This is a genomic window from Paraburkholderia polaris (assembly GCF_012927345.1).
Classification (GTDB): Bacteria; Pseudomonadota; Gammaproteobacteria; order Burkholderiales; family Burkholderiaceae; genus Paraburkholderia; species Paraburkholderia polaris.
This window is the reverse complement of the sequence record NZ_JABBGJ010000063.1, coordinates 1-43,947: the sequence shown is the minus strand read 5'-3', so window position 1 is coordinate 43,947 and position 43,947 is coordinate 1. Positions and strand designations below refer to the sequence as shown.

Genomic DNA, 43,947 nt, shown 5'->3' with positions numbered 1-43,947 from the left:
GCCTTGTCGGACCACTCGGCCTTGGCAACAAAGTGGTGGAGCGACTGATGCTTCGCACTGGCATGAAGCGGATCGATATGCGCGGCCATTGGTTCGACGCTCTTGCGTGACAGTGGCATCACCAGACCGGAACAGTAGCCTTTAAGGCCAGCGTGGCGATTAGCGTGCCCTAACTCCTGTGCCAGATGGTCGAGATACGCGTCAAATTCATCGAGATCGTCTGTCATTGCAATACCCCGTAGTCGCTATTACTTCATACTACCAGGTATCGCTTTTAGTTGACACAGTAAGACTAACAAATCAAGAAAAGGCACCCCATCATGCAAACAACATAAGAGAAAAACAAACCCCCAAACCCTAAAGCTCCGCACCCCCGCAGCCGTAAACAAGTAATCCCGCCACATATTTAGCCGCCGACCATGGAAAACCCCGCAGAAGCCCAAGCAGGAGCCCTGGCAGAATCTCAAGCCGCCCCCCAAACACAGGACCTCCCATCACCGCATCTGACTCCAGACGCAGTGCCGGTAGGCACCCCGCTAGCCTGGCCAATCGCAGACTCCGACGGCACACTCCTCTTCGCCAGCGGCGCCATCCTGGCGACCACCGACGAGCGCAAATTCCTGTTCGACAATTTCCACCCGCACCGCGGCGACTTGCTGGACACGGCCACGCAACCGGAATCCCAAACCGACCACCCCGCCGACACCACCGGCAAGCTCACACTTAAGGACATGCACCTGACGATAGGTGCACTAATAGGCATACGCTCCCAGCTCGGCAGCGGCGCCCCAATGCATCCATGCCGCATCATCGGCTTCGCGCCCAACCAGGCGCTCTTCGTCACGCCGCCCCTGCAAGATGGCCGCATCCTCCCGCTCAGCCTCGGTGAAAACATTGAAATCGTCGCCATAGCGAGCCATGCCGTGTTCCGTTTCGTCTGCACGGTCGAGGCAGTTTGCCGCGCCCCATTCGACTACGTGGTGCTATCGAAACCCGGCGTGGTCCGCCGCCTGCGCGAACGCAAGTCGATCCGCGTCCACGCGCACCTCGCGGTGCGCTTCGGCATCGGCGAAACTGGCGATTCATATGAAGGTCTGGGCCTCGCCAAAAGCATCAGCGCGCTCGGCATGTCGCTCACCGCCTCGTGGACACTGGGTGCAGTCGGCGAACGACTGCGCGTTGCGTTCTGCGTCAAATCAGCGGAGCTGCAAACCGAGATCCAAACCACCGCGGTCATCCGCAATGTGCAGAAAGGCAGTGCGCCGGGCGAGCCGTCGACCCATGGCCTCGAACTCGATCAACTCGATGCAGCGCAGCAGATGGCGATGAAAGTTTTCGTATTCGACCGCCAGGACGACGTGCAGTATTGGTCCAACGGTTTGAAATAAGCGCACGAAAACGCGCCGCACGGCGCGCGTGCCGCTCAAGAGATCAGTTCGTCCGGCGTAAACAGCGCGGCGCCCCATGCATCGGCAAGCGCGTGGCAGCGGCCCAGCCGTATCGCCTCCCGCTCGAAATCGACGAATACCACCTCGTCCGCGTGACGCGGCCGCGCCGGCTGATCGCCACTGCGGCCGTCGGTCAGGATCCACAGCCAGCGCTGCTGCGCGGGCTTGCGCCGGGCGCTGCGCTCCAGCACCTGCGCTGCCTGATGCACGCCAGCCGCTAGCGGCGTGCCACCGCCGCCTCCCACCGGCCTTAGCCACCGCCCATTCCACCAGCGCGGCACGGCGGGACCGAAACGCAGATCGGCGCCTGCACCGCCAAAACACACCAGAGCCGCCTCGGCACGCGCGGCGCTGGCGCGATCGAACAACGCAATCAGCAGACCCTTGGCGAGTTCGAGGCGCTTCCGCCCAAGCATGGAACCGGAACAATCGAGCACGAAGCAATGCAGTACCCCGCCCCGCGGCGCCTCGCGCACGAAGCGCAGATGCTGGGCGTGCAACGTGTCCTGACGCATCGCGGTGAGCGTCGGCAGCCATGCAATGCGCTCGCCCGGCGCGCCTTGCAAACGGCTACGCGGACCAGCGCCGGCGCCTTGCCGCCATCGAAAACCGCTGCGCGAGTCAGCGGCGGCCCCCTTCCGATGGCTCAGCGTTTTTTTGCGTTGAGCGGAATGACGCCTTTGACCTGCGCAACGCCCGCTGGCTGCGGTGGCAAGTAACCCCAATCGCTATCGGTAGCAGCGGCGTCTGGCGCTGTATCCTGCGAAGGTTGCGAAGGCGCGGCATTCGCATCGTCAGCAGTCGGCCGCTGCGCTTTGCTCTCATGTGCGTCATCACCTGCACGCGTCTCGCGATCGTGACGCCGATGTGTCAGCACCGCCTCAGCGACCCGCTCGACATGTTCCGTCGTAACCGCAGACGCCTGCTCCAGCGCAGCCAATGCCCGCGCTGCACGCAACATCACGAGATCGGCACGCAACCCATCGACCGCCGCGTCGATGCACAGTGCGCTGACATGCGCATGTACGGCGTCGTCGAAGTCGAGTTGCGGCAGTGCTTCACGCGCCGCACGAATCCGCTGAACATATGTTTCCTGTTGCTGGGTATAGCCAGCACGGAAACCCCGCGGATCGAGATCGAACGCCAGACGCGCTTTGACAATCTGCTGACGCACCTGCGGCTCAAAACAGTTTTGCAACTCGACCATCAAACCAAATCGATCGATCAGTTGCGGCCGCAACTCGCCTTCTTCCGGATTCATCGTACCGATCAGCACAAAGCTCGCATCGTGGCTATGCGAGACACCATCGCGTTCGACGGTATTCACACCACTGGCAGCGGCATCGAGTAACGCATCGACGAGCGCGTCGGGCAGCAGATTCACTTCATCGACATACAGCACGCCGCGATGCGCTTTCGCAAGTAAGCCGGGCGAAAAGCGTACTGAGCCATCGCGCAGCACGGTTTCGATATCGAGCGTGCCGATCAGGCGATCTTCACTCGCACCGAGCGGCAAATTCACCAACCGCCCTTCCGGCAACAATTCGGCGAGCGCGCGCGCAGCGGTCGATTTCGCCGTGCCGCGCGGCCCGCTCACCAATACGCCACCCAGACCCGGATCGATCGCAGCCAGCAATAGCGCCTGCTGCAATGGCGTCTGGCCGATCAGCGCGGCAAATGGAAAAGCGGGCCGTTGGGTCGCTGCGTTCATTTTTGCATTCCTTCGATCTGCTGCTCGCTCGCGAGCAGATGCTGTTCAACTTGCGCGCGATAGTCACCGGGCGCTTGCCACAACCCGCGCTGCATCGCTTCGAGCAAACGCTCGCAGATCGAATGCATGGCGTGCGGATTGTGCCGCTGCAAGAACTCGCGTGTATCGGCGTCGTTCAGATAGGCATCGGTGACAAGCGCATATTGATGATCGGCAATCACGCGCGCGGTTGCATCGTAGCCGTAGAGATAGTCGACCGTCGCGGCGATCTCGGCGGCGCCTTTGTAGCCGTGACGCTTCACACCATCGAGCCATTTTGGATTGACCACGCGCGAGCGGACCACACGCGCAATCTCTTCGTGCAGCGTGCGAACGCGCGGTGCCGCCGGGTTGCTGTGATCGGCGTGATAGATCTGCGGTTGATAGCCCGCCAGATGCCGCACCGCCGCGACCATACCACCCTGAAACTGGTAGTAATCGTTCGAATCGAGCAGGTCGTGCTCGCGGTTGTCCTGGTTCTGCAACACCACGTCCATCGCCGCGAGGCGCGTGCCGAACGCGTGGCGCGCTTCTTCGCCGGCGCTTTTCTGCGTGTAGGCGTAACCACCCCACGCCTGATAGGCGTTCGCGAGATCAGCATCGGTTTGCCATTGCTGCGAGTCGATCATGTCCTGCAGACCCGCGCCATAGGCGCCGGGCCGTGCGCTGAAGACGCGCCAGCCGGCGCGCTTGCGCGCCTCGGCGGCGTCCATGCCGCGCGCAATCAGCGCGTCGCGTTCGCGCAGCACGCGTGCGCGGATCGGGTTCAGGTCTTCGGGCTCGTCGAGTTCGGCAACGGCTTGCACGGCGGCGTCGAACAGATGCATCACGTTCGCGAAGGCATCGCGGAAAAAGCCGGACACGCGCAAGGTGACGTCGATACGCGGGCGGTCGAATACCTCGATCGGCATGATCTCGAAGTCGGTCACGCGATGACTGCCTGGCGCCCACTTGGGCCGCACGCCGAGTAAGGCGAGTGCCTGGGCGATATCGTCGCCGCCGGTGCGCATGGTTGCGGTGCCCCATACAGAGAGGCCAATCGCGCGCGGGTAATCGCCTTTCTCCTGCAAGTGCCGTTCGATCAACTGCTGCGCGGATTTCAAACCAAGCGACCATGCCGCTTGAGTCGGAACTGCGCGCGTGTCGACCGAATAGAAGTTGCGGCCGGTGGGCAGCACGTCGGGCCGTCCACGTGAAGGCGAACCGCTCGGCCCCGGCGGCACGAAACGCCCTTCAAGGCCGCGCTTCAGATGCAGCATTTCCTGCGGACCACAGGCATCGAGCCGCGGAAGCACGTCGTTGCGCAGGCGTTCGATCACACGGTCGGCTTGGTACAAGGTCCCGCTTGCAGGCACCGCATCGGACGTTTCATCACCACACACCCCGCGCAACATCGCAGCCGCCAACAGTTCCAGACGCTCGCGTGTATCGCCACAGTGCCGCCAAGGCGCGTCGCTTACACACTGCAATACGTCAGGACGAGGACCGTCCCACGCCGCAGACCAATCCACCGACAGCGGGTCGAACAGATGATCCATCTGCAGATCGCGCGCCAACGCATCGATCAAACCGGCTTTGCCGCCCTGGCCATCGCCGACCGGAAAGCGTCCCAAAGCCAGCAACGTGTCGCGCCGCTGCACCCCATCGGGCGATTGCCCGAACGTATGCAAACCATCGCGAATCTGCGCCTCCTTCAACTCGCACAGCCAGGCGTCGACGCGTGTCAGCAACGCATCCTCATCGTCCTGACCGTTCGGTTCCGCGAGACTCAGCTCGTCATGCAGTTTGTGCTCGACGATGGTCGCGAGAATGGTGCGCCTCAATAGCTTCGAGCGGCGCGGATCGACCATCAGCGCTTCATAGTATTCGTCGACCTGGCGCTCGAGGTCCTGCAACGGTCCGTAAGTTTCGGCGCGCGTGAGCGGCGGCATCAGGTGATCGATAATCACGGCCTGCGCGCGACGCTTCGCCTGACTACCCTCGCCCGGATCGTTGACGATGAACGGATACAGATGCGGCATCGGACCGAGAATCAGATCGGGCCAGCAGGCATCGCTCAAGGCGACGCTCTTGCCCGGCAGCCATTCGAGATTGCCATGCTTGCCGACATGTACGACCGCGTCGATGCCGAACTGATGACGCAACCAGAAATAGAACGCCAGATACGCATGGGGTGGCACGAGTTCGGCGTCGTGATAGCTCGCGTAATCGCCCTGCTCGCGTGAACGCGACGGCTGAATCCCGACAAACACTTGCCCGCAGCGCCAGCCCGCGATCATGAAACGGCCGCGCCGCAAGGTCGGATCCTGCTCGGGCGAACCCCAGCGCGCGTTCAGCGCATCGCGGGCTTCCACAGGTAACGCGTTGAAGTACAAAAAATAGTCGTCGAGCGCAAGGCTTTGCAACGCGGGGCGCAAGTCGCGCACGACCGGATCGTTGGTCACGCCTTCGGTCAGCTTTTTCAGCAATGCGTCGCCGTCGGCTGGCAGCTCGCTTAACCGATAACCTTGGTCGGCCAACATCGACAGAATGCCGACCACCGAGGCCGGCGTATCGAGACCCACGCCATTGCCGATCCGCCCTTCACTCATTGGATAGTTGGCGAGGATCAGCGCGAGTTTCTTCTGCGCGTTATCGAGCGTGCGCAGACGGCACCAGCGGCGGCTCAGTTCGGCCAGAAAGCTGACGCGTTCGAGGTCCGGTTGGTAACGGACCACATCGACCTCGGTGTGCGGACAACGATAGGCGAGGCCCTTGAAGCTGATCGCCCGCGTGATGATACGGCCGTCCACTTCCGGCAGCGCGATATGCATGGCGATATCGCGCGAGTTGAGGCCCTGATTGTCCTTGACCCAATCTTCGCGATTGCCGCCGCTCAGGATCACCTGCATCACCGGAGCGTCGCCAGCGAGCGCAAGCGGCTCGGGGTCGTCGATGGCAGACGCGGCGAATGCCGTTGTATTCAGCACCAGCGCGACATCATGTTGCGCGCACAACTGCTGCACGACTTCACGGCTCATCGCATCTTTCAGCGAGGTAATCGCGATCGGCAGCGGATTCAGGCCTTGTGCTTCGAGCGCATCGATAAGCGCGTCGAACACGGCCGTGTTGGCCGCTTGCAGATGCGCCTTGTAGAACAGAATCGCAGCGACCGGCGCGCCCTTACGCCAGCGCGACTGCCAGTCGGCAACCGTCGGTGTATCGCGTTCGGGATGGTAGAGCGTCGCGGCAGGCAACGCGCGCGGCGGCGCAGGCTCACGCCCCCAGCCAAGCGAGCGGTACGCGATGCAGCGCAGGAACGCCTCGGCATTCTGCGGCCCGCCTTCGCGCAGATAGCGCCATAGCTGATGACACAGATCGGCGTCGGCGGTACTGCGCGCGAGCAGGTTCGGATCTTCCTGCAGATCGCCGGAGAACATCGCGAGCGTCTGCCGCTTGCGCTCGGCGAGCGCGACCACCTGTTCGATTCCGTACGGCCAATACGCCTCGCCGCCGAGATGATCGACCACTACGACGCGCGCATGCTGCAACACGTCTTCGACATAGAAATCGACCGAAGCCGGCTGCCGCAAATACGTGACGTTCGCGAGCCGCACACTCGGAAAGCCCTCGCCCAGACGAGGAAACACGCTCGCAAGCAGCGACAGCGTGGTATCGGCGGAGCTGAGCACCACGATATCGGCAGGCTGCTGATCGATACGGATCACGCCTTGCGTATCGTCGACAAAACCGCCCGGCGTGGTGCGCAGCAGATGCATGACGGATTACGCCTGTTGCGGCTGGGCGCTCGCCACGCCGCTCAATGCGGCGTCGAATGCCTGTTGTAGCGCGGCTTGGTCGAGGTCTTCGCCAATCAGCACGAAGCGGCTTTGCAGGCCTTCGTCCACCTCACCCGCTTGCCAGCGCCGGTCGAAGTAGCTATCGAAACGACGGCCCACGCCCTGGATCACCAGACGCATCGCCGCACCCGGCAACGCCGCGAAACCTTTCACGCGGTAAATCGTGTTCGTTTCGACAAGTCCTTGCAACGCTGCGATCACGGCCTCGCGCGACGGAACATTCGCGTGCACGACAACCGAATCGAATTCGTCGTGATGGTGATCGGCGTCGTCGGCCGAACCATGGTGATCGTGACGCAAGTGGATCGTTTCTTCCGAGGCCGCTTCGAGACCCAGCAACGTATGCAGATCGAGGTGGCCCATTTGCGCGCGCACGATCTTCACTTGCGGCGGAATTTCTTCGCGGATGGTAGCTTCGACAGAAGCTTGATGCGCTTCGTCGAGCAAATCGGTTTTGTTCAGAATCACCAGATCGGCCGCCGACAATTGGTCTTCGAACAATTCGTGCAGCGGCGATTCGTGATCGAGATTCGGATCGGCCTTGCGTTGCGCATCCACCGCGACGGGATTGTCGGCGAACTGGCCGCTCGCCGCGGCCGGGCCGTCAACCACGGTGACGACCGCGTCGACGGTAAAGCTATTCTTGATCTGCGGCCAGTTGAACGCCTGCACCAGCGGCTTCGGCAACGCGAGACCGGAGGTTTCGATCAGCACGTGATCGATCTGCTCGCGGCGCTCCACCAGCTTTTCCATTACCGGGAAAAACTCTTCCTGCACGGTGCAGCACAGGCAGCCGTTCGCGAGTTCATACAGTTGCCCTTCGGTCTCGACGCCGTTTTCATCGCAACCGATACCGCAACCCTTGAGGATTTCACCGTCGATGCCGAGTTCGCCGAACTCATTGACGATCACCGCGATGCGCTTGCCGCCCGCATGCTGAAGAATGTGCCGCAGTAGCGTGGTCTTGCCGCTGCCGAGAAAGCCCGTGACGATGGTGACGGGGATCTTGCGCATTTGAGTTTGCATCGTGATGTCCATCCGTAGGAGTTGCACCCTGCACGCCGGCGCGTCTGCGCGTTTTGTCTGCATAGGTCATGCGAACGGGGCTCAGGCCCGACAGGCAACGACAATAACAAAACTCGGGGACGAACAACGGCGTTGCCGGGGCAACAGAAAAACAGAAAGCGGGAATGAAGTCATGAACGCGCCGCCGCATCCCCGCGGTGGTCGTTCTTCGTAATCTGGCCGGTATCCGGGCTGGCGAAAGCGCCGCTTCCCCTTCCCGGACGAGTGGTTTCTCGCCCAGTGGTTATATGCCGACGCGGCCTTGCGCGTGGACATCGAAGCCGGCTCCGCGGCGTCAGGCAATCAGCCTGGCACCGCTTTTCGCTTACCGTTGCGGGGGCAGCACAGGTTGACCCGATCCGTTGCAGGTGGGCACCCTGTTTCCCGTTTAACTGCATGCGCACGAGCGCGCACACGAGCACCAAAGTGCGTGCGAGTTTAGGCCGAGAGCCCCGTGCCGTCAAGGAAACGCGCGGCGCGGCAGGGCCTTTCCGCAGTGCCGGCGCGGCCTGCCGTGTGCTATCGTATGCGCGCGTTTGGTGCCCGCATATGCGTTCGCATATGCAGTTAAACGGGAAACAGGCCGCGCTCGCTGCGCTCAACCTGTGCTGTCCCCGCAACGGTAAGCGACCTGCGGTGCTTTCGCATCGCGCATGCGTTTTTGATGCCACTGTCTGACGAATCCGGACGGGAAGGCAAAACGCATGAGGCCGCCAGCCCGGATACCGGCCAGACGCGGAGGCAGTGAACGTCACGCTGCCGGCCGCCGGAATCCGCGAGGGACGGATGTGAAGGCGCTGAAGCTCGACGTGGCGCGGCCGTTGGCGTTTTCCTAAGGGAAACGCGGCGAGCGGCGCTGTTCGTCGCGCGTAATCCGTAGCACCGCATGACTTCAATTTCCGCCGCCTCCGGCCGCATCAAGCGTCACCCGCTCCCGCTTGTCACGACATGGCGCGCGCCATGCTCGCCGCGATGACCCGCGCCTGGCTGATCGGCGCCGGCCCCGGCGATGTCGAACTGATGACGCTCAAGGCGACTCGCGCCCTGGCGCAAGCCGACGTGGTGCTGGTCGACGATCTGGTGAACCCTGACGTGCTGCAGTTCGCGCGCGCCGACGCGCTGGTCGTGTATGTCGGCAAACGTGGCGGGCACCCGTCGACGCCGCAGGCCGGCATCGTCGCGCAGATGCTCGAACACGTGCGGGCCGGGCGTAGCGTCGCGCGTTTGAAAGGCGGCGATCCGTTCGTGTTCGGCCGTGGCGGCGAAGAACAGCAGGCGCTGCATGCAGCGGGTATCGAGGTGGACGTGATCAACGGCATCACAGCCGGGATTGCGGCGCCCGCGGCAATCGGCATTCCTGTGACGCATCGCGATCACGCGCAAGGCGTGGTGTTCGTCACTGGGCACGGCGCCGGCAGCGGCGAACCGGACTGGGCCGCGCTCGTCGCTACGCGGATGACGCTCGTGATTTACATGGGCATGCGGCGGCTGAACGATATCACCGGTGCGTTGCTCGCGGCCGGCATGCGCGCCGATACGCCGTGCGCAGCGATCGAGTCGGCCACGCGTCCCGAGCAACGGCACGTGCTCGCTCAACTCGGCGAGTTCGCGGAAGCGGTCTCGCGCGCCGGACTCGGCTCGCCGGCGATCGTAGTGATTGGCGGAGTGGCGTCACTGGCTTTGGCGCGGGATGCTGCGAATGCTGGTGCGGTGGGTGCGGTGGGTGCTGCAAACATGACAGGATCGTCCGGAGCGGCGGACGCTTCGGGTGCTTCGGGTGCTTCGGGTGCTTCGGGTGCTTCGGGTGCTTCGGGTGCTTCGGGTGCTTCGGGTGCTTCTGCTTCGGGTGCGTCGGACCCAGCGGACGCCACGGACGCTCAATGAAAACGCTAACCGTCGGCATCGGTTGTCGCTTGCACAGCTCGGCTGAGCAGATCGAAGCGGCTGTGCGTGCCACACTCGGCTCGCATGCCTTCGATGAAATCAGCACGATTGCCTCGGTCGCCACCAAAGCCCACGAAGCCGGCCTGCTTGAATTCTGCGCACGTCACGCGCTGCCGCTGAAGTTGTTCAGCCGCGCGCAGATTGCGGCGATCTCCGTGGACGATCCGTCGGCAGCCGCACGCGAGCATCTCGGCATAGACGGCGTCTGCGAGCCGTGCGCCTTGCTCGCCGCGGCGGCCGAATCTGATGTGGCCAGCGCACCTGGTGCGGCCTATGCATCGGTTGCCTCAGGCGCCTCGATTGCATCAATCACGCCCAATACCCCCAACGCACGGCTACTCGTGCGCAAAACCGTACACGACGGCGTCACGGTGGCAATCGCCTCGACCACCGCCCAGCCCGTCCGCGAACAGACAAACAACGCCCCTCAAGAACAGGACCTTCCATGAAGACCGATCCCGAATCGCATCAACGCATGACCGAGCGCCGGCGCGAAGGCCACGAGAAAAAGCAGGCCAGCGCCACCGTCGAAAAAGGCCTGCTGATCGTCAACACCGGCACTGGTAAAGGCAAGACCACCGCCGCGTTCGGCATGGCCGTGCGCGTGCTTGGGCACGGCATGCGCCTCGGCGTCGTGCAATTTATCAAAGGCGCGCTGCATACCTCGGAGCGCGATTTCCTCGGTGCGATCGCCAATTGCGACTTCGTCACGATGGGCGACGGCTACACCTGGAACACCCAGAATCGCGACGCCGACATCGCCACCGCGCGCAAAGGCTGGAACGAAGCGCGCCGCATGATCGAGAGCGGCGACTACCAGATGGTGATCCTCGACGAACTGAACACCGTGCTGAAGTACGAATACCTGCCGCTCGACGAAGTGCTATCGGTACTGAACGCGCGCGCGGAGATGCTGCACGTGGTGGTCACCGGCCGCCACGCGCCGGACGCGCTGATCGAAGCCGCCGACCTCGTCACCGAAATGCGCATCGTTAAGCACCCGTATCGCGAGCAAGGCGTGAAAGCGCAGCGCGGCGTGGAGTTCTGAGCGATGTGCGCTTGCCCCAAGGGCACTTCCTTCGAGACGCCCCCCAATCCCCGAAGGGGACTTCCTTCGGGGCGGGGGACTTCCTTCGGAACGTGCCCCGCCCTGTTCATTAGCGCGCCGGCGTCGGGGCAAGGCAAGACCACGATTACCGCGGGTCTCGCGCGCTACCATCGGCGGCTGGGGCGGCGGGTGCGCGTCTTCAAGACGGGCCCCGACTTTCTCGACCCGATGATTCTGGCGCGTGCCAGCGGCGCGCCGGTACTGTCGCTCGATCTGTGGATGGTCGGCGAGTCAGCCTGCCGGAACCTGCTCGCGCAAGCCGCGGCTGAGGCGGATCTGATCCTGATCGAGGGCGTGATGGGTCTGTTCGACGGCACGCCAAGCAGCGCCGATCTGGCAACCACGTTCGGCGTGCCGGTGCTCGCAGTGATTTCAGCGAAAGCGATGGCGCAGACCTTCGGCGCGGTCGCCTTCGGCCTCGCGCAATTCAGGCCGCAGGTACCGTTTTACGGTGTGCTCGCCAATCGCGTCGGCTCGCCACGACACGCGCAAATGCTCGAAGAAGCATTGCCGCCGGCGCTGCGCTGGTGCGGGCACATCACCGGCAACGACGAAATCGAGTTGCCCGATCGCCATCTCGGCTTGCACCAGGCCGCGGAGATCGACGATCTGGACACACGTCTGGATCGCGCCGCCGATGCGCTCGCACAAACCGCGCTGGCTGGATTGCCGCCGCCGGTCCAATTCGGCGCGCCCGCGCCAGAAGCACTGCCGCGTCTTCTGGAAGGCAAGCGCATCGCCATTGCACGCGATGCCGCGTTCTCGTTCATCTATCCGGCCAACGTCACGCTGTTGGACACGCTCGGCGCGCACGTCGACTATTTCTCACCGCTCGCCGACGAAGCCCTGCCGGAACACGCCGACGCCTTGTACCTGCCAGGCGGCTATCCCGAACTGCACGCGCCATTGCTGGCAGGTAACACGCGCAGTGCCGCAACGATTCGCGCGCACGCGGCAGCTGGCAAACCGATCGTCGCCGAATGCGGCGGCATGCTCTACCTGCTCGACCAACTCACCGACACGGACGGCGCCACCACGCCGATGCTCGGCCTGCTGCCCGGCCATGCGACGATGCAACCGCGCTTCACCGCGCTCGGCATGCAACAGATCGACAGTCTGCACGGTCCAATGACCGGCCACACCTTCCACTATTCGAAGCTGACGACACCGCTCACGCCGCTGCGTTCAGCCACCCGGCCACACAGCGATGCCCCCGGCGAGGCCGTGTTCCGCGCCGGGTCGATCGTGGCTACCTATATGCATGCTTATTGGCCCTCCAACCCGGCCTTCACGGCCGCCCTGTTCCATGGCGAAGCCTTTTAACGATTCCGAGCGCGAAGCCGTCTACCGCGCGATTTACGAACGGCGCGACATGCGCCACTTCGTGCGCGAGCCGGTCGACCCTGCCGTGTTGCAACGCCTACTCGACGCGGCGCATCACGCGCCGAGCGTCGGCTTCATGCAGCCGTGGCGCATTGCGCGCATCACCGACCCGGCTTTGCGCATGGCTTTGCACGCGACCGTCGAAAGCGAACGCCTCGCCACCGCCGACGCGCTTGGCAAGCGTCGCGAAGAGTTCATGAAGCTGAAAGTGGAAGGCATGCTGGAATGCGGCGAACTGCTGGTGATGGCGCTAATGGACGGCCGCGAGCGGCACATCTTCGGACGCCGCACCTTGCCGGAGATGGACCTCGCATCCGTGGCGTGCGCGATCCAGAACATGTGGCTGGCCGCGCGCGCGGAAGGCCTTGGGATGGGCTGGGTGTCGCTATTCGACGTCGACGCGGTCCGCCAGCTGCTGCATATGCCCGAGGGTGCGCGGCCCGTGGCGATCCTGTGTCTCGGCCACGTCGATCAGTTCTACAGCGAGCCAATGCTGGAAACCGAGCGTTGGGCGAGCCGCATGCCGCTCGCCGACTGCGTGTTCGAAAACCGCTGGCCGGAAGACGGCAAAGCGCCGGAATAAGGCGGGAGCGAGCGTCTTATGGCTGCGGCTGAAGTGGCTGAACAGGTTTAAGCGAAACTACCTCCGGCACCCCGCCCGCCTGATCGGTGCGCAGTTTCACGCGCCAGTCGGGCGGCGCATCGAACGGAAATTTAGCCAGCGCGCTTTTCACGAGTACCGGCATGGCGTGCAAGGGATCGGCATCGCGATCGCTGCTGGCCGCACTCACTTTGTAGACTTCCTGCCCGCTCGACCGCTCAAAAAACCGCAGGGTCAACGCGTGCCGATAAGCGCGTCCGCCGAACAGCGAAAACGGCGGTTCGGGCGAGCGTTCACACGCACCTGGCACGCAATCCTTCGTCCCCACGCCGACCGCGGTCGGCCGCGTGTCATACGCAATCGACAGTAAATAGTGTGCGGACTTGCCCGCCGTATCAATGAAGCCGTTCTTCGCCAGCTCATCACGCAGCATGGTTTCAAATTGCGGATGATCCGCGCTGGCATCCTGCGACGGCATACGCGCAATCGTATAGGTGCGTTCGCCCTGCAGTACCGCCGAAGGGTTCGCCGTGTGCACGTCGGCGTTCAAACCCGTGCATCCGGTCAGACTCGCCGCGGCCAGCGCGGCACAGATCAATTTCGCTTTCACCAGCTTCTCGCTTCGATAGGGTGAGGGTTCATAGGTCATGAACGCGCCGTTGCGGTGGAATCGGACTGCGCGTCAGCGTCATCGAGTGCCGGCAGGGAAATCGTGAAAGCGGTTCCCTTGCCTGGCGCGCTGACCACCTCGACATCGCCGCCATGGCGCGTCACGACGGTTTTGACAAACGCCATGCCCAATCCAGCCCCGCCCACTTCCGGCCGCTCAGTTTCGTGAAAGCGTCGGAAGCGCTCGAACAGACCCGCCTGCTGCTCCTTGGGAATGCCGTAACCTTCGTCGCGAATCGTGCACGACACGCGTTTTGGCGCGCCGGGCGCGGCCGCCCGCGCGAGGCCGCCCGGCGAGGTGCCGAGGCTCTTCAGGCTGCACGTAATCCGCGTGTCCGGCGGGCTGTACTTGACCGCATTGTTCAGAATGTTGACGAGCGCGCGCGTCATCAGCGAGCGGTCGGCGCAGATCCAGTGACCCTCGTCCTCCTCGGCAGCCGCCTCGCCGTCCGTCTCGGTTTGCAGCGTGATGCGTTTGGCGTGGGCCTGCGGCCAGACCTCGTCGCTGGCGTCGATCATCAGCTCGGTCATGCTCACCGGTTCGAGCACATAAGTTTGCGATTCCGCGCGCGCGAGCTGCACGAAATCGTCGGCGAGCGTCAGCGCGCGTTGTGCATAGCGCTCGATGCGCTCCAGCAGGTCACGCGCAAGCACCGGCTCGCTGCGCGCCCGCTCGATCTCCACCAGCGCCAGAATCGAAGCCTGCGGCGAGCGCATATCGTGCGATAGCAGCCGCAACGCGTCTTCCCGTTGGCGCTCGGCCGCATGCAACGCCGATACGTCGACCAGGCCCGCGATCCAGCCGGTCGTCTCGCCTTGCTCGTTCGTGCAATTCGCGTAGCGCAGCAGATGATCGCGCTCGTGCGCGTCGCGCACCTCGACGCCTTGCGCCATCAGCGCGGCGAACTCGCGGCGCGCGGGATCGAGCAGCGCCGGCCACTGGGCATGCGCAAGCAGATTGTTTTCGGCGTCCGACGCTGCGCCGCTGTCGATGGTCTTGACCAGCGTCAGCCCTCCGAGCACCGCGCGCATCGGCCGGCCTTCCGGCAGCGGCGCACCAAGGCGCGCGAAATGCGCCTTGGCGGCATGGTTCGCGATCAGCACGGTGCCCTGCACGTCGCTCACCAGGATCGGCTCGGGCATGCTGTCGAGGCTGTCCCACACAAAGCGCTTCATGTCCTGCACGCGCTGCGCGGCCTGCGCCATCAGCGCCATATGCTGCTCCAGCACGTCGCCGCCGAACTCGCGGCGACGCTGGGGCGTTTCCGGTAGAAGGTGAGGCTCGTCGGCGAGGCGTTGCAGCTCTTCGCGCAGATAAGCCATCGTCATTTCGAGGCGCCGCCAGTTCCAGATCGGATACACCACGACCAAACCGAAGATCGCCGGCACCGGCGACATCCATAGCCGCGCGCCGTACAGCAGGACCGCGCTGCCGGCCGTGGCGAGCACACCCAACGCGACGGTCAGCAGCAACGAGCGGCGCGGCGACAGCACCAGAAAGCCGGCAAGCAGCGCGGCGAGCGGCACCAGCGACGCCGCGAACAGCACCCATGGCTCGGCGGGCTCGAGCTCGCGACCGGTCAGCAGCGTATCGAGCACATTCGCGTGGATATAGACACCGGGCAGCGGCCCCAGCTCGCCGGACACCGGTGTCGCAAAGCGATCGTACAAGCCGGACGCGGTCACGCCGATCAGCACGATGCGCCCGCGCAGCTTGTCTGCGGGGACGTCGCCCGCGAGCACACTGGCGAAACTCAGCTTCGCGTAGCTCTGCGCATTCAGACCGAAGGGGATCAGGAAGCGGCCTTCTCCTTCGTCATTGGCATTGGCATTGGCATTGGCATTGGCATTGGCATTGGCATTGGCGCTGGCGCTAGCGTTGGCATCGGACCGGTTCGCCGCCTCGCCGGACGACTGCCTGCGCGACTGCTCGTTCAATTGCAGCGTGCCACGCTCGACGGCCTGCGCGACCGGCACCATCAATTGCGGCCAGCGCGAGCTCGCGTCACCCTCGAACCGCGCGACGCTGCGCACGATGCCGTCGCTGTCGACTTCAAGGTTGATATGCCCCAGCCCGGCCGCAGCATGTGCGAGCGGCGCCACCGGTTCGACCGCGACGCGCCGGCCGGCGCTGTCCGGCGGCGTAAGCAGCATGGGTAGATAGGTGGGGCTCAAGGCGATCGCGCGAGCGAGCTGGGCATCTTCCGGATTGGCCTCAGTAAAGAGCACGTCGTAGATCACCGCGGCGGGCTTCGCCTTCGCAAGCTGTTCAAGCAGCCTGGCGTGGATGCTGCGCGGCCACGGCCAGCGGCCGAGCTGCGCAATGCTGGCGTTGTCGATCTCGAGCACCACGATGTCACGCAGCAACGGTTGCGCACGCAGGCTTAGAAAGCGGTCGTAGACCAGGTTGTCGACGCTGGCGGTCAGACGACCGAGCGAGCTGAGCAGAATCACGACAATGCCCAGGCAGCCGATCCCCACCCATTCGAGCAGAAAGCGGCGGCCGGCACGCCGTCCGAGGCGGGCGCGCGGGTCGAGGCTCAGGCGCGTGTGTGGATTCGGCAAAGCGTGGCGTGCTTGAAAGCTAAGGAGCGGGCGGGTTGTGGGTTCGGTCCCGTGAATCTACCAGCGTCAGCGCGCAAGCGTAAACGAGCGGACCGCGCTGCTCTTCTCATAGAAGCGGCCGTTTTCGAACTGCTCGGCGACGATCGTCCAATAGTAGACGCCGCCCGGCAGGTCGCTTACCACGAGCTGGCCGCCCGTCAGATCGGTCCGATCGACGAGCGGATGGCGCAGATCGGCGGTCGTGGCCAGCACGAAGCGAAAGCGCGTCTCGACCGTGGAGCGGCTGACGAACCAGCGGAATTCATAGTCGCGGCTGCCGGCACGCGGACCCGCCGACGCAGCCAGACCCAGTTGCCGCCGCTCGAAACCGTACACCTGAGGCAGGCCTTCGAGCCCGTTCGCGTCGATCGCGGCGATACGGACGAAATACGTGCCGTCGGCCAGATCGCCGAAGTCCGCATGCGGCACGCTCACGCGCAGATCGCGGATCAGGTCGAGCTGATCGGCATCGCGCGCAATCTGTACGCGATAGGCCACTGCGCGCTCGGCGGGCACGAGGTCGAAAGCGACCGTTTTGCCGTCCTGCACTTTGGCCGGTTCGGTGAGCGACGGCGTGGCCAGCAACTCCACCGGACTGCCAATCGCGCTGCCTGCCCGCGTGACACTGCCAAAGCGTGCCTTGACGAGTTGCGCGGACGCCTGCAACGGCACGCCGGGTGGCGGCGCAGAGGCCTGGCCACCGACTGCCGCCGGGTCGACGCCGACCGCGCCGTCCAGCACTTCCACCGCCGTGGTTTGCGCGTCGCCGTCGTAGGCAACCTTGAAGCGCGTACCGCGCACGCCCGCTACAACCGATGGCGAGCGGATCTGGAAGCGGTCATCCTTTTTGGTGGCATGCGTGACCTGGCTATCGACTTCGCCACGCCGCAGATCGAGCACGCGATCGCCCGCGCCAGTCAGCACGGTGCGCCGCAGCTTGCCAATGTCGAGCAGGCCGTCCTGCGACATCGTGACGTGCGAGCCGTCCGGCAACTCCAGCGTAACAAAGCCGTTGTGGCCGGTGCGAATGCGATCGCCCTCGCCGAGCGTCGTGCCCGCCACGAGCGGCGTGTAAGGATTTTCGCCGAAAGCGTGTTCGGCCGGACCGCTCGTCGCGATCACATGCGCCGACTCGGGATCCTGTCTGAGCCTGTCGGCCGGCAGACGCAGCGCGATCCCGGCCGGCATGCGGCGTGGCGCGGGCACATGATTCAGGCGGCTCAACATGGCCCAATCGCCGGCGTCGCGCAGATAGCGGCCGGCGATTTCGTACAACGTGTCGCCGTCGTGGGTCACGTAGGACACATAGGCTGGCGCAGTCGTCCTCGTGCGTTGCTTCGGCGCGCGGGACGATTGCGCATCCGCCGATACCGGCGCAAAGCACGTCATCGCGATCAGGCCGGCCGCTGCCAGCACCGCACCCGCGCGGCGGCCCGGTGAACCTGCGCAACCGGGCGCTACCGCATCGAAAGAAACCGTCACGCGTCCCCCGCTTCGGGGCGCTCTTCGGCCGCCACGGGCGGTGTGCCGGATTCGATCCGCTCGAGCCGATACCCATAACCGTAGATCGGCGTCAGACGATAGCCCTTCTCCGGGCGCAAGCCGAGCTTGCTGCGCAGCATCGACACGTGCGTGTCCATCGTGCGCGATGGAATGTCCGTCGCCTGCTTCCAGATCACGTCGAGAATGTGTGCGCGCGACAACGGCCGGCTCAGGTGCTGGAATAGCAATAGCGCGAGCTCGAACTCCTTCTGCGTCACGGCGACGGTCGCACCGCGCACCACCACGTGCTTCGCGCCCAGATCGAACTCAAATTCGCCGAAAACTTCTTTCGTCGCAGGCGGCTTCAGGTGATAAGCCCGACGCAGCAATGAGCCGACGCGTGCCAGCAGGACCGCCGCAGAAACCGGCTTGACGACGTAATCGTCCGCGCCGGTATTGAGGATCGAGGTGATATCGGTTTCGCGGCCGCGGCTCGTCATGAACAGGACCGGCAAGCGCTCCGAGAGGCTTTCGCGCACCCAGCGCAGCACCTCTTCGCCCGACATGTCGGGTACGTTCCAGTCGAGCACGAGAAGGTCGAAGGTCTGGCGCCGCAGCTGGCGCACCAGTTCGCGGCCCGCACCATAAGCGTGACAGACGTGGCCGGCCGCCGACAGCGTTTGGCAAACAAGGTCGGCTTGCGCCGAATCGTCATCCAGGACTGCAATTCTCATAAAACCCCGCAACGCGACATCGTCCTTCGTAACTGGAGGCCGGCGAGCCGGCAGATGGCTGGGATAACGGTGCACGCACCGGCGATCCAGCTTTCCGTTTTCATCTTCGGCTGCACTCTTTTTCGATTAATGGTCCTTTGCCTCGCGCCCCGTTCAGATCCGCTGCCGCACTGTCTCGAAATTGGCGCGTATTTTTGGTTTGTCGCGCCGATTAGCGAGGGGGGCAGATCATCATAATCGAAAACGGCCCTGCTCTTTCCTGGATGCGATTAAGCCGCTATCCAGCCCGGCTCTGTCATTCCGAGCCGTTCCATGGGATTTTTCCCAAGTTTTCTCAGGCTCTGCCCGGCATTGAAATCGACCTCGATAGGTCGTTGTTCGGGTCAGTTGGTCTCGCCCGCACAGTAATTGGCCCCGTCTACCTTTTGTCCTATCGGGCCGCGCCCCCGCATTCGGGAAACAGCGATTTGACAATTTGCGAGTCAGTATAGGAACGGTCTCAAAATAAATCCTTTAAGGATTGTTAGATCGTTTGGGTTGAAATCAAAAATTTGGCGGATTGGCGGGGAACGCTGCGCTTTTGGGGACGCGTCAGAGAGGGACCGACGACGAGCGAAGTGATCGGCAACGAGTATCGCGGCGAGGGTTGAACACCTGCGAGATGCCTCGATCACGGACCGCGCGTGCCCTACCAATGCTATCAATTTCTGCTATCATAATGAAATCAAAACACCTCAGCACGCTCCACGCCCTCTTCGAGAGGCCCACTCGCAGCGGCATCGTATTCGCAGACATTGAAGCGTTGATCCCGGCGCTCGGCGGAGAGGTGCGAGAAGGAGCCGGGTCCCGGGTGGCGTTCGAGTTACATGGCAGCCGCAGATATCTGCATCGCCCGCATCCCGGTAAAGAGGCCCGGAAATATCAGGTGGAAGAGTTGCGTGTGTGGTTTACCGAACTTGGAGTCGAACCGTGATGAATTCGATGACGTACAAAGGCTATTTCGCGCGAGTGGAATTCGATCCGCGCGAGAACATTTTTGTCGGGCGTGTGCTCGGCGTTTCAGATCGCATTAGCTTCCACGGGGACACCGTGAATGAGCTGACTGATGATTTTCATCAGGCTGTCGATCACTACCTGGAAGACTGCGCGAAAACCGGACGCGATCCGCAAAAGCCCGCGTCCGGCAAATTGATGCTGCGCATTCGCCCCGAAGTGCATGCTGCGGTTGGCATCGCGGCGGCGGCCGCCGGCAAAAGTATCAACCAGTGGGTCGACGAAGTGCTGGCGCGCGCAGCGCACGCATGAAACGGCACCCCATCCGCGCCGCGTACGCTACACATATGCTCCAAAGAAGGCGCTGCCCCATCCTTCATCGCCCGCTTTCAATCTCCGGCATCGGCGCGAATAGCGCGTCGAGATCGTCGTCCGAGAACTTGGCAGCGCCGGCGGCGTCTTCGGAAAGAATGCTGTCCGCGAGGCCCGCCTTCTGCTCCTGCAACTCCACGATCTTTTCCTCAATGCTGCCCGCCGCAATCAGCTTGTAGACGAACACAGGCTTGTCCTGCCCCAGCCGATGCGCGCGGTCGGTCGCCTGATTCTCGGCGGCGGGGTTCCACCACGGGTCGTAGTGGATCACGGTGTCGGCGGCAGTCAGGTTCAGGCCCACGCCGCCAGCCTTCAGGCTGATCAGGAACAGTGGCACCTCGCCTTGCTGGAAACGCTCGACCGGCGTGACGCGGTCCGCCGTGTCGCCGGTGAGGATCACATAGGGAATCGCGGCTTCCTCAAGCGCTTCGGCGATCAGCGCCAACATGCCGGTGAACTGCGAGAACAACAACACGCGGCGCCCTTCGTCGATCAATTCAGGCAGCATCGACAACAGCAAATCGAGCTTGGCCGAACGCGTGACGCGTGCACCCTTCTCGGCTTTTTCCGCTTTGTCGCGCTTGGTTGTCCGCTCGCCCGGCTCCATGTCGGCCTTGATCTTCCGCACGAGACGCGGATCGCAGCAGACCTGGCGCAGCTTCAACAAGGCATCGAGCACGATAATGTGGCTGCGCGCGAGACCCTGCGCGCTGACCGCCGCGCGCACCTTCTCCTGCATCGCTGTACGCACCGTTTCGTAGAGATCTCGCTGTGCACCTTCCAGATCGACTGAACACAGAATGGTGGTCTTGGCCGGCAACTCCTTCGCAACCTCGTCCTTGCGACGGCGCAGCATGAACGGCCGGATGCGGCGCACCAGCAACGCGCGGCGCACACCGTCGCCGTTCTTCTCGATCGGATTGCGCCAGCGTTTGGTGAAGTCTTTCTGGCTGCCGAGAAAGCCCGGCAATAGAAAGTCGAACTGCGACCACAGTTCGCCGAGGTGATTCTCCAGCGGCGTTCCCGTCAAGCACAGCCGATGCCGCGCGCGCAATCCGCGGATCGCCTGCGCGGCTTTGGTGCTGGCGTTCTTGACGTACTGCGCCTCGTCGAGAATCAGCAGGTGATAGTCATGCTCGGCCAGCACCTTCTGGTCGCGCCACAGCAGCGCGTAAGTCGTGAGAATCAGTTCGTACTCGCCGATCTGCTCGAAACGCTCCTTGCGCTGTGGGCCGTTCAACACCAGTACTTTCAGTTCGGGCGCAAAGCGGCGCGCTTCCTCGCGCCAGTTGTGCACGAGCGTGGTCGGCACGACGATCAGCGCGGGACGGTCGAGCCGCCCGGCTTCTTTCTCCGCGAGGATGTGCGCAAGCGTCTGCACGGTCTTGCCGAGACCCATGTCGTCGGCCAGCACGCCGGCCAGATCGTGTTCGCGCAGAAACTGCATCCAGTTCAGACCCTGCTGCTGATACGCGCGCAGCTCCGCCTTCAGGCCGCGCGGCACCGGCACCTCGTGCAAGCCCGGGCCGGCCTGCAGACGACGCGCCAGTTGGCGAATCGAATCGTCACCCCGGAATTGCCAGCGGCCCGTGCTGTTCAATGCTTCGAGCCGGCCCGCATCGACGGTGGGCACGCGCAGCGGCGCGCCGTCAGCGAGCGCGCCGCCCAGTGCATCGAACAGGTCGACCAGCACTCGCACGACCGGCTTCAACCGGTCGGCGCGCAGACGCAGACGCTTGTTTTCCTCGGTCTTCAGCTCGATCGGCTCGTCGTCGGCGATGGCTTCGAGCGCGCCGCCAAGCCAACGCCGGTCGCGCCGGAACAGATCGGCGAGCAGCGGCTCGAGCCGCACATTACGCTCACCGATGCGGATGCCCATCTCCAGATCGAACCAGCCGTCGCCCGCCTGATGCGCGGTGCCGTCGATCGCATCGATCTCGATGATGTTGTAGCGGAACTCCGGCGCCATCGTCACGCGCCAGCCTTTGCTCACGAGGGCCGGCACGGCGTCGCTAACGAATGCGGACCAGGATTCGGCATCGGGCAGGCCGAGCATCGTATCGGGCAAAAGCCGCGACGCGTACACGCGGCTGGTCGGGACTTTCTGCAGCCCGGTCTTGCGCAGTTCGAGCAAGCGCTTCTTTTCGGCTTCGTAGCGGCGGCGGATATGGATGACGTCGCCGCCTGGCATCGGCACGAGCGTGACGCTACTGTCGACATTGATGCTGACACCGTCGTAATCGAAGCTGACGCCGGCCAGCTCAACCGCCTCGGACTTGCGCTGCCCCGACTTGGCCGTAGACGGCAGCGCGTGGCTATTGAGCGTGAGCACCGGCACGGGATCGACGTCGATCACGCGGATCGAGGAGGCGTCGTGCGTGGGAGGCAGCGGCAAGTCGGGCGCAATCTCGCGCAGCACCGAGGCGACGAGCGGCGCTTCAGCAAGCGAAATCGGCGGCATGGCGAGGTAATCGGGCAACTGCTGGAACGGCAGCGACGACTCGACGATACCCGCTTCATTCGCGACGCCGTCCACATACCAGACCGGCTCGGTGGGCAGCACCATCGTGGCACGCGGCTCGGTGCACAGCACGGGCCGCAGGCGTTCGTCCGCCAGCGGCTCCCATTCGATTCTCCCGGGCCGGTCGGCGCCGCGCGACAGCGGAGTCGGTCCATCGTGACCGGGCGCCGGTTTAAGTTCGAAGAACAGGCGCCCCGTCGCCATCAGCTTTTGCAGCATCTCCGCGCCGCTCGTGCCGCGCAGGATGAACTGGCCGAAGTCCTCGCGGGAACGGCCGAGCCATAGGCCGCGCAGGATCGACAGGTCTTCGTCGGAGACGAACTTCGGTTGCTTGAGCAGGGCCGCTTCCACATTGCCCCAAGGTTCGTCGACTTCGACAATCGTACCGCCCGGGTTGCAGCGCGCCCGGTACAACACGACCTCATGGCGCATGTGGAATTTGGACCAATTCAGCAGATAGGCCAGCGTTTGGGTACGCGCGGCGCTCGCCTTCTGGGCAACCGCATCGGCGGCCTCGGTTCGCGCGCGAAAACGCTCGAGCCAACTGACCAGTTCGGGGCGTACGCCGGACTGCGGCTGCGCTGGTGCCCCGGGCGTCATCTGCGGGTAGCCGGCGGACGCGTGCCCATCCACGTCGATGTCGACGTTGGTGATGTGGTCCATCTCGTCGTGATACTCGAGTTCGGCGAGCAGCAGCGCGGCGACATGCTTGCAGTTGCGGCCGACGGGGCAACTGCAGTCACCCTGCGCCCACGGTCTGCCGCCATCGGTACGAAAGCGCACCCGCGTGTGGTATGGCAGCACTTGTGTGCCTTGCACGTAGCCGCTGAGCGTGGCGCCGTGCCATTTCACATTCGTGACTGCGCCGACTGAGCGCGCCTTGGCGACAGTGTGGTCACCGAGCCATTCCGCAATCCGTTCCCGATCAAAGAAAACTGACGACATCAGGGTTCATCCATATTCGAGCCGGCGGGGGCAACTGCGCGCGGATACGGAATCGGCGCGGCAGACGGCGTATGGCGCCTGTCGGCGCGGTTTCGGTCCAGCGCAGATTGCCCGTGGTAACCGGCCATTTTACGCGTTGGACGCAATTGGCTGTTGCGGTGCCTTTAAAGGCGGCGCATGGGCGGAAAGCTGGGCCGGGCCGGGCTTGGCTGGCACACGCAGCCGATTGGCGAGCGGCCTTGGGGCAAGAAGCCGATCCGCGCCCCGCTTTCTCAGAGCGTGGACCCGATCGGCGGTCCGGCTGCACGCCCGCTTTCGGCATCCGGCTCGGTGTCGCCACGCGCAGGCGCGCCGACACTGACTTCCAGCCCGGCTGCCGCGAACACTTGACCGAGTGCCGGCGCGAGAGCTTCGTCGGTGACTAGCAGATCGATGGCGTCCGGGCCGAAAGCGTGCACCAGCGCGCTGTGGCCGAATTTCGCATGGTCCGCCGCGACCACGCGCCGGTCAGCCTGCGCAAAGGCCGCGAGCGAAAACGCGACGTCGGCGGGCAGCGCGTCCATGAAACGTCCCTGCATATCGATTGCGGTGACCGAGACGATCGCGTAGCGCACGTGGAACTGGCGCAGGAAGGTAAGCACGCTGTCGCCGAAAGCGGCGGAGTCGTCGGCGCGCAGTTCGCCGCCGGCGATGAACACACGATTCCCATTACGCGGCGCCAACACGCGCGCGACTTCGATGGAATTGGTCACCACCGTGAGCCGCGAGCGCGCCGTGAGCGCCTGCGCGATATGCAGACAGGTCGTCCCGCCCTCGAGGATCAGCGAGTCGCCGTCGCGCACGAGTTCGCTGATGCGTGCGCCAATCGCCTGCTTGCCCTCACGGCTTGCCACCATGCGCCGCTGGAACGGCGGCTCGTCGAGACGCTCGGGCAGCATGATGCCGCCATGGACCTTGATGAGCAGGCCATCGGCAATCAGCGGCTTGATATTGCGGCGGATGGTCTCGTCGGAAACCTCGAAGCGGCCGGCGAGATCAGTGATCGTGCAGGTGCGCTGCTCGCGGACGAGTCGCAGAATTTCGGCTTGGCGTTCGGTGGAGAACATGGGACGGAGACCGGGATAACGGCGCCCAGTTTAGCAAACACCTCATAGTTCGCCAAGAAATCCCAACGGATCCCCATACAAATCCACATGAGCCACACTCAAGCTTATCCCGCCCTCACTTCCGCCAGCAACTCCGGATGCCGATCCAGCACCTTCAACAGCTTGATGAGAGCGAGCGGCGGCCTAGTCTTGCCATTCTCGTAGCGCGAAAAAGCGTTCACCCCGCCGCCGAAAATTTCCGCTGCCTCGCGCTGGTCCAGATCAAGTTTCTTGCGTACGGCGGCAATGAATGCAGGATCCACTTGCGAGGCGTTCACCTCTTTGTTGAAGGCCAGCATCATTTGACCGGTGCGGGCCGCCTCGTCCATGTCGAGCACCGCCTCTTCGCATGCCGGGCAATAGTCTCCAGTGACGGCTTCGAAGATGGCCGTCTCCCCCTTGTAGACATAGCGCATGTTGCGCGTATCGCGCACCAGTTCAGCCGCTCCGCAGTTCGGGCATTTCATGCTCACCACTCCTTGAATGACACGACGAGGACGTCATCGACCACCGTCAATTTCAAATAGACCATGCCCGCTTGCGTGACGGCACGGTAGACGTCCTGCCAGACCCGATGGTCCGCGTACGTGGTCATGCTTTTTCGAAAATCTCCCCGATCAAGCGACATCAATGTCTCGACGATTGCTGCAGGCCCGAGGCCGAGTGCCGCAGCCCCAATCACGGCCGACTTTGTGATTCTGATTTTCCCCGCGCGCGCCAAGCCCTGGACATCCGCCAATCTGCAATGAGGCGTACTTTTTTCCACTCGTGCCTCCCGTCAATATTAACCTACTTGGTTATAAAAAGGTAGCAGGCGCCCTCTTTCGCTAATGCATCCGCCGCGACTTTATATCCCAGATCAACCAAATAGATCGTTGCTTTTTGCCAATTTTTGTTGCAATCTACGCACGTCAATTCAACCAACTCCCACACATGTCCACGCACATCCCCAACCACGCTCGCGTCGTCATCATCGGGGGCGGCATCATTGGCTGCTCGGTCGCCTATCACCTCACCAAACTGGGTTGGACCGATGTGGTCCTGCTCGAACAGGGTCAGTTGTCGTGCGGCACCACCTGGCACGCGGCCGGTCTCGTCGGCCAACTGCGCGCGCAGGAAAGCATGACCAAGCTGATCCGCTATTCGACCGCCCTTTACGCCGAACTCGAGGCCGACACGGGCCTCGCCACCGGCTGGAAGCAATGCGGCTCGCTCTCGGTGGCCCGCACGGCCGAGCGGATGACGCAACTCAAGCGCACCGCCGCCGTCGCGCGCGCCTACGGTGTGGCGTGCGACGTGATCAGCCCGCAGGAAGCCGGTGACCTATGGCCGGTGATGCGCACCGACGACTTGCTCGGCGCCGTCTGGCTGCCCGGCGACGGCAAGGCGAATCCCACCGACCTGACCCAGGCCCTCGCCCGCGGCGCACGCACGCGCGGCGCACGGATTGTTGAGAACACCCGCGTCACGGCGATTCACACGCGCAACGCTCTCGAAGACAAGGCGAACAGCACGACAGGCGCACGCGAGGTCAGCGGCCTCGCGTGGCGCAACAAGGACGGCGAAGAAGGCACGATCGGCGCGGATATCGTCGTCAATTGCGCTGGCCAGTGGGCCAAGGCGATCGGCCGCCTGTGCGGCGTGACCGTGCCGCTGCACTCGGCCGAGCACTACTACATCGTCACTGAGCGGATCGCCGGCGTGCATCCGGACCTGCCGGTGATGCGCGATCCGGACGGCTTCATCTACTTCAAGGAGGAAGTGGGCGGCCTCGTGATGGGCGGCTTCGAACCGAACGCGAAGCCGTGGGGCATGAACGGCATCCCGGACAATTTCGAATTCCAGTTGCTGCCCGACGACTGGGATCAGTTCGAAATCCTGATGGAAAATGCGCTGCAGCGCGTGCCCGCGCTCGAAACCGCCCAGGTGAAGCAGTTCTACAACGGCCCGGAGTCGTTCACGCCGGACAACAACTTCATGCTCGGCGAAGCGCCGGAGTTGCGGCGCTTTTTCGTCGGCGCGGGTTTCAATTCGATGGGGATCGCGTCGGCGGGCGGCGCGGGCATGGCGCTCGCCGAATGGATCGTCGCGGGCGAACCCACGATGGACCTGTGGCCGGTCGACATCCGCCGCTTTGCGCGCTTCAATGGCAACGACACGTGGCTGCACGATCGCGTGAAGGAAACCCTCGGCCTGCACTATGCAATGCCGTGGCCGAACCGCGAACTCGATACCGCACGCCCGTTCCGCCGCTCGCCGCTCTACCCGATGCTGCGCGACCAGGGCGCGAGCTTCGGCAGCAAGATGGGTTGGGAGCGGCCCAACTTCTTCGCGCCAAGCGTGGCCGAAGCGAAGATCGACTACGCCTTCGGTCAGCAGAACTGGCTGCCGTGGAGCGGCGCCGAGCATCGCGCCTGCCGCGAAGGCGTGGCGCTGTTCGACATGACCTCGTTTTCGAAATTCCTCGTGAAGGGGCGTGATGCGCAAAGCGTGCTGCAGGGCATCGTCACCAACGATGTTGCCGTGCCGACCGGCACCACCGTCTACACCGGCATGCTCAACGAGCGCGGCACCTACGAGTCCGACTTCACGTTGACCCGCCTCGCCGACGATCAATACCTGATCGTCTCCGGCTCGGCGCAGACCACACGCGATTTCGATTACATCGAGAAATCGATCCCGCACGATAAGCACTGCACGCTGGTCGACGTCACCGGCCAATACGCGGTGCTGGCGGTGATGGGCCCGCGCTCGCGCGAACTGCTGCAGAGCATCTCGAAGGCGGACTGGAGTAATGCGGCATTTGCGTTCGGCCAGAGCCGTGAAGTGGATATCGGCTATGCGACAGTGCGCGCCACGCGCCTCACCTACGTCGGCGAACTAGGCTGGGAACTGTACGTGCCAGTCGAATTCGCTGCGGGCGTCTATGAGACGCTCCAGGCGGCGGGCAAACCGTTCGGCCTCGTCAACGCGGGCTATTACGCCATCGATTCGCTGCGCATCGAGAAAGGCTACCGCGCATGGGGCCGCGAACTGACGCCGGACTCGAACCCGTTCGAAGCAGGTCTCTCGTTCGCCTGCAAGCTCGATAAAGACATTCCGTTCCGTGGCCGCGAAGCGTTGTTGAAACTGCGCGGGGAGCCGCTGCGCCGACGCATGGTCGTACTCACCGCCGACGGCGCCGCCGATCACATGCTGTGGGGCGGCGAGGCGATCCTGCGCGACGGCAAGCCAGTCGGCTTCGTCAGCTCGGCAGCCTTCGGCTATACGTTCGGTTGCCCGGTGGCAATGGGCTACATCAACAATCCGGACGGTGCCGCGGACACGGCGTATCTGAGCAGCGGCCGCTACGAGATCGACGTGGCCGGCGACCTTCTGCCCGCCACCGTGCATCTCAAAGCACCCTACGACCCGCGCTCAGAACGCGTCAAAAGCTGATCGAACCGGAACCGCTCATGCCACACCTTGAAAACAGCTACATCCTGAAGCTGTCGTGTCCCGATCAGCCGGGTATCGTGCACGCGGTTTCGGCCGCGTTGCTCGAAAGCGGCGCGAACATCGTCGACTCCGCGCAGTTCGGAGACCGCCGCACCGAGCGCTTTTTTATGCGCACGCATTTTCAGCTGCAAGCCGGTGGCGGCGCAAGCTGCGACGACCTGCACAAGCAGTTCGAACCGCTCGCGCAACGCCTGGACATGCAATGGCAAATCGCCGATGCGTCGCACAAGCCGCGCGTTCTGTTGATGGTCTCGAAGATCGGGCATTGCCTGAACGATCTGCTGTTCCGCTATCGCACCGGACAATTGAACATTGAGATTCCGGCGATTGTGTCGAATCACAAGGATTTCTATCAGTTAGCTGCGAGCTACAACATTCCGTTCCATCATTTCCCGCTCGTGCAGTCGACACCTGCGGCGAAAGCCGCGCAAGAAGCAAAGATCTGGGAAGTGGTGCAGGAACACGCTGTCGATCTGGTGGTGCTCGCGCGCTATATGCAGGTACTGTCAGCGGACCTGTGCGAGAAGCTGGCGGGCCGCGCCATCAACATTCACCATTCTTTTCTGCCGAGCTTCAAGGGCGCCAAGCCGTACTATCAGGCTTACGACCGGGGCGTGAAACTGATCGGGGCAACGGCGCATTACGTGACGACCGATCTCGACGAAGGACCGATCATCGAACAGGCGGTTGAACGCGTGGATCACGCAATGGACCCCGAAGAGCTGACGATGATCGGACGCGATGTGGAATGTGTCGCACTGTCGCGTGCGGTCAAGTGGCATCTGGAGCATCGAGTGATTCTCAACGGACATCGAACCGTGGTGTTCCGGTAACGCCTGCCAGATCGATCAGCAGGGTCGGCCCTCCCCACGACGCAGCACCGCCCTCGCCTGAAAGACGCGGGCGGCGCTTCCTTCATGCCCGGCGTGCGCCGCGCGCCATGCTCAAAAACACCCCATCGCGGCGGATCAAACTTCAATTGACGCCACCCGCCGCCGTACTGCCGCTCGCGACGTGGTTCGCGCCCGCCGCCTGTGCGGCGAGTGCTTCCTTGTTGTGCGCGACTTGCTGTGCGAAGACGGGACTGACATCCGGATACGATGCATCGGTCACGTAGTTGAGGCCGTTCTGTTGGGCTTCGATCAATTCCTGGTACACCTGAGCACGTGTCTTTCCTTCTGCAAAAACGTTCGACGAAGCGGCGAGAACGACGAGGGACAATGCGGCAAAAGCGATCTTCTTCATGATGAACTCCAGAGAGTTTTGTGCGGGTTTGCATGAGGGAAAACCACGGGTTGGCGGCTTTTATTCCTGCTTTCCTGCTTCAGAAAAAACATATCTCGAACGCGGAATAAAACAGCATGCGAACCGGTTTGCTCGCCGTTCAGTCCTGGCGGTGTGATGATGGTGTGGTGACGATGTGATGACGGCGTCGGAAATGGCGCTCCGAACGCATGGAATAAACCGACGCTTGCGTGTGTTCGCCACTGGATAGCTCAAATCCGACGAACGCCGACACCATGACCTCAACCGACGCCCCCTCCGACTCGCCGCTTTCCGAAGCCGACATTCAGGCCTATGCCGATGGCACGCTGACGCCGGAACGCGCCGCGTTTCTGCAGGAGTATCTGGGCAAGGATCCGGCGGAAGCGCGCCGGGTGGCGTTCTACGGCAGACTGAATGCGCAGATGCAGCAGGCGTTCCAAACAACTGACGAACCCGCTTCGAGCCGTGCCAAAGGACGGCGCGGCGCACTCGACCGGCTGAAGGCCGCGAGGCGTCCGGGCAAAGTGGTGAATGGTCTCGCGGCACTCGTTCTGACGCTGGCGGCCGCGAGCGGCTGGTTTGCCGCCGCCCAGGTGTCCCGTCAGGCGCTCGACAATGCAGCCGTCATGGCATTGGCAGAAGCTGCCGCCGCACCGTATTCCGCTGCGTCACCGACGCGAACCGACGTGTCCGCACCCAACCTCGCTGCGACCGGATTGCGACTCGTGGATCAAAGGGTCTTATCGCTTGGCCCGTTTCAACGCGCCAGCGAATTCATCTATCTAAACGGCGACGACCGGCCCATCGTGCTGATCGCCACGCTGGCGCTGCTGGCGTCGCCACAGCCGCAGTGGGCCGCGCGCCGCATCGGCGAAATCCGCCTGCTGACGTGGACGGCGCAGCAGCAGCGTTTCGTAGTCGCCGGTGATGCCCGTACCCACGGCCTCATGCGCGCCGCCGACGTGATGACCATGCGGTAGCCCTCTCCAGGTTTTTTCGCAACACTGCAAAAATCAACGGAATAAAATGCGACCACGCGTGTTTGCACCTCGAATACGCGTGGCGGTTCAATCGGCGGCCGCCCACCCGGCGCCTCACGAGAAGCCCCACGATTGGGATGAAAAATGGATGTCCGTGACGAGTTGATGGAGCATGTGCCGCGCTTGCGGCGCTATGCGCGAGCGCTGATCAACAATCGCGATCTCGCCGACGATCTGGTGCAGGACACGCTCGAGCGCGCGCTCGGCCGCACCGGCATGTTCCAGCCCGGCACCGACCTGCGTGCGTGGCTATTCACCATCATGCATAACGTGTTCGCCAATCAGGCGCGCAAGGCTTCGGCGCGCGCCGTCCACGTGGCGGTCGACGACGACAGCGTCCACGAAAGCGAATTTGCCGTGCCGTCCGATCAGACCCGTTCGCTGGAAATGCGCGACCTCGACTACGCGTTGCAGCGCCTGCCCATGGAGCAGCGCGAAGTGGTGCTGCTGGTCGGTCTTGAGGAAATGAGCTACGCCGACGTGGCCCTCGCACTGAACATTCCGATCGGCACGGTGATGTCGCGCCTTTCGCGCGGACGCGAGCGGCTTCGGGCATTGATGGCCGGCACGCAGCCCGGTGCAAAATTACAGGTGGTGCGATGAGCGACCAACACACGCCGATCGGCGAACAAGACCTGCACGCATACGTGGACGGCACGCTGTCCGACGAACGACGCGTCGAGGTGGAGCGCGCGCTCGAACAGAACCCCGAGTTGGCCACCCGCGTCAGCGATTATTTCTCGCTGAACAACATGTTTCATGAACGTTATGACCGCGTGCTCAGCGAGCCCGTGCCCAAACGTCTGCGGACGCCTTCTGCGAGTGAGCGCCGCTGGCGCATTGCCGCCAACTGGCCGCAGTTCGCCGGGATGGCCGCGGCCCTAGTGATGGGCATAGGCATCGGCGTGGGCACGCATATGGGGCAGGACGTCGTGGCGCCGGTCGCCGGCCATTCGGACACGCGCCCGGTCAGTGCGGACAGTTCGGAAATGTTTGCGCGGCAAGCCGCGGTGGCGCATGTGGTCTATATGCCCGCCGTCGACCGTCCGGCCGACATGACTGCGGATCACGAACAGGATTTCGTGCAGTGGCTGTCCAACCGGCTCGGCACCCATGTGCATCCGCCGATGCTCTCGAAGAGCGGTTTCACCCTTTCGGGCGGGCGCCTGTTGCCGGGCGCCGATGGGCCGACCGCGCAGTTCATGTACCGCGGACCGAACGGCGAACGTGTGACGCTGTGCATTTCGCATCGTCAGGTGAACTCGAATACCACCGCGTTCAAGTTGTATCAGGACGGGCCGGTGAACGTGTTCTATTGGGTGGACGGCGACTTTGGCTATGCAGTGTCAGGCGGGATCGATCGCAAGGTGCTGTTGCAACTGTCGCATGATGTGTATTCGCAGTTGACGGGCGCGGCGCCGGGTTGATAGGCCACACCAAACCACGCCGCGATCGACGGTTCAGTTTGCCAGACCGCTGCCGCGATCGAGCGACGCCGCGCGCATCGCGTCGCTCGGATTTGTGAAGAACTGCTGGCGCAACTGCGCGATCTGCGCGTCGCGTTGCTGAGGCGGCAAATCCTGCTTGTCGATCTGCGTACGCTGGCTCGCGTAGTCCGCATAGCGGGCTTGCCAGGCGTCGTCGGCTTGCTGCATCTGCACGACGCGTTGTGCCGCTTCAGGCCCAAGTGTCTGCGTGATCTGCGCACGCATCGTATCGAGCGAACCGCCCTGCTTCTGCGCCTGACCGATCGCGTCGAGCGCCGCTTGCTGCTGGCGTGCACGTTCGTGGGCCGCGCGTGTTTCCGGCGGCAATGCCGCGTCGAGTGCGGCGAGACGCGCCGCTTTCTGCGCGTCGCTCAACGAGCTATCCGACGCGATGCGCAGGCGCGCCAAATCCGTGTGTTGCTGCTGCGAATCAGCGCCGAAGAACGGCGCGTTCCATTCCCCCATCAGCCTGACGCCTAACGCGTCACGCTGATCGAGCGAGAGTTGCAGCGCGTCGAGGTCCAGCTTTGCGCCGCTCTGGCTTTGGGTTGGCGAGGTTTGTGGCAACTGGTCGAGCGCCGCGCGATAAGCGTTGTAGCGCTGCCAGACGGACACCGCTTCGTCGGCTGCCGGTGTGCCGTCGAGTTGCGCGGCGATCTGGCGATGCACCAAGGCATCGAGCATCGTGGCGGAGATTTCGTTCTGCGTCGTCAGGAAATAATCGAAGAAATCGCGGACGGCACGCGTGCGCGCGAGGTGGCCGTGGCCATCGGTTGGCAGATGCGGTGGCGACGAACCGTCGAGCGAAGCGGGTAACGCGCCGGCCATTGATGTGCCGGCCGCAGGATCCTTGCTCAAAGCGAGCGCGGGTTGCGCGGAGCTCGCAGCATTGACCGCATGCAACGCCGACGCATCATGCGCAGAGGGCGGGCGGTTCAACCACAATGCAGCGCCTGCTGACACCGCGCCCACCGCCACGAAAGCCAGCCACTGACTCCGCGCACTGCCCCGCTGCCGATCCAATCGCCGCATCCGCTCACACGCCTTGCGTCTTCAGCCGGTTAGCCTGCGTGCGAATCACTGCCACCGGATCCGCTGCATTCGCGCCGCGCACGCCGAGCAACTGGTTGATTTCGTCGAGATGGTTCCACTTGTAGCTGGTGCCGAGCACCTTGCCGTAGAGCGCGCTGCACACCGAGACGAGGCCGTCGTTCTGCCCCGACTGCCGGCTCAGCATGACCGCGCCGGTGCCATACAAAACGAGTGTCGACGGATCGAGGACGTCGGCGGAATCGATCGGCGCAACACTGGTGTCGGTGGCGCCCGGAATGCCGAGCAGCGAGGTTGGTTGAATCGCACTGCCGGCCCACGAGTACAACAGATGCGTATTGCCGTTGACGGTTTCAGTCGCCGCGCCGGTTTGACACGACCCGGGTGCACCGAGCCCCGCGCTCGGATAGCGCAGGTTGTATGCCGCGGCGTTCGCTGTGGTCAGCGTTTGCAGGGCGGCTACTGCATTCTGGTTGGTGTTGTGATTGCTACTCGTCAGGATGCCGAATATATTCGCAAAGGCGCCGACGATCGGTGTCGAAAGACCGGTCGGGTCTTTTTGCAATGAGTCCTGCACGAAGTCGGCGAACTCCGAGCCGCGATGCGGCGTGCCGATCGTGGTGACCGAAGCGACAAGTTCTGGCGCTACCGCCGCGACGTAGCGCGAGGTCAAGCCACCCTGGCTGTGGCCGATCAGGTTCACCTTCTGCGCGCCGGTTGCGGCCAGGACCTGCTTCACGTAAGCGAGTAACTGTTCGCCACGGCCATTCGGACCGTCGTCGCTTTGAAAACCCGAGAGGTTCGCCACATACACGGTTGCGCCGTGCTGCTGGAGGTCGGACTGAATGCCGTACCAGTAGTCGAGCACGCCAAGGTACTTGTCGGTTCCAGTGAGGCCATGTACGAGGATGATCGGATAGCGGGTTGCCGCGTAATCGTCGGTACTCGTGTTTGAAGTTGCTGCGACCGCGCGATCGATGCCAACGGGTGTGGCGAGTGTCAGAAGAACAGCGAGCGGAGCATTGGCGACAGCAGCGGCGATCGCCCAGGCGACGATGCGAGAACCCTTCCATTTCGACATGTGACGGCCTCCGGTTGCGAAGTCCGCGTATTTAGCTATACAAATCGAGTGAGGGCAATAGAGCGGGAACTCCAAACTGGCTATGTTGCGGTGCGTTTTTAAGGTTTATCACCGTGTCGCGATGCGACGGGCATTGAAGGTATCGAGTTCGATAATGCTGCCTGGATTCGCGCTTGACTTGACCAGCTCACGCGGCGTAACACCAAGCAACCGCCCCATCCAATGCGCCATATGACTCTGATGCGCAAAGCCCGTCTCCAGCGCGATCTGACTCGTGCTCAGCCTGCCTTGAAGCAATAGCGCTCGGGCCTGCTCCACTCGCCGCTGCACAACGTACTGATGCACCGGCATACCGAGCGTTTCGCGAAACAGCACCTTGAAATGCGGCACGCTCAACTCGGCGTGCGCCGCCAGTTCGCCAAGCGTGAGGCGTTGATCCAGATTGGCTTCGATAAAATCGATCACACGCGCGGCGGTCTTCGGCGCAAGCGTGCGGCGCTTATTCTCGAGTTTGTCGAGCATTGGCGCACTGCAGATCAGCCGCACCACCATCGCCGTACACAGGCTTTCAGCGTAAAGCGGATCGGATGCATCATCCGCTTCGAGTTCGGCGCGTAAAGCCCAGGCCAGATGCTGAAAGCGCGGATCGCGCATCTGGAACTGCGGACGAAGCCGTGCTTCACTCGTCTTCAACTCCAACTGTTCAACGGTCCGCTGCGCGAAGTCTTCGCCGATCCATACACTGAAAATCGTGCAGGCGGCTTCATCGGTCCACTGCCCGTCGGCGCCCGCGGGAATCACGTCGGCATCGCCATGCGCCTGAATCCGTGAATAGCGTTGCTCGTTGCACATGCAACGCGCCTTGACCGGCGCGCCGACATGCACCCCCACGCGATGATGCGTGAGCGCCGGAATCCGGTGCAACCCGGCCGACACATTGATCAGTTCCGCGCCGAAGCCCTGCCAGCCGAGCGCCTTGCTGGAGCGCAATGCGATGCGGGAACCACTGTGCGGCTGCGGTATCGGTGTCACGGCATTCATTGCTTCCCCTTGTGGATGGCGGCCAACGTGTATGCATTGTGCTGCGTTTTTCGTGGGCTTGCCTGGATTGCACCGCCTCAACACGCATGCTGCGCCGCCGCAAAGGAAAACAATCATCCGAATCTGCGCACGGCGATCCGTGCCCGCGCGCATCTCTATCGCCGCCTCCCTAAGATAGCGACATACCGACCCAGGAAGGAGCTCAACGTGTTCGTGATCTTTGGCGCAGCAGGCAATGTAGGCAGAGTGAGCGCCGCGGCATTGCGCCGGGCGGGCCGTGAAGTGCGCGCGGTCGTGCGCAACGACAAACAAGGCAAAGTGTTAGCGGAAATCGGCTGCGAAATCGTCATCGCCGATCAGCTCGACCCAGTCTCCGTAGCGCACGCTATCGAAGGCGCGTACGCCGTACAGATGCTGTGCCCGGTACCGCGTGCAGATGCCGATCCCGCGAGCACGATGCGGCGCATGATCGACGTAAGCGCGGACGCCTTTCGCGCCAACCCGCCGCAACGCCTGCTCGCGCTCTCCGACTACGGCGCAGAACACCCGAGCGGCACGGGCATCACGACGCTGTTTCACTACCTCGAAACGCAACTCGCGCCCATTGCCTCACAGGTGACGTTTTTGCGCGCAGCGGAACACATGCACAACTGGGCTCGCCTCTTACCGATCGCACTCGCCCGGGGCGTGCTGCCGAGTCTGCATCATCCATTGACCAAGTTGTTTCCGACGGTCGCCGCACAGGATGTCGGCCTGCTGGCCGCCGAACTATTGCTCGATGACAGACCGGCGAAGGTGTCGCCCCGAGTGGTGAGTATCGAAGGTGAAGCGCGCGTCAGCGCGTTAGACGTCGCACGCACGCTCGGTGAATTGGCGCACCGTCCGATTACGGCTCGCGAAGTGCCGCGCAGCGAATGGGCCGCCATGCTCCAGGGCGCGGGACTCGGCGAGAACCACGCGCGTCTGATCACGGATCTGTACGACGCGCACAACGCGGGCCGCATCGACGTCGAAACAGAGATCAGCGAGCGGCGCTTCGGCTCGACTGCGCTAGAGGGCGTGCTTGCGTCAATCCTGGCGGGCGTCGCTGCAACTTCAACCGCCGCTGCGGCGGCACGCTAAACGGCGCTCGCGATAGGAGAAACAGCATGCATACCTGTCCTTTACTGCGCATATCGATGGAATCGCGCAAAATCGCGGCACATCGAACCCCGCGAACGCGCGCGACTACGAACGCCCGCTACTGGATGGCAATCTCGGCAGGTCTTGTGGGACTGGTAGGCTGGCGAGCGCTTCGGGACGTGCTCAACGCAATCCCCGATAGCAACGACGACTTTGGCTTGTTCTGATTTGCAGCAGTTGAGCTCGATTCGGCTCGATTCGTCGCAACTCGACTCGGTGAACAACCGATACGCCGCGGACGCACCGTGGATCCGGCGAAGCCCGCCGGCATAACGCCGCAATTCATTGACGAAATCGACGCCTCAACGCCGGCCGCCGTTTGCAAACGACGGCCGGCGTGCGTGCGTCAGTTATTCGTTCTCGTCGAAGTAATGCCCAAACTTCAGCTGCTTGGTGCGGATATAGCGCTCGTTTTCCTCGCGCATCGGAATCGCCAGCGCGACTCGCTCGCATACCGGAATGCCGTGCTTCGACAGCGTGTCGAATTTCTCCGGATTGTTGCTCATCAGGCGCACCGAGGTGACCTTGAGCGTGCGCAGAATGCCGGCCGCTGAATCGTATTCGCGCGAGTCGTCGGGCAAGCCGAGATCGAGATTGGCCTCGACGGTGTCACGGCCCTGCTCCTGCAGCGCATATGCGCGAATCTTGTTCGACAGGCCGATGCCACGCCCTTCGTGGCCGCGCAGATAGAGCAGCACGCCGCAGCCTTCGGCCGCGATATAACGCAGCGCCAGATCGAGCTGCTCGCCGCAATCGCAGCGATACGAGCCGAGTACGTCGCCTGTCAGGCACTCGGAGTGCAGGCGCGTCAACACGGACGACTTGTTTGCGACATCGCCCATCACGAGCGCCAGATGTTCGGCGCCGCTGTCGGCCACGCGAAACACGTAGGAAGTGAACGTGCCGTAGCGCGTGGGGAGCGTGGCGGTGGCGTCGAGGACGACGCATTCGCCGTTGATTGCGCCGTCTGCTGCTGGCGACGGATCGTGAGACGTGAGCATGGCGTTGGACAATGGTGCTGACATGAACCCGATCAAACCGGGGATAAGGTACGGACTGGGAGTTTACCGCTAATTGGCGCGACGCACCCGGAAGTCCATGCGCGGCGCAAGGAACCACTGCGGCGCCGAGTCGCTCACGAGGCTAAACCAGACTAGACATGCCGCGCGCCACAGGTATTCCCGAGGTACTTCGGCCGCGCGTCACGCCTATACTGGAATGGCCTGTCCCTCACGACAGCGCGCCGCCTCGGCGTGCTGCACTGCGAAACGGAGCCGCTCCATGACAAGCGTTGCACAACTTCTTAAAACGAAACCGAACAACACCACCGTCTTCACAGTCGGGGCCGACGATTCCGTCTACGAGGCGATCAAGCTGATGGCTGAAAAAGGCATCGGTGCACTGGTCGTGACGGACGGCGACAGCATCGCCGGGATCATTACGGAGCGCGACTATGCGCGCAAAGTCGTGCTGATGGACCGTTCGTCGAAGGCAACACCGGTACGTGACATCATGAGCAAAGCCGTACGCTTCGTCCGTCCCGACCAGACCACCGACGACTGCATGGCCCTGATGACCGAACGGCGCATGCGCCACTTGCCGGTGATCGAAAACGACCGGCTGGTGGGCATGGTTTCGATCGGTGACCTGGTGAAGAACATCATCGCCGAGCAGCAATTCACGATTCAGCAACTCGAGTTCTATATCCACGGCGAACGGCCCTGAGGTTCGCTGCTTGTTGCGCGTCTATTTGCCCGTCCATTGCAAGTCGTGCGTCGCACGCTACCGAAACAGGGCGCAAAAAAAGCCCAATCCTTGAAAAAGGTTGGGCGAAGCTACCTTGCGGCAGCGGAGGTTCTTGCGTTGCGGACCACGACACGGCGTCGCGTAGCGGATTCGTTAGTCTGGCGGCACACACTGCCGCGCATCCCGCTGACGGCAAAACACAACGTTCTTCGATGCGCGCCGCATAAGGCGCGCATCGTCATAGCCACATCGAACTGCTGACTGCCTGCTAATGGCAAGCGTGCGCTCAAATGATCCACGCACGCTGCGCTTCGTTCAGCTGCCGGCCGGAACCCGGCTGCAGCCGCTTAAATCAGTTACCGAAATAAACCGACTTCGGGCCGGACATCGGCTGGACCACGCCACCCGATTGCGACGAACCGCTCACCGCGCCACCGTAACCACTGGTATTCGCGACCGGTTCCTGCGTCTGCGCGACAGCCGGGTTTTGCGCCTGTACGCGGCTTTCGGCGGCTTGAATGTCGGCCGGATAGTTCGGGTCGTTGCTCGTCGCCGGGTTGTAGCCTGCTTGTTCCAGCTGGATCAGTTGATTGCGGACTTCCGCGCGGGTCACGGGCTGGTCACTCGATTGAGCGAACGAAGCGACCGGGGCAGCGAGAATGGCTGCGATGGCGACTGCCTTGATGAGCGATTTCATGATGACTTACCTCCAGACTTAGATTTTTGCTTCGCTTGCCACACCATGTGTGGGGCGAGTGATTTCAGTCTAGTCACTCAATCATCAAGGGAAAACCCTTAATTGTGAGATACATAATTGTTCAAAACGCAAGAATGCGTCAAAACTTGCTGATTCCATATATCGAAGGGATAGCTTTACCGTAATAATTGTCGGGATCGTAACCCTTTGCGTCTGACGTTTCGAAAATGCCCCCTCACTGAGCGTGTTTTGCCGCTTTGTTCGGCACTGACGGTCAGATTTGCGCGTTCGTCAAAATATCGGCATGCGGCGGCAATAACAGCTTTCGCGGCCCGCTGACAAACGCGCTGCCGGGTTCGAAAAACCGCAGCGGCCGATGCATCTCGCGCGACAAGCCGATACGCTTCGTCACGCCAATCGGCACGTCCCGCGTCTCTATCACGCCGATCCACAGGTCGCGCCCGGTGCAAAGATCGCGACCGTCGAACGATTGGCCGATGCCTAAGGCCATGGTGAGCCGACCGGGACCGCGCGCAAGGTCGCGCAGCGACACGCCAGGCCGCCGCGCTTCCACGAGTGGCAAGCCTTCGAGGGGCTCGATGGCGCGAATGAGAATGCCGGCGCCGACCTCTTCCGCTTCCGCGGAGATGTTCAGCATGTACGAAAGCCCGTACGTGAGCCGGACATAAGCGTGGCCAGGTGCGAGAAACATCGAGCCGTTATAGGCGCGGCGGCCTTGAAACGCGTGGCTGGTCGAATCGCCGAGCGGATACGCCTCAGTTTCAACAATCCGGCCGCTGATACGGCCTTCGGGGAGGTCGTGCACCAGGTATTTGCCGACCATGAAGCGCGCCAGCGCGACCGGATCGAGCGGCAAATCGTCACGAAACAATGGGAGGATGGGCAGCGGCTGATTCGGCATGCGGTTCGGATGGGTTGTTGAGCGCAAAGCGCAGGATTCGATCGATGCGCGACCTACGCGCCCAGCGACACGCCAGTGGGCGTGCCGCCCGCGCCGCACCAAGCGGTAAAGCGCCATCGGCCTGCGTTCATCGGCCCATTCGTTGTACCAAAACCTCATTTCCGGGCGGCGGCGCATTCACCATGGCACTAATTGGAGTATCGTGTGTTTCCGGCCTGCAGCACAGCCCTTGCCGGCATGCGTGCGTTTAGGCGCGCCTGATCAATTTACAGTTTGCAAGAAGTCGCACGACCCGCAGCAACGTTCCATTCAGATTTGATCCCGAAGTATCCGCTGGTGCAGTAAGTCGGTTCCACCCAGGAACCGTCGTATTCATGACAATAGGAGAGAGTTGAATGAAAGCATTCCAGGCAATCAAGATGGTCGGCGGCGCGCTGATCGTTCTGGCGTCCGTCAGTGCGTATGCGCAAAGCAGTGACGCGGCAGCTCCGGCGGCCCCCACGGCTGCTTCGTCGGCGCCTAGCGCCAAGTCGGTCAAGGCGGCCAATCGTGCGTTGGGACGCAAAGTACGCAGCGCCCTGTCGAAGACCAAGGGCCTGAGCGTGACCAACATCACGGTTCGCGCGCGTGGCGGCGCAGTGACGCTGGCCGGCACGGTGCCTGAGCAGCCGCAAGTCGACCTGGCAACCCAGGCCGCGCAGGCCGTGCCGGGCGTGACGTCAGTCAAGAACGCACTGTCGATCCGTCCGGTCGGACAGTAAACCGCATTAGCCAGCCGTAGCGCTTCACCCGGGCGCAACGCTTCGTCACGAAGCCGCGCGTCCGGAGCGAAATATCCGGTTTCTTTCCCCGAAGCTGCTAACCTGGCAGCTGTGGGCCGATGGTGTTTCAGTCCATTGAAACCACGCCGCATTTTCCGCGCAATCCTGCGTGGCTCAATCCTTCAGATTGCAGGATAGCCGTCGGTTGCCTCACCGCCTTCGCCACTGCGCTGGCACAATCCGTCCGCGGACTGACAAAGCCTCATCCGCTGTGAATTATCCTTTACAATTTAATGTGTTAGGGCGCGTTATTGACAGAATGGTTTAGCATTCGCGCTCGCTCCCGGGTCTCGTCGGCGCCAGTCCGCGCATGTCGCGCCAGCCCGATACAAGCAACAAGAACACGCAACGAAAGGAAGCCCTGAATGACCGCACCCGCGACCGTTTTGCCCCGCTGGACCATTGCCGCGCCCTTCGTCGCCTGGATCGTGCTGGGCGTCGCGTATGCCCTGCCGGGCAACGGGTTGCTGCTCGCGCTGATCGGGGTAGCACTGTGCGCAGCCGTGTTCACAGCGGTGCACCATGCGGAAGTGGTCGCGCATCGCGTCGGCGAGCCGTTCGGCACCCTGGTGCTGGCGGTGGCCGTAACGGTGATCGAGGTCGCGTTGATCGTTTCGGTGATGTTGACGTCCGGGCCGGAAAAAGCCGGCCTCGCGCGCGACACGGTGTTCGCCGCGGTGATGATCGTCTGCAATGGGATCGTGGGCATTTGCCTGCTGGTGGGCGGCATCCGGCATCGCGAGCAGGACTTCCAAAGTCGTGGCGCCGCGGCGTCGCTGGCAGTGCTCGCGTCGTTGTCCGTATTGACCTTGGTCATGCCGAATTACACGACGACCAGCGCCGGCCCGCTTTTGTCGTCATCGCAACTGGCGTTCGCCGGGGTGTCGTCGCTGGTGCTGTATGGGGTGTTCGTGTTCGTCCAGACCGTGCGGCATCGCGACTACTTTCTTGCCGGCGTCCCCGACGAGGACGTCCATGCCGCTCCGCCGAGTATCGGCGTCGCGCTGGCAAGCGGGGGCTTGCTGGTGGTGTGCCTTGTCGCCGTCGTGTTGCTGGCGAAAGTACTTTCGCCGGTTGTCGAAACCGCGGTGAAGAACGCGGGCGCGCCGCCGGCGGTGGTCGGCATCATCATTGCCGCGCTGGTGCTGCTTCCGGAAGGGCTCGCCGCCGTGCGCGCCGCGCGGGCCGATCGCTTGCAGAACAGCCTGAATCTTGCGCTAGGCTCGGCGCTGGCCAGCATCGGGCTGACCATTCCGACCGTCGCCGCAGTGTTCTTGTGGACCGCTCAGCCGCTCATACTCGGTATCGACGGCAAAGAAACCGTGCTGCTGATGCTGACGTTGGTCGTCGGCACGCTGACGCTTAGTTCCGGACGCACGACGATCCTGCAAGGCGCCGTGCATCTGTCGCTGTTCGCAGCGTATCTGTTTCTGTCCTTCGCACCCTGACGATAGGCCTGGGGGCCGCCCCCAGACAACGGACTCCTCCTACTCTTCCCAATGCGCCGCGATCCAGTCGCGAAACAGATTCAGCTTCTGCTGATGCGCGACTGAATCCGGATACACGAAGTAATAGCGCCAGCCGGTCTTGAGCACCGTATCGAACGGCCGCACGAGGCGCTTGGCCGCGACGTCTTCGTCGATCAACGCAAGGTCGCTGATGGCGACACCGAAGCCCTGCAAGGCGGCGTTGGTCGCCATGTCGAGCGTATCGAAGCTCGGGCCGTGCCCGGCGTCGATACCTTGTGTATTCGCGTCATCCACCTCGGTCACCCTGGCGAGCCACATCTTCCAGTCGCGATGGTCGCGGGTCGGATGCAGCAGCGTGTGCCGCGCCAGATCCGCCACCTCGTCCAGCGGTTTGTCTTTCAGCAGATCGGGCGCGCACACCGGCGTCAGACGCTCCTCGAACAAGGGCACCGCCTGCACGTCCACGCCCGGTGACGAGCCATAGATGATCGCCGCATCGAACGGCTCGAGCTGGAAGTCGACGTCGTGCTGCCAGGTCGTGGTGATCTGAACGTGCAGCTCGGGATACTCGGCCTGGAAACGCATGATCTTCGGCAGCATCCAGCGCATTACGCAGGTCGGCACTTTCAGTGCGAGATCGGTGCGTTGACGCGTGAGGCGCAGCGATATCTCTTCGATACGCGCGAAGCTCTCCTTCACGGCCGGCAGCAGCAACTCGCCTTCGGCGGTCAGCGTCAGGCCTTTCGCATGGCGCTTGAAGAGCGGAAACTTGTAGTAATCCTCGAGCGCGATGATTTGGCGGCTGACCGCGCCTTGCGTCAGGCATAGGTGATCCGCGGCGCGCGTGAAGCTGCGATGGCGCGCGACGGTTTCGAAAATCTGCAGCGCGTTCAGCGGCGGGAGACGTCGCATCGGGATATCCAGTCGGGAGGATCAGGAAAAGTCATTACGCGGGGCGCGCGATGTTGCGTGCCGTTACGCCCACTGAGCCCACAGGATACGCGATCAGAAATTCCCGCAGTAGTTGCGTGCGGGCAAACGTGCATGCATTTCGCTCATGCCTTGGCCGTCAATTTCAGCCTAAGGGCACCCGCTTGCACCGACTCAGGGCAAATCCTGCCGGACACCGCACCAGAACCGAGCTTTCCTCATACCTCCCCTTGGCCCGCGGGCGCAAAAAAATCATGGACGTTAACCCCGATACACCGCCGGATTGGCGTTCCCACGAATCTCAGCAAAGCCGCCGCTAGCGTCGCACGATAGCCAACCCATGAGATTCCGTCATGCGCTCCATGCGCATATTTCGTTTGTTGGGGGATTTTGGCAAACCTAAAGTGCATCCACACGCAACGCATCCGGTATCGCGTGAAGTTGGGTACTTGAGGTTAAGTACGGCAGGCAGCGCAAATGGGCGATGCAGCGGCAGCGGTCAGAGCGAAATATCACCAGGCAACAGGCGTTCAACACAGGAGACCGCCATGCAAGAGATCAAACGGGGTAGAAGGCAGGCCATCAAGGCGATCGGCGCGGCACTCGCGGCGTCCACATTGCCGATGCCGTTCGTCAATCTGCGCGCACAGGAGCACAACTTCTCCGGCAAGACACTGCGCTTGCTGACCTGGTCCGACGACACCGGCGCTGCCGCCTTGCGCAACATCGCCGCCACGTTCACGGCGAAGACCGGCGCGAAGGTCATCGCCGATCGCGCCGACGGCACCTCCGGCATGGTCGCCAAGGTCAAGGCCGCGGGCGATCGCCCCACTTACGACGTCATCACGCTGGCCGGCGTCGGCGCTTCAGGTCTCGGCGATGCGGGTCTCCTGATGAAGCCCGATCTCGACAAGCTGCCGAACCTGAAGGACGTCGCGCCGCAATACCGCACGGGCGCGAACGGCTTCGGCGTGGGTTATCTGCTGTGGTCGGACGGTTTGATCTACAACACCTCGACGGTCAAGACGGCGCCGACCACATACGAAGCATTGTGGGACCCGAAGTACGCCGGACGCCTGTTCCTGCCGCCGCCCGAATGGGCCGAAGCGGTGGA

At 63.2% G+C, this 43,947-nt stretch carries 38 protein-coding genes, 1 pseudogene and 2 riboswitches; of the genes and pseudogenes, 18 read left to right on the top strand and 21 right to left on the bottom strand.

Features of this window, described 5'->3' with window-relative positions; translation table 11 throughout:
- Positions 1 to 227 (bottom strand): transposase (locus HHL24_RS39220; protein WP_206003149.1); only part of this gene is annotated, 227 nt, incomplete at its 3' end.
- 192 nt (positions 228 to 419) lie between these two features.
- On the opposite strand from HHL24_RS39220, the gene HHL24_RS39215 reads away from it, so the two are divergent.
- Positions 420 to 1,388, top strand: a complete 969-nt coding sequence (locus HHL24_RS39215; protein ID WP_169490665.1) for a flagellar brake protein — start codon at positions 420 to 422, stop codon at positions 1,386 to 1,388.
- Positions 1,389 to 1,423: 35 nt separating this feature from the next.
- On the opposite strand, the gene HHL24_RS39210 is transcribed toward HHL24_RS39215, so the two are convergent.
- The 4 genes from HHL24_RS39210 to cobW all read right to left on the bottom strand — a co-directional run bounded on the left by HHL24_RS39210 (position 1,424) and on the right by cobW (position 8,063).
- Complete coding sequence (locus HHL24_RS39210; RefSeq protein WP_169490670.1) at positions 1,424 to 1,963, bottom strand: vWA domain-containing protein; 540 nt, start codon at positions 1,961 to 1,963, stop codon at positions 1,424 to 1,426.
- 131 nt (positions 1,964 to 2,094) lie between these two features.
- Positions 2,095 to 3,159: an ATP-binding protein gene (locus HHL24_RS39205; protein ID WP_169490664.1), complete on the bottom strand. Its 1,065-nt coding sequence runs from the start codon at positions 3,157 to 3,159 to the stop codon at positions 2,095 to 2,097.
- Positions 3,156 to 6,956: a cobaltochelatase subunit CobN gene (gene cobN / locus HHL24_RS39200; protein WP_169490663.1), complete on the bottom strand. Its 3,801-nt coding sequence runs from the start codon at positions 6,954 to 6,956 to the stop codon at positions 3,156 to 3,158. The genes HHL24_RS39205 and cobN overlap by 4 nt, the downstream gene beginning before the upstream one ends.
- A gap of 6 nt (positions 6,957 to 6,962) precedes the next feature.
- The gene (gene cobW, locus HHL24_RS39195) at positions 6,963 to 8,063 is read right to left on the bottom strand and encodes a cobalamin biosynthesis protein CobW (RefSeq protein WP_329606814.1); all 1,101 of its coding nucleotides are present in this window, start codon (positions 8,061 to 8,063) and stop codon (positions 6,963 to 6,965) included.
- 200 nt (positions 8,064 to 8,263) lie between these two features.
- Positions 8,264 to 8,543, bottom strand: a riboswitch (cobalamin riboswitch).
- Positions 8,544 to 8,622: 79 nt separating this feature from the next.
- A riboswitch (cobalamin riboswitch) is annotated at positions 8,623 to 8,850 on the top strand.
- A gap of 224 nt (positions 8,851 to 9,074) precedes the next feature.
- On the opposite strand from cobW, the pseudogene cobA reads away from it, so the two are divergent.
- The 5 genes and pseudogenes from cobA to bluB form a co-directional block, all read left to right on the top strand.
- A pseudogene (cobA, locus tag HHL24_RS39190) lies at positions 9,075 to 9,806 on the top strand (uroporphyrinogen-III C-methyltransferase); the annotation flags it as partial.
- A gap of 176 nt (positions 9,807 to 9,982) precedes the next feature.
- Positions 9,983 to 10,495: a cobalamin biosynthesis protein gene (locus HHL24_RS39185; RefSeq protein ID WP_169490662.1), complete on the top strand. Its 513-nt coding sequence runs from the start codon at positions 9,983 to 9,985 to the stop codon at positions 10,493 to 10,495.
- Positions 10,492 to 11,094, top strand: a complete 603-nt coding sequence (cobO, locus tag HHL24_RS39180; RefSeq protein WP_054036361.1) for a cob(I)yrinic acid a,c-diamide adenosyltransferase — start codon at positions 10,492 to 10,494, stop codon at positions 11,092 to 11,094. Before HHL24_RS39185 ends, cobO begins: the two co-directional genes overlap by 4 nt.
- 3 nt (positions 11,095 to 11,097) lie before the next feature.
- On the top strand, positions 11,098 to 12,477 hold the full coding sequence (locus tag HHL24_RS39175) for a cobyrinate a,c-diamide synthase (RefSeq protein ID WP_169490661.1): 1,380 nt from the start codon (positions 11,098 to 11,100) through the stop codon (positions 12,475 to 12,477).
- Positions 12,461 to 13,120: a 5,6-dimethylbenzimidazole synthase gene (gene bluB / locus HHL24_RS39170; RefSeq protein WP_169490660.1), complete on the top strand. Its 660-nt coding sequence runs from the start codon at positions 12,461 to 12,463 to the stop codon at positions 13,118 to 13,120. The genes HHL24_RS39175 and bluB overlap by 17 nt, the downstream gene beginning before the upstream one ends.
- Positions 13,121 to 13,136: 16 nt before the next feature.
- On the opposite strand, the gene HHL24_RS39165 is transcribed toward bluB, so the two are convergent.
- The 4 genes from HHL24_RS39165 to HHL24_RS39150 form a co-directional block, all read right to left on the bottom strand.
- Positions 13,137 to 13,787, bottom strand: a complete 651-nt coding sequence (locus HHL24_RS39165; protein WP_169490659.1) for a DUF4136 domain-containing protein — start codon at positions 13,785 to 13,787, stop codon at positions 13,137 to 13,139.
- Positions 13,784 to 16,372 carry a CHASE2 domain-containing protein gene (locus HHL24_RS39160; protein ID WP_169490658.1) on the bottom strand — a complete coding sequence of 863 codons (2,589 nt, stop codon included), beginning with the start codon at positions 16,370 to 16,372 and terminating at the stop codon, positions 13,784 to 13,786. Before HHL24_RS39160 ends, HHL24_RS39165 begins: the two co-directional genes overlap by 4 nt.
- Before the next feature lie 66 nt (positions 16,373 to 16,438).
- Positions 16,439 to 17,893: a FecR family protein gene (locus HHL24_RS39155; RefSeq protein ID WP_329606813.1), complete on the bottom strand. Its 1,455-nt coding sequence runs from the start codon at positions 17,891 to 17,893 to the stop codon at positions 16,439 to 16,441.
- Positions 17,890 to 18,627: a response regulator transcription factor gene (locus HHL24_RS39150; RefSeq protein ID WP_169490657.1), complete on the bottom strand. Its 738-nt coding sequence runs from the start codon at positions 18,625 to 18,627 to the stop codon at positions 17,890 to 17,892. Before HHL24_RS39150 ends, HHL24_RS39155 begins: the two co-directional genes overlap by 4 nt.
- 661 nt (positions 18,628 to 19,288) lie before the next feature.
- Between HHL24_RS39150 and HHL24_RS39145 the strand changes: the two genes are divergently transcribed.
- Together HHL24_RS39145 and HHL24_RS39140 are read left to right on the top strand one after the other, a co-directional pair.
- The gene (locus HHL24_RS39145; RefSeq protein WP_329606815.1) at positions 19,289 to 19,600 is read left to right on the top strand and encodes a type II toxin-antitoxin system HicA family toxin; all 312 of its coding nucleotides are present in this window, start codon (positions 19,289 to 19,291) and stop codon (positions 19,598 to 19,600) included.
- Complete coding sequence (locus HHL24_RS39140) at positions 19,597 to 19,932, top strand: type II toxin-antitoxin system HicB family antitoxin (protein WP_169490655.1); 336 nt, start codon at positions 19,597 to 19,599, stop codon at positions 19,930 to 19,932. Before HHL24_RS39145 ends, HHL24_RS39140 begins: the two co-directional genes overlap by 4 nt.
- A 64-nt stretch (positions 19,933 to 19,996) precedes the next feature.
- Here HHL24_RS39140 and HHL24_RS39135 read toward each other — a convergent pair whose 3' ends face one another.
- The 4 genes from HHL24_RS39135 to HHL24_RS39120 all read right to left on the bottom strand — a co-directional run bounded on the left by HHL24_RS39135 (position 19,997) and on the right by HHL24_RS39120 (position 25,369).
- Positions 19,997 to 23,458 carry a DEAD/DEAH box helicase gene (locus tag HHL24_RS39135; RefSeq protein ID WP_169490654.1) on the bottom strand — a complete coding sequence of 1,154 codons (3,462 nt, stop codon included), beginning with the start codon at positions 23,456 to 23,458 and terminating at the stop codon, positions 19,997 to 19,999.
- A 272-nt stretch (positions 23,459 to 23,730) separates the two neighbouring features.
- The gene (locus HHL24_RS39130) at positions 23,731 to 24,564 is read right to left on the bottom strand and encodes a DeoR/GlpR family DNA-binding transcription regulator (RefSeq protein WP_169490653.1); all 834 of its coding nucleotides are present in this window, start codon (positions 24,562 to 24,564) and stop codon (positions 23,731 to 23,733) included.
- 104 nt (positions 24,565 to 24,668) lie between these two features.
- Complete coding sequence (locus HHL24_RS39125) at positions 24,669 to 25,070, bottom strand: type II toxin-antitoxin system MqsA family antitoxin (RefSeq protein WP_169490652.1); 402 nt, start codon at positions 25,068 to 25,070, stop codon at positions 24,669 to 24,671.
- Between the two features lie 2 nt (positions 25,071 to 25,072).
- Entirely contained in the window at positions 25,073 to 25,369 is a 297-nt protein-coding gene (locus HHL24_RS39120; RefSeq protein WP_169490651.1) for a type II toxin-antitoxin system MqsR family toxin, read from the bottom strand.
- 167 nt (positions 25,370 to 25,536) lie between these two features.
- Here HHL24_RS39120 and HHL24_RS39115 point away from each other — a divergent pair, with 167 nt between their 5' ends.
- Entirely contained in the window at positions 25,537 to 28,041 is a 2,505-nt protein-coding gene (locus HHL24_RS39115; RefSeq protein WP_169490650.1) for a GcvT family protein, read from the top strand.
- A gap of 17 nt (positions 28,042 to 28,058) precedes the next feature.
- Complete coding sequence (purU, locus tag HHL24_RS39110) at positions 28,059 to 28,934, top strand: formyltetrahydrofolate deformylase (RefSeq protein ID WP_169490649.1); 876 nt, start codon at positions 28,059 to 28,061, stop codon at positions 28,932 to 28,934.
- 142 nt (positions 28,935 to 29,076) lie between these two features.
- Here purU and HHL24_RS39105 read toward each other — a convergent pair whose 3' ends face one another.
- Complete coding sequence (locus tag HHL24_RS39105) at positions 29,077 to 29,346, bottom strand: DUF4148 domain-containing protein (RefSeq protein ID WP_169490648.1); 270 nt, start codon at positions 29,344 to 29,346, stop codon at positions 29,077 to 29,079.
- Positions 29,347 to 29,621: 275 nt separating this feature from the next.
- Between HHL24_RS39105 and HHL24_RS39100 the strand changes: the two genes are divergently transcribed.
- The 3 genes from HHL24_RS39100 to HHL24_RS39090 all read left to right on the top strand — a co-directional run bounded on the left by HHL24_RS39100 (position 29,622) and on the right by HHL24_RS39090 (position 31,834).
- Entirely contained in the window at positions 29,622 to 30,347 is a 726-nt protein-coding gene (locus tag HHL24_RS39100; protein ID WP_169490647.1) for an anti-sigma factor family protein, read from the top strand.
- A gap of 144 nt (positions 30,348 to 30,491) precedes the next feature.
- The gene (locus tag HHL24_RS39095; protein ID WP_054036380.1) at positions 30,492 to 31,010 is read left to right on the top strand and encodes a sigma-70 family RNA polymerase sigma factor; all 519 of its coding nucleotides are present in this window, start codon (positions 30,492 to 30,494) and stop codon (positions 31,008 to 31,010) included.
- Positions 31,007 to 31,834, top strand: coding sequence for an anti-sigma factor family protein (locus HHL24_RS39090; protein ID WP_169490646.1), 828 nt, complete (start codon positions 31,007 to 31,009; stop codon positions 31,832 to 31,834). Before HHL24_RS39095 ends, HHL24_RS39090 begins: the two co-directional genes overlap by 4 nt.
- A gap of 33 nt (positions 31,835 to 31,867) precedes the next feature.
- On the opposite strand, the gene HHL24_RS39085 is transcribed toward HHL24_RS39090, so the two are convergent.
- The 3 genes from HHL24_RS39085 to HHL24_RS39075 form a co-directional block, all read right to left on the bottom strand.
- The gene (locus HHL24_RS39085) at positions 31,868 to 32,926 is read right to left on the bottom strand and encodes a lipase secretion chaperone (protein ID WP_169490645.1); all 1,059 of its coding nucleotides are present in this window, start codon (positions 32,924 to 32,926) and stop codon (positions 31,868 to 31,870) included.
- Between the two features lie 4 nt (positions 32,927 to 32,930).
- On the bottom strand, positions 32,931 to 34,025 hold the full coding sequence (locus tag HHL24_RS39080; protein ID WP_169490644.1) for a triacylglycerol lipase: 1,095 nt from the start codon (positions 34,023 to 34,025) through the stop codon (positions 32,931 to 32,933).
- A gap of 108 nt (positions 34,026 to 34,133) precedes the next feature.
- Complete coding sequence (locus HHL24_RS39075) at positions 34,134 to 35,066, bottom strand: AraC family transcriptional regulator (protein WP_169490643.1); 933 nt, start codon at positions 35,064 to 35,066, stop codon at positions 34,134 to 34,136.
- A 207-nt stretch (positions 35,067 to 35,273) separates the two neighbouring features.
- Here HHL24_RS39075 and HHL24_RS39070 point away from each other — a divergent pair, with 207 nt between their 5' ends.
- On the top strand, positions 35,274 to 36,188 hold the full coding sequence (locus HHL24_RS39070) for an NAD(P)H-binding protein (RefSeq protein WP_169490642.1): 915 nt from the start codon (positions 35,274 to 35,276) through the stop codon (positions 36,186 to 36,188).
- 410 nt (positions 36,189 to 36,598) lie between these two features.
- Here HHL24_RS39070 and ribA read toward each other — a convergent pair whose 3' ends face one another.
- Positions 36,599 to 37,249 (bottom strand): GTP cyclohydrolase II, encoded by a 651-nt coding sequence (gene ribA, locus HHL24_RS39065; RefSeq protein WP_169490667.1) that lies wholly within the window; start codon positions 37,247 to 37,249, stop codon positions 36,599 to 36,601.
- A gap of 280 nt (positions 37,250 to 37,529) precedes the next feature.
- On the opposite strand from ribA, the gene HHL24_RS39060 reads away from it, so the two are divergent.
- Positions 37,530 to 37,973: a CBS domain-containing protein gene (locus HHL24_RS39060; RefSeq protein WP_169490641.1), complete on the top strand. Its 444-nt coding sequence runs from the start codon at positions 37,530 to 37,532 to the stop codon at positions 37,971 to 37,973.
- Between the two features lie 373 nt (positions 37,974 to 38,346).
- Here HHL24_RS39060 and HHL24_RS39055 read toward each other — a convergent pair whose 3' ends face one another.
- Together HHL24_RS39055 and HHL24_RS39050 are read right to left on the bottom strand one after the other, a co-directional pair.
- Positions 38,347 to 38,691, bottom strand: a complete 345-nt coding sequence (locus HHL24_RS39055; protein ID WP_169490640.1) for a DUF4148 domain-containing protein — start codon at positions 38,689 to 38,691, stop codon at positions 38,347 to 38,349.
- A 274-nt stretch (positions 38,692 to 38,965) separates the two neighbouring features.
- Positions 38,966 to 39,613: a DNA-3-methyladenine glycosylase gene (locus tag HHL24_RS39050; protein ID WP_169490666.1), complete on the bottom strand. Its 648-nt coding sequence runs from the start codon at positions 39,611 to 39,613 to the stop codon at positions 38,966 to 38,968.
- A 395-nt stretch (positions 39,614 to 40,008) separates the two neighbouring features.
- On the opposite strand from HHL24_RS39050, the gene HHL24_RS39045 reads away from it, so the two are divergent.
- Together HHL24_RS39045 and HHL24_RS39040 are read left to right on the top strand one after the other, a co-directional pair.
- Positions 40,009 to 40,374 (top strand): BON domain-containing protein, encoded by a 366-nt coding sequence (locus HHL24_RS39045; protein ID WP_169490639.1) that lies wholly within the window; start codon positions 40,009 to 40,011, stop codon positions 40,372 to 40,374.
- Positions 40,375 to 40,799: 425 nt separating this feature from the next.
- Positions 40,800 to 41,882 (top strand): calcium:proton antiporter, encoded by a 1,083-nt coding sequence (locus tag HHL24_RS39040; protein ID WP_169490638.1) that lies wholly within the window; start codon positions 40,800 to 40,802, stop codon positions 41,880 to 41,882.
- Positions 41,883 to 41,921: 39 nt separating this feature from the next.
- Here HHL24_RS39040 and HHL24_RS39035 read toward each other — a convergent pair whose 3' ends face one another.
- Complete coding sequence (locus tag HHL24_RS39035) at positions 41,922 to 42,815, bottom strand: LysR substrate-binding domain-containing protein (RefSeq protein WP_169490637.1); 894 nt, start codon at positions 42,813 to 42,815, stop codon at positions 41,922 to 41,924.
- A 566-nt stretch (positions 42,816 to 43,381) separates the two neighbouring features.
- Between HHL24_RS39035 and HHL24_RS39030 the strand changes: the two genes are divergently transcribed.
- Positions 43,382 to 43,947, top strand: a 566-nt coding sequence (locus HHL24_RS39030) for an ABC transporter substrate-binding protein (protein ID WP_169490636.1), incomplete at its 3' end; no start/stop codon positions are given.

Bases quoted from the DNA above. Each gene is read 5' to 3' on its own strand.
- HHL24_RS39055 (WP_169490640.1), bottom strand. From the start codon at position 38,691: ATGAAATCGCTCATCAAGGCAGTCGCCATCGCAGCCATTCTCGCTGCC.
- HHL24_RS39090 (WP_169490646.1), top strand. From the start codon at position 31,007: ATGAGCGACCAACACACGCCGATCGGCGAACAAGACCTGCACGCATAC.
- HHL24_RS39130 (WP_169490653.1), bottom strand. From the start codon at position 24,564: ATGTTCTCCACCGAACGCCAAGCCGAAATTCTGCGACTCGTCCGCGAG.
- HHL24_RS39040 (WP_169490638.1), top strand. From the start codon at position 40,800: ATGACCGCACCCGCGACCGTTTTGCCCCGCTGGACCATTGCCGCGCCC.
- HHL24_RS39085 (WP_169490645.1), bottom strand. From the start codon at position 32,926: ATGCGGCGATTGGATCGGCAGCGGGGCAGTGCGCGGAGTCAGTGGCTG.
- HHL24_RS39135 (WP_169490654.1), bottom strand. From the start codon at position 23,458: ATGTCGTCAGTTTTCTTTGATCGGGAACGGATTGCGGAATGGCTCGGT.
- HHL24_RS39145 (WP_329606815.1), top strand. From the start codon at position 19,289: ATGCCTCGATCACGGACCGCGCGTGCCCTACCAATGCTATCAATTTCT.
- cobO (WP_054036361.1), top strand. From the start codon at position 10,492: ATGAAGACCGATCCCGAATCGCATCAACGCATGACCGAGCGCCGGCGC.
- HHL24_RS39115 (WP_169490650.1), top strand. From the start codon at position 25,537: ATGTCCACGCACATCCCCAACCACGCTCGCGTCGTCATCATCGGGGGC.
- HHL24_RS39215 (WP_169490665.1), top strand. From the start codon at position 420: ATGGAAAACCCCGCAGAAGCCCAAGCAGGAGCCCTGGCAGAATCTCAA.
- HHL24_RS39105 (WP_169490648.1), bottom strand. From the start codon at position 29,346: ATGAAGAAGATCGCTTTTGCCGCATTGTCCCTCGTCGTTCTCGCCGCT.
- HHL24_RS39075 (WP_169490643.1), bottom strand. From the start codon at position 35,066: ATGAATGCCGTGACACCGATACCGCAGCCGCACAGTGGTTCCCGCATC.
- HHL24_RS39150 (WP_169490657.1), bottom strand. From the start codon at position 18,627: ATGAGAATTGCAGTCCTGGATGACGATTCGGCGCAAGCCGACCTTGTT.
- ribA (WP_169490667.1), bottom strand. From the start codon at position 37,249: ATGCTCACGTCTCACGATCCGTCGCCAGCAGCAGACGGCGCAATCAAC.
- HHL24_RS39060 (WP_169490641.1), top strand. From the start codon at position 37,530: ATGACAAGCGTTGCACAACTTCTTAAAACGAAACCGAACAACACCACC.
- HHL24_RS39165 (WP_169490659.1), bottom strand. From the start codon at position 13,787: ATGACCTATGAACCCTCACCCTATCGAAGCGAGAAGCTGGTGAAAGCG.
- HHL24_RS39050 (WP_169490666.1), bottom strand. From the start codon at position 39,613: ATGCCGAATCAGCCGCTGCCCATCCTCCCATTGTTTCGTGACGATTTG.
- HHL24_RS39100 (WP_169490647.1), top strand. From the start codon at position 29,622: ATGACCTCAACCGACGCCCCCTCCGACTCGCCGCTTTCCGAAGCCGAC.
- bluB (WP_169490660.1), top strand. From the start codon at position 12,461: ATGGCGAAGCCTTTTAACGATTCCGAGCGCGAAGCCGTCTACCGCGCG.
- HHL24_RS39045 (WP_169490639.1), top strand. From the start codon at position 40,009: ATGAAAGCATTCCAGGCAATCAAGATGGTCGGCGGCGCGCTGATCGTT.
- cobN (WP_169490663.1), bottom strand. From the start codon at position 6,956: ATGCATCTGCTGCGCACCACGCCGGGCGGTTTTGTCGACGATACGCAA.
- HHL24_RS39095 (WP_054036380.1), top strand. From the start codon at position 30,492: ATGGATGTCCGTGACGAGTTGATGGAGCATGTGCCGCGCTTGCGGCGC.
- HHL24_RS39125 (WP_169490652.1), bottom strand. From the start codon at position 25,070: ATGAAATGCCCGAACTGCGGAGCGGCTGAACTGGTGCGCGATACGCGC.
- HHL24_RS39035 (WP_169490637.1), bottom strand. From the start codon at position 42,815: ATGCGACGTCTCCCGCCGCTGAACGCGCTGCAGATTTTCGAAACCGTC.
- HHL24_RS39080 (WP_169490644.1), bottom strand. From the start codon at position 34,025: ATGTCGAAATGGAAGGGTTCTCGCATCGTCGCCTGGGCGATCGCCGCT.
- HHL24_RS39185 (WP_169490662.1), top strand. From the start codon at position 9,983: ATGAAAACGCTAACCGTCGGCATCGGTTGTCGCTTGCACAGCTCGGCT.
- cobW (WP_329606814.1), bottom strand. From the start codon at position 8,063: ATGCAAACTCAAATGCGCAAGATCCCCGTCACCATCGTCACGGGCTTT.
- purU (WP_169490649.1), top strand. From the start codon at position 28,059: ATGCCACACCTTGAAAACAGCTACATCCTGAAGCTGTCGTGTCCCGAT.
- HHL24_RS39175 (WP_169490661.1), top strand. From the start codon at position 11,098: ATGTGCGCTTGCCCCAAGGGCACTTCCTTCGAGACGCCCCCCAATCCC.
- HHL24_RS39210 (WP_169490670.1), bottom strand. From the start codon at position 1,963: ATGCGTCAGGACACGTTGCACGCCCAGCATCTGCGCTTCGTGCGCGAG.
- HHL24_RS39205 (WP_169490664.1), bottom strand. From the start codon at position 3,159: ATGAACGCAGCGACCCAACGGCCCGCTTTTCCATTTGCCGCGCTGATC.